The sequence below is a fragment of the Arthrobacter sp. CAN_A214 genome (assembly GCF_015751955.1).
Classification (GTDB): Bacteria; Actinomycetota; Actinomycetes; order Actinomycetales; family Micrococcaceae; genus Arthrobacter_D.
The window spans coordinates 1-57671 of the sequence record NZ_JADOUU010000016.1 but is presented as its reverse complement, the minus strand read 5'-3'; the positions used below and the strand labels follow the sequence as shown (position 1 = coordinate 57671).

Below are 57671 nucleotides of genomic sequence, written 5' to 3'. Positions count from 1 at the left end.
TCGATACGCAGGATTTGGTCTTTAACGCGCTTGCGTCCCTCGATAGCAAACCTCAGGATCTCTTCAATTTCTTCGGGGGTGGATTCCTCATGGGGGTAGAGGATTTTCATCAGCCCGGAGAACGTTTTGTGGATGCTGTCGCGGTCTCGGGTCGATATATCCGATGACAGTGTGAAGTGCCGCTGGTAACGGTCGGAGTAGTCCATTGAGCGCATCGACTTGAGCACTTCGGCTATGTAATCAACGACGAACCCGTAGCCGTTGGAAAACATTTCACCTCGGATGGTGTCGACTTCCCAGCCTGGAATGTAGTGATGCAGGCGGTCGAGGTAAGCTGAGTCGTGGTAACTCTCGGGTAGCTCATCGAATAGGTCGGAGTGTTTGAGCATGTATGGCACGGTGTGCGAAGTGTTGCCGACGAACACCATCGACGCCTCAGCGCCGAGCGTCTCAACCCCGCGGGAGAAAGATTTGTTCGCCATGTAGTTCTTCATGATGTCGACGAGTGCTTTGTCGGTGCGCTTCTTCTTTCCCGCGAATTCGTCGAAAGCAACGACGTCCCAGTAGCCGACCAAACCGAGACGCCCATTGGCGTTGTTGACGAACAACTTTGGGACGGTGACCTCGCCGCCGGAGATGAGCATTCCGTGGGGTGAAAACTCCGAAAAGATGTGGGACTTACCTGTGCCCTTCGGACCAAGCTCGACGAGGTTGTAGTTGCGCTCCACGAATGGGATCAGCCGAACGAGCTGGATGAGTTTGGCGCGGTGTCCGAACAGGTCGGGGTTGAACCCGATCGACTGCACCAGCAGGTCCATCCACTCCTCGGTTGTGAACTCGCCTCGCGCCGTGAGGTAGCCCTCAAAATCGAAGTTCGACAATTGGATGGGCTTAATCGATCCGAGAATCCAGGGAACGACGCGGGCGTCGTTGCTGTGGAAGTACTCGATATCGCAGATGCACCACACCCCGCCGACGAGCAGCTTTGGGTGGGCCTTGATCGTCGCGGATTCAACGATCACGCTTTTAATGCCAAGGTTGGCGAACTCGGCGTGGTAGACGTCATCCTTCTCGTTGAGCGTGGCGGTTACTTTGTCAATGATTCGGTGACGCCCGCGCTCTCTGATGGTGGATTTCACCAGTTCTGACTGGTTTCGGTTCACGTAGTGGTCGGCGAGGATCTTGCGCACTGTGCCGATGCCCGCTTGAATGGTGGCCTCATCATCGGATGCCGCGTATTGGCCGAGCAGGTACTCCAGCACGTAGGAGGGCACGATGGCGTTGCCCTTGACGGCCTTTACCAAGTCCTTGCGGACCACAACGCCTGGGAAGAGTTGGTTGATTTTCCGGTCTAGGTCGCTTTGCGCGGGAATGGCATCTGCTCGCGCGTTAGCCCCAGCGGGTATCTCCTGATTGATTCCGTTCACTTCGCTCATGGCCGCCCTGTCCTTAGAAGTCAAAGTCCGAGGCGAATGATCGCTTCAGCGTGTAGATCGCCTTGCCGTAGACCCGCCATTGGTTAGTGCCTGGGATGGGTTCCTCGAGTCGAAACTCGACCGGGCTGTTGTTGTGGTCATTCGCGTCCTGCTTGAGGAGCATGTGGGCGTTCTGGTAACGGTCACGCTGGTCGGTCGAGTCTCGGTCGAAGGTGAGTGAAAGCTGATTTGAAATGAGGATCTTGCCGACATACAGGCCCGCGCGGAGCACAAGGGGTCGAACTTTCTCGCTTACGGGCTCGGCTTGGAACAGCTTGATGATTAGCTGGCCTGTGGTGATTTTGTCTGCCTCGGGCAGGATCTTGACGCTTACTGTTCGCAGGTCGCTCTTGCGCTTTTTATTGATCGTGAGTACTGGAACGATGATTTCCTGCAGGGATGCGCCTCCGTGGACGAATCGCGAGCCGGCTCCGGGAAGCCGCAGCCGGTGGATCGACTTTGGTATCTGTATTTCCAGGTCTCCGTCGAGGCCGAGTTGAGCTGACGTGAAGGTTTTGAACGCGTGGTCTTCCTTCAGGCCGCGACCGAGGACGTAACGGCGCTTGGTCGCCTTGATGTCGTCACCTTGCGGTCGGGTCGACAAGTAGAAGGCGTCCTCGAGCGCAGTGTCCTGGAACAGGAAGCCGTGGTCTGCTGTGATGAGGATGTTCGTCGCATTCGCGTTCGTCAATCGCTTAATCAAATCGATGAGCTCGCGAAGCGTTTCCTCGGCGGCCTCGAAGACTTGGCGCTCGGTGCCTGCCGTATCCCCAGTTGCGTCAATGCGGTCGTGGTAAACGTACAAAACTTGGTGCTGCTGGTACAGCTCCCGCAGCTCGTCTCGGGTTAGGGATAACACGTCCTCAGCCTGGATTGCTTTCCCGTCTACGGCGGCGAGAACCTTGCTGCGGTTCACGGTGTTGTCTGTGCGTTGGCCGTCGGCCAAGACTGGATCGCCGTCCTTGGAGTGTCCAATCGTGCTGTGGGGCAGTAGCGCGGCCATGCCAAGCTGGGTGTAACTGGGCAGCACACCGAGCATGGCTTTCAGATCCGCATCGTAACGGTCTTCCTGACGGATGCGTGAGCCAAGTTCATCGGCGATTTCATACCGCAGGGCGTCCGAGATAATGACGACGGCCTTACGCCGGCCATCCCTTGTGATGGGAGCGACGTGATCGGTGTAGAAAGACGTTTGCGATCGGAGTGCGACGGACTTCCAGCCGTCGACCCCATCGACCTGTTGTTGCCAGGCGTTACCCAGGTCGTAAAGGAACTTGTTCGCGTAAAACTTCTCCACCTGGGCGCGCAGACACTCCAGCGGGCCGCTAAACTCAGCGGTGCGAGCTGCATAGGTGAACTGCCTGTAGAGCTGGTCAATGCGGAACCAGTTACTGCGGTATTGCTCCAGTCCCTCGTCGAACGACTGCATCGACAGCTCGAGCGTAGTGAGGGCACTCAGGAGATCAGAAGCGCACCCGATCGCGGCATACAGCTTGCGGTACCCGACAATCCAAATGCTGCTCTGGCGGCTGCGAATAACCTCTGCTACTTCTCGGGGTGAGACGGTCCGCTCAGTGACCGCCCGTGCCAGATCACTGATGATCGTACGATCAGTTTCCTCAAACAAGTCGTCGCCTAACAGGTCGCGGAAGCTTGCGTCTTCGATGGTGCTGGCATAGTCCAGGTCTCGCGCTGCGCGCTTTGCGAGCGTAGTCAATGCCTCCTGGCTGCGCCGGTCATTGCGAAGGCTCCCAAAGTCGAGCTGGATGTTGCGTAGACCGACTGATCGTTCGACCTTAAATCCGGCATTCGCCTGTCGGAACATCCATAGCGTGAAATCAGCAATACTGGGGTTCGGCGACACATAGCCATAGATTGATGCCACGCCCTGCCAGTAGAACTCGTCGAGGCCGTGCTCGGCGAGAGCACCGTACTTGGCATACGCACCACCGGCGTTCTCGATCAGCAGGATGCGTGTGATTTCTAGCAAGCTGTGCTCGCTTTGACCGAGCAGAACCGCCGACATCTTTGCTTGCAGCAGCCGGGCATCATCATCAGCGTTGAGCAGCTTCTTCAACCCTTGGACGCGTCTAGACACGCGGAAGAAACTGTCCCGCGCCAGCAGGACTTCGCCAATACCGTCGGCGGTAAGCCCTAGTTCCTGTTGCACTAGCGAGGTCCGGTCCGCGGTGAACACGCCGTAGGCCAGCTCCAGGTCGAGCAGCCAGTTGCCGATTCCGGTCGGCACGGTGCCCGAGCGGTATACGAGGAACTTCGTCTTAGGCTCGTGGTGCAGCAATCGGTTTCTGACTGCGTACTCGTCGTTAGTGACGCGCACAGTCTGCACGCCCTCCAGGCCGAGCGTGTCGAGGCCGGCGGCGTACTCGCCCTCGGGATCGTGCCAAAACACCACCCTCTGCGTCTCAAAACGACGCTTTAAGTGGGGCCTGATGGCGGATGTTTCACTCATCGCTTACCTCAAGTCCGGGAATCTTCTTCAGCGCGGCACCGAGTTTTGGGTAGTTCGCCTTCACGCCGTCGTCGAGGTCAATTTGTACTTGCTGGCTTGCCAACGGGTACAGCACGTCGTGCTCGTACTCGTCGAGTTCAAGCAGCACCTTGCGCAGACGGTCGACTTCCTTTAGAGCGGCAGCCTTCTCGCGTGGTGTGCCGTTGCTCGTGGCGAGCCGCTCGTAGTGCTCCCGGCTGGCCGCAAGTTTTGCTTTAAACTCGCGCAGGTACTCGTTGAGAACGGTCGAGACGGTCGACGGCGTATAGCGGTGCATGTAGATCAGCGCGTTGAATGACCCCTTCGGGCTGGAAAAGAGCCAGTAGACCGGGCGCTTCTTGTACCGCTGTAAATGATCCTTATAGAAGGACTTCACGAAGTAGTCACGCAAGTTCTTCACGCCTAGCGAGCCGGTGACAAACCGCAGGTTCTCCTCGAAGTGCTGGTCCCCGAACGCGACCCGCAGGAACTGGCGGAACTGCCCCACAATGTCGTCCTCGAACCAATCCCCATCGATGATCGGGATCACGTTGTCCTTGTCCGGCATGAACGTCGGGCTCGGAACCTTAATGAGGTAGTCCTGAAGCGTGTCCCCCTGGTTCGCGAGGATTAAGCCCAGTTCGTCGAGGCTGTAGCGCCCGAGCATGCAGCCGACGGCGTAAGAAACCAAATCGGAGACGATGTCTGCGCTGAGCAACTTGCTGTGGTCGGCGACGCGGTCAATTCCGTAGCGATAAGCAGGGTTCATTGATAAGGTCACGTTTTCTACCGGAACCTGAGTTTCAACGGTATCGGTCAAACCATAAGAATCGGCTAGTACAACATTGATTCGCTCTTCAGTTTCGCGAAGGTTCGCGACTGATGCCTCCATTGACGCGATATGCACAGCGACGGTTTGATGCAAAGGAAGGTTTGTGCCCTCTCTCACGCGAAGCGGCGAGACTGTGAAGTCCCAAGATGTCTCAAACATGTCCCAATCGGTAATGGAGATCTCGATGCATCTCTCGGCAAGGTGCGAGACACGCTCATGCATCGTGGTATCGATCGGGAGACTCCGCACATGGCCAATTTTGAAGTCCAACGTCGGCGCGAGCATAGTCATGAAGCGTGTTGTAACAGCACTGTTGAGCTGAGCTTCCAAAGAGAACAACGTAGCGTTTTCGTCGTCCTTGGCAAAGCCCATGGGGCCCTTTGTATCGAAGATGAAGCCACCCGGCACGTGGCGGACGGCAAACGATCCCCCTGAAAGGCTCGACCAAGTAAATCCGGTCTCAAAGTAAAAGCCCGGACTACGAATCACCGACTGCGGCCGACGACCTCGAAGTTCCTTGCCATCGTCCTCCCAGTTAACAACGTAATCATTGTGGCCGTACCAGCGCCGTGTCCCACCACCCTTCACATGTGGAACCCACTTCGCGCGGGCATCATCGGTTTGCCGGGTCTTAGACCGCGAGACCTCGTGCCACAGGCGTAAATACTTATCGTTGTTGCCAGTCGTAAGTCCTTCCCTGGTCGCCGCCACGTCATCGAGCCGCGCGAATGGGTGCCGAAGAAGCTCGAGCTCCGCCTCTCCTGCCCAATAGATGAACGGAGCTCCAGGTATGTCGGCGAAGTTGGACGATTTCGACTCGTATCGCTTGCCTCGATCATTCACCGCAGAGCGGAGACTCTCACTCTTCGCCCGCTCTGATCGGCCATCTACCAGCCGCACGTAGTCCCCGGTTACATCGCGCACGCCCGATTCGATGACAAAAGCTGCCGTAGACACAACGGCCCCTCCGATCGTGTCGAAAGCGTTCGTTCCAAGATGTGCTAGGGCGACCACCGAGCCACCTGAGAGGAGACGTCGTCTTAGTGCCTCGTACGAGGTCAGGAACAGCCAGGACTGCATCGTGATCATTGCCACGAATCCACGAGGTAAGACGAGCCGGACGTTGCGGTCAATGAACATGGCGAAAAGATCGAACCGGGAATCAGAGTATTTTGTCTTGGCAAACTCTGTGAGCGAGGAATTCATGTTTCCGGCGCCCATATATGGGGGGTTCGCGACTACGACATTGTACCGCTGGCTAAGAAAGTCAGCTTGTTTGAGAACGCGAAGCGCACTTTCTCGGAGCTCCAAATCGAAGAGATTGTCGTCAATCCCATGAGCGCTCAGGTCGCGTCTGAGCTTCTCAGCCACGCCCTGACGAGGGCAAATAAGAGATCCAAACGTGTCAGCCTGCTCGAACTGTGTCCAAAAGGCCACTTCACCGTCAAGGTCGCCACCCTGGGTGACGAGAGCGCCCAGTTCAGCGGGCGTGAACGAGATGGGTTCGAGCACGCAAATGTTCGGCTGGACCTGCTTATTGAAGAACGTGCGCTGCCGGGCGCGGGCCTTCATCGTCAGGACGAACGCGGCCAATGCCCCAGCACGGGCGTCGATCTCGGTGCCGTAAAGGTTGTTTTCGAGGATCAGGCCCGGAATGTCGGAAGGAGCGTAGCCCTCTTCCTCGTAGATCGTGTAAATCAAGTCGAACGCGTAGGTCAACATGTGGCCGGAGCCACAAGCCGGATCGATGACCTTCAGCTCTTCGGGGCTGGAGACTTTTAGGTAGTCCATCTCCTCGTCAACCGGAGCGATGTAATAGTCCATTCGGTCGGCCAGGCGCGAAGTGGGCCGGTTGAGCAGCCAGAGCCGCCCAAGGGAGTTCTCGACCAAGTAGCGGACGATCCAGTGCGGGGTGAAGAGCTGGGTGGCGGCGGGGATGTCATCGGCGCCGGCTTTCTTGTTTTTCTTGAACCCGGCGAAGACTTCACCCTTGCGCTCGGAGATGTAGAACTGGTACAGCCAACCGATGACTTCAACGTCTTGGCAGACCTCTTGGGTGAGCACGGCTACTGTCCGCGCGAGCACGGAGTCGTCGGCGAGGAGGTTGGCGGGGATCAGCAGTTCGGTGTAGTCGCCCTCGCGTTCGAACATGAATGGCATCGAGCGGTTCCAGTACCGGCAGTACTCCGCGAGTAGCAACGCGTACGCCTCTCCCTGAGGGTCGTCACTGCGGCGGGTGCCGTTAAGCAGACTAGAGACGGCCTCCACTGTGCGCTTGTTCGTGACGACGGTGCTGTCGATGTTCCCGCGCTTGGCCTCGGCGAGAACCTCGGGCTGCCCGCCCCCGCGACCCTGTTCAGGAGAGACAACACCGATGCCGGTGTAGCCGTTGGCGTCCATGAACCGCAGCGCAATAATGCGGTTGAACCAGGTGTAGGCAACTTTCTCGGCTACGGCGTCGCTCTTGTCGCCGCCAGCAGCGTTAACGGCCCTCTCTAACGCGACGACTGCGTTGGGCTGCTCCTGGCGCAGCTCTTGCGATGCCAGAACGACCGAGATGCGGGCCGACACCTCGCGCATGAGTGTAGTGCGAGCCCAAGCGGCGAATGACTTCAGCGGCGCAGTTTCCATCAAAGCGCAATTCTCTTTCCATCGTTAAGCGTGTTCAGCAGCGCATCGCGAAGCGCACCGAGGTAGCGGTCGACATCCTCCGGGTTTTCCAGGACGCCGTGGGCACCAGACACGGTAATCGTCTTAATCGAGATAGTTTGCCTCGGTGCTGGCCCAGGTCTGTCTGTGCCACCTTCGTCTTGTGGAGAGGATGCGAGCTGGTCGAGCAGCGCTGGGTAGGTCTTCTCCTCAAAGCTGTTGCCCTGCTCGCGGATGAGTGCAATCTGTCGCTCACTGCTTAAGCGGGCAATGATCTGATCGATTATGTGGCTGACATGACGCTGCGCGTCCTCCGTGGCTTTGCCATAGTAGGCGCCACCCAGTATCTCGGTCCTGCGTCCTTCGATGTCCTCGATGACCTTCCTGCGGTTGGTGGCGAGTGCGTCCTCGACCTGCGCGCGGAGAGCTTCTGTGGCCTGCTTAAGCTGAGTCATGCGCTTACCGAGGAAGGCGTTTGCGTCTTCCAAGAACCGTTTGATCTCAGTGTCGTTTTCTGTCGGCAGGTATCCGAGGTTGTTCGCGTTCGCAGCGAGCAACGCGACGGCCTCGTCATAAATGACTTTCTGACCGCCGCCCAAAAACAATTGAATCGGGTCGATCACGTTCTCTTTGGCGTCGAGCAGATCGTCACTAAGATCAAACTCGGTCAGATACCACTCATTAGGCTTGCCCACAGCCCTTTCGAGCAAGGTGATGGGGGCAGCCAACTGCTCGACGAGCGGGTACTTCGAACCGCTCACTCGCGCCTTGAGCTCAGCGAGCTTCGCTTCAAGCTTGTCGCTGCCGTGCCGGGCCAGCTCCAGCGGATCCTTTGGTGCGGTTGCCTCGTCGAAAAAATCGGTGCAGAACTTCCGGAACGCCGTGACCTTACGCTCGTCAAAGAGCTTCTGCGGGGCGAGCACCGCATGCAAGTGCTTTTGCGTATTGCGCAGTATTGGAGCGACCTCGGTGCGCTTGAGTATGTTTCCATCGATGGTAACCGTGATCTTTGAGGTGCCCACGAGCCAGGCGATAACTACCTCGATGGAGGCGAGATCCCAACCGTAGGGCTTGGCTTGGAACGCATCTATGATCCTCTTGACGGTCACTTGCTCGCCGAGCCGGTCACGTTGCAGCACGAACGAGAGCACCTCATCACCCGGGCTGGTCAACGTCGACAGTGACGAACCGTCGATCATGCTTGAGTGATCCGGATTGGCGAAGGCAGCAACCTGCTGTTCGCTATATATGGAGCCTCCGAGCAGTCTGAGTTGGGTATAAGTGCGGCTTATGAGGTCCTGAAAGCCGTCCGCCACGCGCGCGAAAGCGTCTTGGGAGGAAGAGGTCACGTCGGTGGCGTTGATTACGAGGTCCGCCTTGCCGACGGCCCGGCGAATACGCTCGATGAGCTCTTTCTCGCGTTCGACGTTCTGTGTCGCCTTAGAGCGCAGAATCTGGTCCTCGATTGCCGACAGTGAAGTGGTCTGCTTGAGCTTGGTGTACTTCTCCGTCTTGATCAGCAAACGCAGGTCCAAAAGGGCACGCTCGTCGGGTTTTAGGATGACGCGCAGCTCGTCCTTGCCCGCGCTATGCATACGAGTCTCTTCAGCGCCGAACGGATACTCCGGGGTGATGAAATGCACGGTCAGTTCGCGTTGCTGCCCGTATACCTGGTCGTCTAGCTTGTATCCGAAAGCGAAGTCCTGCCCGTTTTTGGCGTACCGCAGCTTGCTCGTGCGAACGACGTCGCCGGAGATGATCTTGAACAATCGGCCGCTGATCTCCGACGGGTCGAAATCAACGTTCTTGATTTCCTCCTCAATGACCTGTTCTTCGTTGGTCAAGTACTCGTAGAGGTTGCCGTTGCGCTGCACGTACGTCTGCGTCTCTAGCAGCGTCAGAGCCTCCTGTACCTGTTTGGACAGCGCGGGCAAGTCGAGACCGAAGTGGTCGTAGACCAGCACGGTGAGGTTGCGCGGGGTGGCGTGGAAGCCTTCGACGTACTTCACGAGGAACAGCGCCTTGAGTAGTCGCACGGCCAGCTCATTGTCGAGGTTCCGCTCCGCCACGTCGATCGAACGCTGTGCGGCGGACTTCAGTGAGGCGCGGATGCCTGCGAACATGTGATCGAACGTGGCTAATCTGCCCACTTCGACGTTGCCTATGCCCTTGACGACCTGCTGCACGACGCCGAGCATCGACCGCTCACCGACTGAGCTGTTACGGCCCTCGAACACATTGTGGTCGGAGATGCCCTCAATTGCGGCTTGGAATAGCGGGAATTGGTAACTCACGAACGGGTAGGTGCCAAGGAAGTGTGCCTCGTCAGTGTAATTGCGGTACGTCTTCGCGCCATCCACAAAGTCGAACAGGGTCTTGAAGTTGGCGTGCTGCTCTGCGTAGATCGAACTCAGCGCGGCCTCACCCGCTTCGTTTTTCTCCAGCAGGCGTTTACGGATGACCTCTTCGACGTCAGCGCTAGTGAGTTTCATTCGAGTGGCGAACCGGTCCCGAATCTTGGAGAAGTCGTTGCCTTGCTGCTTGGTGCGATCACCAACAATCTTGTCCATGTCCTCCTGCGAGGTCACGAATACCCACGCCCGGCCGTGGCACTTGGTGTTCAGTGACTCGGCGATCGTCTGGAGGTTGAGCATCAAGTGCGTGTTTGATCCGATGAACTGGCCAACCTCATCGACATAGAAGTTGAGCCGGAAGCCGTCTTCCTGTTTGTCGAGCCACGTCTTCACCTCGTCGGCGAAGTCCTCGATCGAGACCGAATACTCGTTGCGGTATTTAGTAAGAATGTTGGTTGGTGTGCCATCGGTTTGGCCGCTGACCTCGGCATACGCCTTGGCCACGTTGACCTCTTCGAGTACGCCTTCTTCACGTCCTTGGCCCCAACTGCGTCCGGAGATACGGGCGTATGCGATCTTGAACGCTTCGTACTGGCCGCGATTGTCCAAGTCGCGCTCGAACCGGGCAACATGCCCTTGATTGCCGTAATATCCACGGCTCTCATCGAAGACCTTGACAAACACCTTCAGCAAGGCGTCGGCCTGCTCCTTCGTGATGAGGGTAGCTTTTTGGTCGATGTTGAACAGCAGGCTCTTTCCCGGAATCCGCTCAGCTTTAGTCAGCAGTGCTGGGAGGAAGGCGTCCTGTGCCTTAGTCCGGAAACTTTCGGACACGCGCTCCCGCGGGAATGCCTGACCGTCCACCTCACCGAGGAGGTGCGCGAGTAACTTCAACAAGTGCGACTTACCGGAACCGAAGAAACCCGAAATCCACACACCGTTGGCGTTGGTGTAGTTCGTGTATGCCTCAAGCAGCAGCTCCATGCCCTTGGCCGCTTCGTTCGTAAGGACGTACTCATCAACTTCGGTGCCCAGGTGCGCGGTGTCGTCAGCCTTGATGACACCCTCTATGGGGCGCTGAACGTCTTTAGCGAAGATCTGGTTTAGATTCATCGAGTCAAGCCTCCTGTTCCAAGATGTTCTTGGCTCGGTAATACTGGTCGTCTTTGAGTCGCCCGAACAGCACGAGCGACGAACCCAAAGTGTCGGACTGCTCGTAACGGCCGGGAAAAAACATGAGCATCGGCTTATCGGTCACGACGCTCTGCAAGTTGTGCAGCACGTTGTGCGAACGGATGTACGGGAATACTTCGCCAATGCCGGTCAGGAAGAAAATATCGAAGTCACTCTCGGCAAGCTTGGTGCGGATCGCCGACGCGATGTGGAGCTGCGGGTCGAGCATCCCCTGGAGCAATTCGCGGAAGTCGGCCTTGTCCTGCTCGGGTTCGAGCGCGATCAGCCGATCCCAGACTCCGCGTTCCTTGAGAATTTCTACTGACAAGTCGTAAAGGTTGATTTCGTGGACCACGACGCCCTTGTTCGCCAGCCGGTTTTTGATGCGCTTCTTCGATCCAGCGACCGGGAGTGCATCTTCGGGGTCGTAGGGGTAGATGAAGAACGGCACCTCGTTGCTCAGGCCCTCCATCTTCAGAAAGCGTTTGCCGCTGAGGACAGCGAACAGGTGCTCTTCCTGCTTGGATAACTCGGTCCTTGTCACTTTTAGACCCTCCCGGAAACAACATTGGTGGTCGGGAAAAACCGCAGGTCATTTGGAGTGCGCGCCGCCAAGGCGCTGTCGACGCGTTGAGACAGCATGACCTGCTGTATGCGTCCGGCAGAAAGCAAGCTGGCATCGTTGAGCATCCGGAACAGGTTTGAACGCAACTTGAGCCGCGTGGAGTTTTCAAGTTTATCCAGTTCGGTATGCCACAAAGACTTGCCCCGCACAAAGCTGTCGAAATCTTCATATGTGAGCGTCGGCGTAAGCAAGAGGAACCGCTCGCGCACGACCTCCTCAGCGAACTCTCCGACCAGGCTATATCGACGACAGGCCGCCGCCCATAGCAGGTGTCCGCGCTCCGTTGACGTTGCCTCGATGAATAGTTCAATCTCGTTAGCGGTTAGAACTGCGAGCCGCTGAGTGACTTCGCGCGCCAGTCTGGATCCAGAGGCGACTGTGCGGGCTTGTAACAAGTTTTTTTCGGCGATCACCGCTCGAATATTGAGCGGGTCATGTTCCTGTAGGAACAAGGGCGCGACGATGGCCGCCTCACGCATGAGCAAAGCCCCACTGGTAAATGAGAGCGAATAGCGTTGTATCGCGGCGGCAGGGTGCTCGACCACAGGTGGCCCCTTTCATTTTTCAGTGAGGAGAATGGCGTTTTGCCTATTGGCTAACTGTCGAGGGGTTGGAGTTAGCTAATCGAATCATCATCTTTCAACAAGTCGCTGCCACCACTACGGACCCACTCATCGACCTCGCTTATTTGGAATCTCCAGAACCTGCCGACTTTATGAGCAGGCATGCGTTTACCAGCGATCCATGTGTAGACCGTGTCTTTAGTGATTCCCAGGTGAAGGGCAATCTCATCGGCGGATAGCCAGGGCTCGACCAACGCGGAACCTCCAATCGGTACTGAAAAACCTACGGTACTTCATTCGACGGGTTTGGCTGGGTTTGAGCGGGTTAGGCCGAGCTTGGCATGTCGTGTGGAGCACCGGGTCATAGGTTCCTGCTGTCCATTTGGACGCGGGAAAAGCAGCGGAGCGTAGGGAGCTTTTGCCGTGCCCCTGCGGGCAGGAGGCACACCAACCTTTGACCCGCAGTCCTGCACGAGAGGTCCGCAACAACTAGCTACGCGGCGCGGCATGGGCGATAGGTCCCTGTTTCTCGGCCCAGTGGTAAGAGACATGAGGAAGGGCCGGCGCATTCACTGCCGGCCCTTCCTCATGTCTCGAATCCTAGATGAAGGAGATTGCTCGAACCTGGTCGAGCGTTGCAGCTTCCGGCTCGTTAGCGGTCTTAACCAAACCTTGCTTAAGTTGTTGCTGGGACAGGCCGACCACGTCGCCGAAGTATGCCACGATGCCTGGTCGACGCTTGGACCGATAGGTTGTGCGTGGGAATACTGCTGAACCGAAAGCGGTGGCACCTGCCAACCCAGCCACCGCTCCGACCCACTACAGCCACTCGATGTTGTTGTCGAGGTCGCGTGAATGCCAAGACCCTCCGAAGGCTGCGGCCACGATCGGCCCTATGACCACACCGATGGCGGCAAGCAATGTCGATGCCTTGCCGTCGGCACGTGCTAGTTCTTCGCGAGCTTCTCGTTTCGACACATGGTTGCGGGACAGTAGAGTCCCCGAACGGGGGGAGTATCTCGTCGAAGTGTGCTGCAACCGAACGGTTATGAGACTAGGCAAAACCGCGAGAAGAGATAATGCAGTCGACAGAGCCGAGATCCCGGCGGGGATCGCAACCGGCAGGGGTCACGTGACCGCAGGAACATGTTGCCTGTAGCAGAACTAGCCAGCACAGTCTGGCGCGACGAGTTGGCGAGCGATAGAGAGACTGAGTGGCCCCAATTGCGGCGCCACGCGACCATACGACCGCCCCTACCCGACTCCATCCGCGGTCAGCCCCTAGTTAGGATCACTTCTACGACACGCCGTTGCCAAGCACAGGCACGTCGGCGCCAAAGACACGGATAAGTTCGACCTATGACCGTAGCGAATGACCATCTTGTAGGGGAAGCAGTTGCCGCACTCGAGGTGACCGACGAGGGGCCGATAGGCGCCGTTGGCGGACAGAAGGCTGTACATCGCGTTTCGCGAGGGGGGCAAACGTTTGTACTCAAAGTCGTGGCGCTAGAGTTCACGACTGACGAGACGCTGAAGCGCGCAGAGCGCGAGGTACAACTACTGGCAAGTATCGACAACCCCAATGTGGTGAAGGTGGAATCCGACTTAGTAGAGCTGGGCTCTCCAGTCCACGCCGCCGCGTGGATCGAGGAGTACCTGGACGGCGATGACCTAGGCAACCTGCTGACAGGAGCACCGTGGACATGGGCTGACGCAAAGTCTATGGGAGTACAGGTTGCTAATGGTCTAGCTGCGGGACACGAAAAGTCTGTAATTCATCGCGACCTAAGCGCGAATAACGTGCGGCGGCTCAGTAATGGCACTTACAAGGTGCTCGACTTCGGGTTTGCTCGCCACACGTTGCGCTCCGGCCTCACAGTTGCTGGCCAGCCGGGTACGCCAGGCTATCTGACGCCGGAACACCTCAACAGCTACAGCGGCGGTCCGATGCAGATGTCGGATGTGTTCCAGGTCGGCATCCTTATGTACACGGCGCTTAGTGGCGTCTCGCCCTATCCATGGAGGGGTGATGACTACGAATACATCTCGCGTCTTAAGAGCGGGGCAATGAAACCCCTCGGTGAACACCGGCCTGATCTGAGCTCGGAGCAGATCGAGGTTTTGCATCGGGCGCTTCATTCGCAACCGGCGCGCCGATTCAGGAACGCCTCTGAGCTCCGCGATGCACTGGAGGCGACGCCATGACAACGTTCATCGAGGACAGTCCTCGCTCATTCCAAGCGGGGTGGATTGCAAACGCACATACCGCGGGAAGCGCCACCGGTGCCGTCCTCACTCCGTGGGCATCTCCCTACATCCACCGCGGTGGCCCGGGCCTGAAGCCCGGAATAGGAAACCGCGTTACCGAACTTCACGACGCTGGCGTGACCGTTTGGTTCGACGCAACCACGCATGCACTCCAAATGCCAGGCGTGGGCGACTTCCGCTACTACTCCGAGTTCAACCTCTGGGGTGGGCCAATCGGGGACTTGACGCAGGATGCCTACCGTCGCGAGCACGTTAGAAGAGTCTTCAAACACCAGTTGGCGTTAGCTACACCTTTGGTTGCGCCGGCACCGCTGCTCCCTTCCGGACTCAATAACATCAGCACGCTCGCACTGGAGACAGCTCGGGTCGCTTTGGAGTTGCAGCCTAGTGCGCGGCTTACCATCGCTGGTGTCGGCACGTTCTGGAGCGACGGACGTGATCTTGACGCTCACGTGGGAGCACTTGCGGCACTGGCACCTAAAGGATGGTTCATCTCTTTTGTGCAGCCCGACAACGAACTTCCGCCTAAGCTGACCGCCGACGAGGTGTATGGAATATGCCGGACGGTTCGAGCGCTCAGCGAATATGCGCCGGTGCACGTTTCTCATGGTGACTTCGCAGCACTGCCCGCCGTGGCTGCTGGTGCAACAACAGTCGGTACAGGATGGGACAAGCGGCAAAGAGTGGTGTCGTTCACTGACTATGTAGAACGCGCCGAGAGCACAGGCCAGGCGAGTTGGTACGAGCGTCCAACGCTTCTGGGCCTCCTTGGGACTTTGGACAAGAAGGGCCACGGCGCGCTCCTCGAGCAACAAGATGCCGCCCTTGCGGCTCGACTGGGCGGTCTGCCGCCAGTACCCGGCCCAAAAGAGTCATTTCGTCATCATGTCGTACAGCTTGATACTGCAGTACGGCGAATCCAAGGCGCCGGGTCCCACAGGCAGCGCTACGACGAACTCGACCGAATGTACGTTGAGGCTGCTACTAATTGGGCGGCAGTACGAGTGGCAACCGGTCTCCATGACCGGACGAGCACTTGGGTCACGGCCTACCAGCAGGGATTACGAATGTACGCACGGAGCGAGGGCTGGACTCCCTAGCCCGGCCCTTGTCGCTGCCGCGAACAACTCAGCCGCCTGGGTTCGGCGCCGGGCTGCGACATGGCCTAGGCGAGGACGGACAACCCAGCTGCCTTCCAACAAGAGTCCTCCGCGATCTTGCATGACCTCGGCGGTTACTGCTGCCTGTGCGCGCTCAGTGAGCTGTCCCATTACGAGCACGTAGCTATCAGCCCAAACCCGGTAAGTGCGTACCTGACGGAGCGCAGAGCGCCAGTCCTCCACCTTCGCTTCAACGGCATAAAGGCGCCCGCCCGGCTCCAGTGATTCGGGTCGCACGTATTTACCCGACGATGTCTCAATGAGGGCTCCGCGCTTCACTAGGCTCCGTAGTCGTTCAGCGACGGTCTCCACTGGCCATCCCAGCGCGCGCGCGATGTCCTGCGCGCTAGATGGCCGCCTGGTGTAGGCCGCCGAGACGATGCCTGTTTCTAACTCATTGACTACCGGGCCCACGTCTAAGTGCTGACGGCGCCTAATACGGTCGATATCGCCCACATACACGGTGAAGTCGGGGATACCTAGCGGTCCCGCGAACTCGGGGACAAGAACCAGGCCTCGACTTGCACCGGGCAAGCCCTGAACGGCCGCAAGTGCATCCTGGTGCAACTCACGTTCCTGGATTGGCTCGAAACGTCGTCCGGCGCGCGGGGTAGAAGTTGCGATTTCAAGCGCGTAAGTCATTCGAGTCCTCCATCTATCTGACTCTAGTAGCAGACGTCTTCCCATGGCAGAATTATGCCGCCGTCGTTGCCGTTCCCCTCGTCACATCACGCTGCGTGCTCGCGCAGCAGGTCTTGCTCGCTGCTCCGGCGACTTCCTCAGCGGTGTCCGCGGGCGACATCGTCTAGGCCCTTTGACCTCGTGAAGTGTATCGGAACCAGGTTGTCTCGCATCCCATCGAATACGGGATAGTTATTCCGCTACGTATAAGCCAGATTCGTAATCTGCATCGTAGGTCACGAAAGTAGCCGATCGTTGGCCGACGGGGTGCGTCTACTCGGTCCTAATGATCGCAACACCTAGGTTCTTAGGCAGACCGGCGGTTCTGATAGTCGTCCATGTGGATGACGTCCGCGAGGGGGGTGTCTTTTCTGGTGGGTGGTACTTCAGTTGTGCCACTGGTGGTGCGAGGCATGGTTGCAGGCGGATTTGCGGTATCGACCGTAGCCTCAGGCGTGTCTCCGCTCACCTGTGTAACCTTCGGCTGCTTCGGTTTCACGGGGGGCCGATGCCGCGCAAGCCGTTTGACCGCGGGCAGCACCTTGGTGTCCCATAACTGGGCCGCGCGCGGAAGGATGATTTCTTGCATCAACGGGTCCAAAACATAGGTATTGAACAACCGACTAAAAAATTCTGCCGTTTCCCTATTGCGGTGCTCTTCCTCCTTTTCTTCGCGCCTACGCCGCGCGTCGTAATCACGATTCAGCTGCTCGTCGAACTCTCGGTCAACCTCAGGTTGCTTGCCTGACTCGGGAGGCCTTGGATTGCTGTAATGGACGATGAGGGAACCGTCTTCGTTACGTGCACCGCCCGAGCTCAACGAATCGAAGGGGATTGGGTTCCCGTTTTTGTCGCGCACCGGGACGTCAACCAACACTTCCCGATACTCCTGCTTGTCACTCTCCATTGCCCCTCCAGTTTCCTCCGATGAGCCTATACCTTGAGGTGGTTACACTGATTGGTGCTCAATTGGGCCGGGTTGCGAGGCCCAGTACTGCTGTTCCCGACGTCCGAGCAGGCAGCGGATGCGAATAAGGGGCAAGTGGCACTAGTCGGAGTCAAGCTGTGCTCAACGATGCCCGTATCAAGAACGCCTCTCCATCAACAGTTGTAAGTTCTTTGAGCGTGCGTTGTTCCAAGTTGTACCGAAATACTTGACTGTGTGCTAAGCCCAGATCTGATACCGGCTCCCGCGAAGCCCGACTGAAAATTCCTGGCCGGGTAACTACTTCGACGGACTCTCGTGTAGCCATATTGCTCGGTCCAAGTCCCGGGGTTCAACAGCAAGCTTCGTGGCCGCGACTTGAAGGAGTTGCCGCGTTCGTGCGGGAGTAAGTCTGTTGTCACCGCCGAGAACTCGGGCGAGGTAGCGCTGCACCATCACGTCTGGTTTTGTCTCGGTGGTGACTCCTGCGTTCATGATCAGGTATGACCAGGCAAGCGTGCCGAAGCCATTGATTGAAAGCCATGCTGTCTTTGCAGAGGTGCTTCCGTTGGTCGCGGCGGTTCGGAGGTGTTCTGTGCTCGTCACTGCGGTGTCCAGTGCTGCGAGCCGGGAGAGACCCTCGTAAATGCCCTCAGGTCGCAAACGGTTCGTACCGGGGAGTTTGCTTTCGTTGCGCAGGACGTCTCGGGCGAAGTCTGCGGGGCCACCTGCGCTATCCATGGCCTTCATCAGGTCTGGGCCACTGTCGGTGTCTGCCGTTGGGCGAAGCGCACGGTACCGGGTAAGGACATTCGTCGCTGCGGCCGAGCTCGCGCGCAGGGAGTAGGCGGAGTTCAGGGCGCAAAGTGCAAGAGAGTCGCGGAACTCTACCGGGGCCCTCCACTCGGAAGGATCACCGAGATCCTCAGCGATGGCCGTCACAAGGAGATCTAAATCAGTCATGACCGGATGATATCTGGCACATGATGCCGCCGGCGGGACTATCGCGCAAAAAGGACCGTTTAAGAGCCAGTTTTTTTGCACCACTCCAACCCCCTCGTTTTTTTGTCTCTCTAACCAAGTGCGAAACGTGTACTGTCATAACGCGAGGGTGAAACGAATTCTGCGACCCTCCGGACTGGAGGAGGACACATGGATCGACCGGAACGTCTCGAAGGCGTCGAGGAACCACGTCTGGTGCCTGATGGCGTCCTGATCGGATACGCCCGCGTGTCGACCATGGACCAGAACCTCGAGGCGCAGACCCGTCAGCTGGTCGACGCTGGTTGCTACGACGTCTACGCGGACCACGGGAAGTCAGGGGCGACGATGACCCGCCCCAAGCTGGAGCAGTGTCTCCGCGCACTGCAGCCAGGCAACACCCTCGTGGTGACCAAGCTCGACCGGCTCGGCCGTACAGTGCGCGGACTCGTGGAACTCCTTGACTCACTGCATGAGCGAGGCATCATGTTCCGGTCCCTCGGCGAGGGTATCGACACCACCACAGCCTCGGGCCGGCTGATGTTCAACATCATCGCCAGCGTCGCGGAGATGGAACGCGAGCTGATCCGGGAACGGACGAAGGCCGGCCTCGCCGTAGCTACAGGGAAGGGCGGCCGCCCGCCGCGCCTCCAACCCCACGATGTCGTGGAAGCCCGCCGTCTGAGGGAGCAGGAGAAGCTGACCGTCGAAGCCATTGCGAAGAGGTTCAAGGTCCATCGCTCCACGATCATTCGCGCACTGCGCACCGATGGCCTCGCAGGCGCCGGCTACCGAGAGGGTCAGAGTGGTCGCAAATGAGCCATGGCGTACCAGAGTGACGTTTCCGTCGAATAGCGCAGGGCGCTCGGTACGGTGGGAGAAGTATTCCCACCGGCACCAGGGGGCCCCCGATGGCACGATCGCGCAAGCGCAACCAGATTGATGGTCAGGCAACTCTCGACCTAGACGCATTTCTTTTCGCACCACCAGAGGAGGTTCTTGATGAACAAGTACGGCAAGTTCGCGCAGGAGACGTGGAAGATGACCGCCCCGTCGCAGTACTCCCTGATCCCGGACCCGGAGGAGTGGTTCCGGAAGCTGGGCGAGGAAGCAGCGACGAGAGTAGAGGAACTGACCCGGGAGATAGCGGGCCCGGATTCGATGACCGACTCGTTCCTGGAGAAGTACGGACGCTTGACGACCTCGCAGATGCAGGCCGAGGAGATCGTCCGAGCCGAGATGCTGACTCCGAGCGAGATGGAGACAGAGGGCGACGAGACGGACGACGAGGAGAAGACCAGCTCGATCCTGTTGGAGCACCGGAAAGAGATGAGCCGAATTCTGCAGGAGGGAATGGAGGAAGTCAGGGCCGAGGAGCTGGCCTACCAGGACGCGAGGAACAACCCTCAGAACTAAACCCCGCGATTGAAGCGGACTCCCGTTTCATTCCTGCACGGCAGGAGGACCTCGCCCCGTCGGGTGCCCGAGCGCGGTTCCAAGCTAACGTCGCTGCGCTGCGTGTCCTGCGTGAGCTGCAGGACCAGGCTCGGGTAGCCACCTTGCAGGAGCGCGCCGCGCTGGCTCGGTGGGGGAGCTGGGGCGCCACCGGTGTGGCCGAGGTGTTCGATGAGACTCAGGCCGAGTACGAGGCTGACCGCGCCGAGCTGCGCGAGTTGCTGAGCGAGGACGAGTACCGGGCCGCGAACCGGACTGTCATCAACGCCCACTACACCGATCCCGCTCTCGCCACGGAACTCTGGCAAACCCTAGATACGCTCGGCTTCGCCGGTGGTCGCGTGCTCGAGCCCGGTTCCGGTGCCGGTACTTTCATCGGCCTTGCGCCTGACTCAGCGGCCATGACCGGCGTCGAGCTGGACCCGATCACCGCCGGTATCTCCCAAGCCCTCTACCCGGACGCTGACATTCGAGCAGAGTCGTTCGCTGACACCCGATTGCCCGCTGGGTACTTCGACGCCGCCGTCGGCAACGTCCCGTTCGCCAAGACCAGGCTGCACGACCCGCGACACAACGCCGGCAACCACTCGATGCACAACCACTTCATTATCAAATCCCTTGCCCTCATCCGGCCCGGAGGCGTTGTCGGCGTCATCTCCTCGGCGTTCACCATGGACGCGCAAAACCAGGCAGCACGCCGTGAAATCTACGACACAGCCGACCTGCTCGGCGCCGTCCGACTGCCCACGGGCGCCCACCGCCGCGCCGCCGGCACCGATGCCCTCACGGACGTCCTGATCCTCCGCAAACGCCTTCCGGGCGAGGAGCCACTGAGCCCGCTGTGGCTCGAATCACGTGTCCTGTCCGTGGGGGAGGACAGGGAGCAGGACGCCGAGTTGGACGCCGGCCAGGACGTGGCCCGGATGAACGCCTACTTCGTTGACAACCCGCAGCGCGTGCTGGGTGAGCCCGTGGTGGGTAACGGCATGTACGGGTCAGCGACCCTCACCGTGCGCAGCGAGGATCTGCGCTCCGTGCCCGAGCAGATGCACGACCAGCTGCAGGACATCGCCCTCACCGCCGTCGCCGCCGGCAGGGGAGCGGTGGAGCGCCAGGACGGGCAGGTTATCGAGTCCGCAGCCATCGTGCCGGCAGGCAGTGACTTGCAGGTCGGCCACATCGCGGCCGTCCCAGACGGCACCTTCACTCAGGTCGGAATCGACGGCGCGGCAGCTCCGCTGGCTGTGCCGCGGACGGCGGCCGCCGAACTGCGGTCTTTGCTGAACCTTCGCGACGCCGGACGCTCAGTCCTCGTGCTCGAGGCGAGCAACGTGGAGGACACCGCCGAGTTGGGTGCTGCCCGTCAGGATCTTCAAACGTCGTACCAGGCATACGTCAGCACGTATGGGCCGATCAACCGGTTCACCGAAAGCCGCACAGGCAAGTTCAATGATGCTGGCGAAGACATCATGCGAAGGGTTACACCGAAGGCCGTCGCGCTACTGAAGGGGGAGCCGTTCGGTGCTCTCGTGAAGGCGTTGGAGAACTTCGATGAGGGTAGCCAGACGGCTACGCCGTCGGCTCTGCAGCGCGAACGCCAGGTCCAGCCCCGCCAGCCCATTCGAGGCGTCGACACCCCAGCTGAGGCACTGGCTGTCACCCTGGACAACACGGGTGAAGTTGACCTCGCAGAGGTCGCCCGGCTGCTGGGTGTCGAGCGTGGCGCTGCACGGCAGGCGCTGGGTGAGTTGGTCTACGACGTGCCCGGGGAGCAGGGCGCTCTGGAGACGCGGGCGGAGTACCTCAGCGGCAACATCAGGGAGAAGCTCGACCGTGCCGTGGAAGCCGCAGCCGAGGACGAGCGGTACAACCGCAACGTCCAGGACCTCCGCAGTGCGCTGCCGCTTCCGCTGGGTGCGGATGAGATTGAGGCGCGCATCGGCTCCGTCTGGATATCCTCCGAGGTACATCAGGAGTTCCTGCAGACCATCACCCGCGACTCACGGGCCCGCGTCGACCGGATCACCGGTGCGAACTGGGATGTCCAGGCGAGCAGGCACAGCTTCACTGTCCGCAATGACTGGGGAACGGAGAGGATGCCGGCGGGTGAGATTTTCAAGGACCTCCTTGAACAGAAGCGGGTCCAGGTCACCGACCCGGACCCTGATCCGCAGAGCCAGCGGCGCATCCTGAACCCCACCGAAACCGCTGCAGCGCAGGAGAAGGCCCAGCTGGTGCAGGACCGTTTCGGGGAATGGGTGTGGGAGGACGCCGATCGTGCTGTGGCTTTGACGGACGAGTACAACCGTCGCTTCAACTCGCTCGTGCTGCGCGATTACACGGTCGAAGGTGAGCGCTTGACCCTGCCGGGGCTCGTGAAGAACTTCGAGCCTCGATCGCACCAACTGGCCGCTGTGGCTCGCATGATTTCCGAGCCGTCCGTGGGACTCTTCCACGAGGTAGGGGCCGGCAAGACCGCCGAGATGGTCATGGGTTCCATGGAGCTGCGCCGGTTGGGTATGGCCCGCAAGCCCGCGGTGATCGTGCCGAACCACATGCTCGACCAGTTCGCCCGGGAATGGTTGCAGATCTACCCCCAGGCGCAGATCCTCGCCGCATCCTCGTCCGACCTCGCCGGCGAGAAACGCCGGGAGTTCGTCGCCAGGGCGGCCGCGAACGACTGGGACGCGATCATCATGACCCGCACCGCGTTCGAGCGCATCCAGCTCTCTGACGAGTCGCAGGTCGCCTACTCCAACCGGGAGATTGAACGCCAGCGCGCCGAACTGAACGCAGCAAAGCAACGTGCTGACGCGGCAGGCCAGAAGATGCTGTCCGTGAAAAAGATCGAGAGCCGCCTGCAGGCGCTCGAGGAGCGGACTAAAGCCAAGCTGGACCGGCCAACCGATCCGGGGATCACGTTCGAACAGACCGGCATCGACTACCTGCTCGTGGACGAGTTGCACGACTTCAAGAACCTCGAAACAGCATCGAACATCCAAGATGCCGCTATCGACGGTTCGAACCGTGCCACGGACCTCCACTCCAAGGTGGAGTACCTGCGCAGCGTGCACGGTGACCGGGTGATCACCGGTGCGACCGCTACGCCGATCGCCAACAGCGTGACCGAGATGTACGTGATGCAGAGGTACCTGCGCCCCGACCTGCTGGAGCAGGCAGGGATCAACGACTTCGATACGTGGGCTGCGACGTTCGGTCAGGTCGTGACCGAGATGGAGATGACCGTCGCCGGTGGTGACAGCTTCAAAATGAAGGAGCGGTTCTCAAAGTTCCAGAATGTGCCCGAGCTGCTGAAGATGTTCCACACCTTCGCGGACGTGAAGACCGCCGAGGACCTGCAGCTGCCGGTTCCCGACATCGAGGAGCGCGAGGACGGCAGGCGCCTGCCCCGCATGGTCGCGGTCGAACCGACCATCGAGCTCGAGGCGTACATCGCGGAAATCGCTGACCGTGCCGAGAAGATCCAGGCACGTCTGGTCGACCCGACCGAGGACAACATGCTAAAGATTTCCACGGATGGCCGGAAGGCTGCCCTGGACATGCGGCTGGTCGACCCCGACCTCGACGTACTGATCGGGGAGACGAAGATCAGTGCGACAGCAGACCTCCTTGCGAGGGTCTACGAGGAGAACAAGGACCGCATTTACGACGATCCAGCGACGAAGGAACCACATCCCACACCGGGCGCCCTACAGATTGTGTTCTGCGACCTCGGCACGCCCTCGGACAATTGGAATGTGTATGGGCAGCTGCGCGAGGACCTGGTGCAGCGTGGGGTTCCAGCAGAAAAGATCCGGTTCATGCACGAAGCCAAGAATGACGCCGAGAAGGGCCGGCTATTTGCGGCTTGCCGGACAGGGGACGTCGCCGTGCTGGTCGGCTCGACCCAGAAGATGGGTGTCGGCACGAACATTCAGGACCGTGCCGTTCACCTGGTCGACCTCGATGCTCCGTGGCGGCCGGCCGACGTCGCGCAACGCCATGGCCGCATCATCCGACAGGGGAACCAGAACCCCGAGGTGGCCATCTCGCAAGTGGTCACCAAGGGATCGTTCGACACGTTCATGTGGCAGACGTTGGAGCGCAAGAGCAAGTTCATCGACCAGATCATGCGCGGCCGGCTCGACGTCCGCGAGATCGAAGACATGGGAGACAGCACCCTGTCCTTCGCGGAGGTCAAAGCCATCTCCAGCGGCAACCCGCTCATTCTGGAGAAGTCGAAAGCCGACCAGGAGCTCACCCGACTGCAACGCCTTGAACGCGCCTGGCATCGCAACCAGGCGGCACTCACGCGCCGGAAGGACAGCTCACTCGTCCGCGGTCGCGCCTTAGTGGCTGAACTGCCAGCGCTGAAGGAAGCTGCCGCGAGCACAACCGCCGACGTCGGAGGCGATGCGTTCCGTATGACGATCAATGGTCGGGCCGTCGACAAGCGCACCGACGCAGTGGAGGCGCTGCGCACATGGGCGGACAGGAACGCAGCAGGTCGACCCCCGATCCAGGGGTCCAAGGACCTCGGTGTAATGGCCTCCATCGGCGGTCACGACATCAGGTTCGTGCAGGGCCAAGCAAACATGGTCGAGATGGGTGCCTCCCGCGTCGAGCTGCAGATCGAAGGCGCGCCCGGCGTCGCGGTGGAGCTCAAGCGAAACGACGCACTCTTCCCGACTGTGGGCGTGATCCAGCGCCTGGAGAATCAGGTCACGCGCCTGCCCGACGAGGTGGTCAAGCGTGAGCGGCAACTGGAAGAAGCACGGCAGGAGTACCGTGATGCGGCCAACGCCCTGCAGCAACCGTTCAAGCACACGGAGGCACTGGAAAAGGCCAAGTGGGAGGTCGAGAGGATCAGCAGAGAGATGCGCGGCGAGGATGCAGCCCAGACCACGCTCACACCAGAGTTAGAACAGTTGCAGCGTCACATGCGTGCTGCCTTCCCTAACCCGCCGAAGCCCAGCCAGGCTCCTAACCAATCGTCACGGAAGTACCGCGACAACGGCGGGTCAGGACCACATGTGAAGCGTGACGGTGGGATGGAACGCTAGATAGCGCACAGCAGAGGGGCGGTCCCTACCGATGGTAGGAACCGCCCCTCATTCGTTTCAGTTCACACGGCGATCATGAGAGTGCGAGCCGACGCTCTGGCCAATTCAGTCACTCATCTGCCCAGCCTGGCTGCCTGACGTGCTATCCAGCCACGCGCTTTAGCTTCCATCCTTGATTGCCGACGATCATGTTCGAAGTGGCCGTCGTAGGTATGCACCGATAGGGCTCCATGCTTAACAACCTTGGTGAGCTTCTTGTCGATCGCACGGGTGGCTTCTGCCAAGTCATGCATCCCGCGAATCTCGAACCACAGCCGAGACTCAAAAAACTTCCAACTCAGCACTGTTGTGAACTCGAGGCGCTCCTGGTTGATTCCGAGATAGGTCACCGTCGCCGTGTGCTCAGTCGGTAGTCCTGAGTTATGGCGGTCCGTCACCGAGTCCCAGAACGTGCGCCATTCCTGGCCGGGCGCGAGGACGTGAATCGACTCCGGGATCTTCGCTTTTTTGAGCTCATTGTCCTTGTGTGCTGCCCGCTCCGGATGCGGGTCAATGGATAGCTTTACGTCATGCGCTGCGGTGGTGCCGTAGTTCTTCACAACCAAGTCGATAAACCTTCCTCCACCAACTTGGCTCTGCTCCATCGTGACGACGACGTAGGGCTGTGCTTGTTCAATCAGTAGATCGCGCTGAAGCTTGCGTGTTCGGTCGGCGTCCGTCGCGCTGTCCCTTGCTTGCTTCTGCGCAATCTTGACCTGCTTTGCTGCATAGAACAGAGCAGCGAGAGCGACGAGGAACGTCAGTATCGCGGCGACGGCGCCAACCCAGGTTGCAGCGGCTGCCGACATTTCGGGACTCACTAAAGCGCGTCTCCGGTAGTACCCGCAGGAGTGCCGGCATCGACAGGCGAACGTCGCGATCGACGTTTTGCCACCCCGCCCGATTCGAGTCCGAGCTTCTTCAGCTCGTCCTCGCTCCAGCCGTCCTTCGTTGCTCGAACGTATGCCTTCTTGTCCTCCCGTTCCGCGTCCGCCAGCTGCTCGCGCAGCTCTTCCACGCGCTTCCGCGCCAGGGTCAAATCGGTGACCGATTCAATGCGCGAGTCGAGGAGTTTCCGTGCCTGGTTCTTCGTGGTTTCGAGGTCGAGAGTAGTCATGCCTTCACCTTAATCCGGACGTTAGACGAAAGGAACACGAACCGGTAGTCAGTGGCCAGCAGGGTAGTCGTGGAGGTACGCGTTGTCCGGGTCGTTGAACCAATCGGTGACGTCGTCAGAGTCGTACCTGATTGTGTTCCGGCCGAGTACGTAGAACGACGGTCCGTCCCCCGTGCGACGCCACCTCGCCAGCTCTGTAGTGGTCACGCCGTAGAGCGCAGCCACGTCCCTCGGTGCAAGTATCGCGCCCACCTAGACTCCTGCTTTCATCTTTGCCCCCGTTCCTTTCGGCAACGCCGTCATCACTTGGACGCGAAGTGAATTGGCAAGGTGGAGAGGACGGACCGTGGAATACCGGAGCGGAGCGAGGATATGCCGCGAAAGCCGTTCTCGGAGCCTTGCCAAGAGAAGGGCGGACAGTACATTCACAAGCCGAAACGGAACGGCGCAGCCGTGAGGACCAATCCAGACGCGAAGCGTCTTCCGAAAGCATGAACACCCCGCCCGGCACAGACCGCTCCGCAAGAGCTTTCCCAACCACCTGCGGAGCAAGCTATGTATTTATGTGCCATAAACAAGTTTTCCGCTGGCGCCTGCGGCTGGGCGGTGACACACTTGGGGTGTGGGGCCTCCGTTGGAGGGGCGCTGCGCTGGGCCTGAAGGGAGTGCGAGCGATGAGCGAAAGCCAGGAGCAGGAGCCCGCTGCGCGTCCTCCTAGTGCCGGCAAGCGGCATGTGTGGTCTTCGAGGCGCAAGCGCATCGAGGGTAAGACCGTTTACGTGCGGGTCTCGATGTCAGAGATGGAGCGCGCGCAGCTGTTGCAGCTGGAGGCGCAGACCGGTTTGTCGCCGTCTGCGATCCTCGTCGATGCCGCGCTCGGGTCAGGTGACCCGGCGGTGCTGACCGTGCGTAAGCAGGAGGTCGTCACTCTGCTTGCAATTCGTCGTCTCATCGCGACAGCGGCCAACAACATGAACCAGATCGCGCGTCACTCCAACGCGACTGGCGAGGTCAAAGACAATGCCGCTGCAGCGATGCAGGAGACTCGTCAGCTGATGCATCAGATCGAAACGAAGATGTACGAGCTGAAGCCGTGATCCCGAACATCACGAAGGGTTCCCGGACCGTTGGTCTGATGAAGTACCTGGTTGGGCCGGGGAAGAGCAACGAGCACACTGACCCACACCTGGTTACCGGTAGCCCGACGATCATGGCGTGGTTCGGGGACGCTCAGCTCAACGATCAGTCGGCGGTTCTCGCGGCACAGGAGATTGACCTCAACAAGCGGATCAATGACGTCGAGATGGACCAGCACGTCTGGCACTGCTCCCTGTCGCTGCGATCCGACGAGCGGCCTGTCAGCGATCGCGAGTGGGCGGACATTGCCGAGAAGTTCATGGATGACATGGGCTTCACCGAGGCCAGCGGCAAGGCAGCGTGCCAGTGGGTTGCCGTACACCACGGAACGAGCACGGCGGGGAACGACCACATCCACATCGTCGCGTCACGCGTGCGCGAAGACGGCACTAAGTGGAGCGACTGGTCGGACTTCCCGAAGGCGCAGACAACGGCCCGGAACCTCGAGAAGCAGTTCGGACTCATTGAGCTTGGGCAGCACTCCGAGCGTGGCCTGAAGCCAGCCGAGCAGCTTGCGGAGAATCAGACGGGGAGTACGCAAGAGCCAGCGAGGCACCGCCTTGAAAGGACCGTCCGGTCCAGTGCCGTCGCGTCCCGTTCGGAAGCTGAGTTCGTGCGCAGGCTCCGCTGCCAGGAACTCCTCGTGAACGCCCGCTTCGCTGACGGCGGCCGCGCCGTCGTCACCGGCTACTCCGTGGCTGAACGGCCACCGGCGGGCATGGACCCCGTGTGGTTCGGTGGCGGGAAGCTCGCGAAGGATCTCACCCTGCCGGCGCTGCGCACAGCGTGGTCCAGTACAACCGACACCCCGGAGGCGGCGCAGGAAGCAGCTGAGGAATGGTGGGCAGCGAAGCGGCAGCAAAGGATCGTGCACCGCGACGCACCGGATATGACACGAGGTGCCCGCGTATCCATGATCGGCGGACTTGCGGTCGACGAAGTGGCCGCGCGGAAACTTGCATTGGACTTGGCCCAAGCCCGTCGTGCCATGTCATCGGTGGCCCCCGGGGATCACCAAACATGGGCGCACGTCGCCCGTGAAGCGTCTGGAGTATTCGGGGCCTGGTCGAAGGCCACCGAGACTGAACCCGGGCCGCTCGCGCACGCCTCACGCGTCCTGGCACGCTCCGCTCACCGATCGGGCGTCACGATCAGCAAACCAGTGAGCCCGCCGCTGCGGATGGCCGGGACAGCTGCGTTCCTGCTCGCCGCGTCGACGGCGCCATCACCGGTGGCCCAGGCCATGATCATGCACCAGATGCTGCGCACCATGAGAGCCCTGCACAACATGCAGCAGAGCAACAAAGAGCTGCGCGAGGTGCAGCTGCTGAACGAAACCGTGAGCAAACACCTGAGCCTTGTGGCAGAGCCTCTACCCGAGGTCGTTCACCCGCGACTGCCGGCGCCGCAGCAGGCACCCGAGCCGGCTCTCGGTGTGCCGCAGAAGGCGGTTCCGGAACTGTCCGAGGCTCAGCGTTCACGCATGACCGCACGACGCAAGCAGAACGCCCTGAACAGCCGCACGCACGATCGAGAGATGGGGAGATAGATCATGCATGACAACACGCCAGACGGCGCCGACGGGATGTTCCGTCCGCAGCTGCAGTCGGCCATGGCCGTCGCAGGACGATTGGGCGAGATGCTCGCCCGCCAACGGGCCGAGCGGAACGAAGAGATGTTGCGGGCGGAGAACGCCAGGCGCAAGCAGCTCGAGGAACGCTTCGAGGCCGAACGGGCTTTGATGCGCACCCAGCTTGGTGCCATTCATCAGCCCCAGTTCTGGGAAGGGGCGAAACCCGAAGACATCGCCGCCCAGTACGCCCTGGCGCAACAATGGGAGCCGTTCGACGACATGGCGCGGTTGTCCCGTGAACACATCCACGACGAGATCCGCACCAGGTACAAGCTGACGCCCGAAGAGTACCTCCAAGCGAACAACCCAACGCCGGACGTTGAGCGGACCGGTGAGCAGATCGACCGAGAAGCGCAACGCGATCACACAGAAGCCGAACAGCAGTCCGCCGCGGTGATCAGCGGCGACCTACAGAACGACGTCGACACCCAGAACGCAGCCGCCAGCGCGCAGGAGCTGTGGGACTCCGGCGACCGCCGCGCGAAGCTTGCCGACACCCTCATAGAACGGGCGGGTGACACCCCTATCGGACGGGAAGCTGTAGCGGCAGCGCTGGCCACCGACCTGAGCAACGGCACGCCACCCTCGGCCGCAGTGACGAGCCGCGTGACATCTCAGCATCGACCTAAGACAGCGAATACCGGGAAGGCCAAGTCGCGAGACTTCGGTCGGGAATGACTATCTCGGCTACTTCCTGAGGTTAATCCACGGGATTACGACGCCGGTGTGACGTTCCCTGATTTGGAGGACGCCGGCCTCCACCTCTGCGTGCACATCGGGCTGTCGTCCCTCTAGTTTTCCTCCGCGGGAGGTGACTTCTTCAGAAAGCTGGCCTGTCTGATCCCCGAGGGCTTTTACGAGCTCGTCTATCGCCAGTAGAACGCGATTCGCTTCGTCGGCAACGCCAAGAGAGGTACCTGCAAGGGATTGTCCCTGAGGAGCCACAACCCTTCCGTTATCGAGGCTGAGGATGGTGACTCCGGCGTCGCGCAGCTCCTTGTGGCTGGCTTCGTCAACCTCCTGCGTTAGGCCTTTTTTGGTGCGGGATGCATGAAAGATCCCGGCCGCCGGCCAATTTCTGACGACGGTGTCACGTAGTGCTGGTGCTGTCCACGAACTGTGGGGCAGGACGCTGATGAAGTAGGCGTCCTTAGGTTGAACGGCGAGAAAGAGAAGGTTTTTGGTGCGATAGGCCGTTTCGTAAGGTTGCCGGCGTTCAATCTCCAGTGAAAGGTGGAGGTGGGTGATACCCCACTCCGCGAGCAGACCATCGAGGTCGGGACGGCGCTTGCGCGATCTCCGTGGGGCGACCGATTCGTGCGGTATAGACACATCCCGGCTGAGTTGTGGAGTCACGTCCAAGCCGGATTCGATGCGATGAGCTAAGACGTCGACCACCACCTGATGTTCTGCGTAACCTGCGGACGCCACCAATTCTGGCGAGAGGTGAACGCGTCGCGGAACGGGCGAGATGAATCGTCCGCGCCAGTTGTAGTAGACCGTAAGGAGCTTCCCTGTCTTCATTCGGGATAGCTCACTGTCACGGCTGGCGCTCATTTGAGCTAGTAGATCCGCGCGGACGAGCCTTTCTAGGCCCTCATGCAAGTCGGGATCAGAGTGATCCATGGCCGAAGGGGTCCGTTACTTGGTGAGGATCCCTAGATCGACGTCATGTCCTGCGTCTCTGATTTCACCAGCCAGCTTCCCCTTCCATCCGCCGAAAGTGGCGTGATACGGGATGTAGAGCATGCCCCTCACATCGCCTGGGAGTTCCACGTCTTCCTCGTACAGGACCGCTACTTTGTCGACGCCAAGCTTGCCCATGAAGTAGCCCATTTCGAAGACAACGTTCTGACGGCCGCGCGTCGAAAGCTTCGTATCGTTCTTGTCTTTGCCTAGGTCATCAGCCGTGAGCAGGACGACGGCGTAGGAAGCCATCGCAGCGGCCGTTTCGAGTTTGACCATTAGCGACTGGCTCTTGTTTCCTTGCTCATGCATGATGATGGCGTCTTTGCCGGTCAGCCGATTGAGGAAGAGATGCACATCGTTTTTGGCCGCGGTGTCATGGCCATGAACGATAAAGATTCTTTTGGATGCCAGGTCGGCACTGGATGGAATGACAACGGCCTCAGGGAGTCCACCCGGGGTGCTGACAGCTTGGGAGATGTGGTGCGGCTCCGTATCTGACGAGGTGGGCTGCCCAGTCCCGGGCGATCCAGTGATCTTGGCCATCACAACGGGCTTCACGCCAACAGCTTCTACTTGCCTCCTGAGTCCGAGGACACGAGACGCTCTATAAAAGGGCTGATCGCCAATCGTGTTCTCGATCCCAAACTCGTACCCGTCGGGACGCAAGAACGTGTTAAGTGCTTTTGCTATCAGAGCTGCTTCATCGCTGTCTCTCACCCCGGGGCGCAGCGTCTCAGTAAGGAACCGTATGAGATCCGCATCGGAGGCATGGAGCAGATTAAACCTAGGGTCGGTGAACGGCCAATCGTCGTCCCAGTCAGTGTTGTTGACGCGGTGCTGCTTGATGTCCCCGTAAGCGTCTTTATAGCGAGGATCGGTGCTTTTCATCTTGGTGAGGTCGTAGATACGAGCAAGAAATGCAGGCTCTTCGAGCTGACCCGACCAGCTATAACCCAGGACCGAGAAGAGATCCATGATTTGCCGTCTGGTTGAGTCAGTAATCGAGTTTGACACTGGCTGCACAGCTCCTTCGTTTTCGGAGGCTTGCAGTACAACACCTCGTTTGTGGACCTAGTTGGTCACCGCTCAACTGAAAGCTTACGAGAACAAGCCGGTTGGCACAGGCGTTACCGGCAGTGACGGATTCGCAGGCTTGTGCACCTCGGCTGTGCACCCTTGGAACGGGCCCTTCGCGGCGAAGAGCGCATTCATCGTCGGGTCCGCGTAATTCGTCCACCAGTCCGCCATCCCTGTCGTCTCGTTCAGACGCAGAGCTTCCCAGGCCCGCCAGAGGGCATTGAGCCTGCTGGATGCCTCAATGTGCGCCCACCAGCTGCTGCACCAGTAGAACTCCTTGTCGTACGCGGACGCTTGGACGGGCCGTGGGAAGTGATGGACGAGGTAGTCGGATACGAACGCTTCCAGGTTCGGAAAGATCAGCTGAGGCTGAGTCCCCGGCTTCTGGTCGTCGGCACCGTCCGCCTCGGCGCTGGTGTCCGGAGCGAACGGGTCGAGGTCGTCGTCGGACTCGTACGAGGAATGGGAATCCATGTCTGCTACTCCTTCACCATGGTCGACCACCGGTTCCCGCCGTCGACGGGGCCCACTGCAACAGGCGCGTTCTTCGCCACAGGTTCCGACTGCGGTTGAGGGCGGCTGTGGGCGGCTTCTGATGCCGCGACTTTGTTCGCGTAGGGACGGTCACTGATCGGGACGGTGCGGAGCAGGGCGGCGCGGGAGCCGGAGCCGAGCATGATGGCTCTGCCCTTGGGCATTGCAGCAAGATCCGCGACGGAGAGGATGTCGTCTGTGGAGTCCTGGCGGCTCGTGGAGCGGCTGTCCTTCTGCCGCGAGGTAGACACCGACGTGTACCGGTACTGACCCACGAGCTCGGAGAGCATCTTCAAGAAGCCCTCCTCCTTGACGTTCCCGCCGTAGGTGAACACGTTGGCCGTGGAGAACAGCTTCTTCATGCCGGACTCGCCCCATACATCGACGCCCTGAGACCAGGATTGTAGGAATGTAGAAACCACGATTCCTCGGGATCCGTAGTGGCTGTAAAGGTCAGGGAGGTTCTCCCACCGGCATACGTTCGCGGCCTCATCCAGGACGCAGATCATCGGGACCGCCAGACGACCGCCAGGCTGAGTGGCGGCGTACTCCTCGGCCGCGGTGGCCGTGGCCACCGTCAACGACGTCACGAGAGGCCCGGCAGTGCCGGCGCCCTCCTTGGACAACGCGTAGAGGGTGTTGTTCCCGCGAATGAACTCCTCGGGAGTGAACTGCGGTCGAAGATCGTCCGGGCCGCTGGGATTCACCCACGCGGCGATCTTCTCGTTCTTCAGGCACGTGGCCATCTGCCGCGCGGTGCCGTAGACGCCCTCGCGTTGCTTGTCGGGAAGCGCCATGGTGCTACCGATCGAGTCGGCTTCCTTGGTCCACCCTGCGTCCCGCAGGAGCCCTGCAGCTTCCCTGTTCTCTGCGTAGGACAACCAACTGTGAACCTGGTTGATGGGCCGGCCAGCAACTGCAGCGGCGAGGAGGTAGCCGGCGAGGAGGTCCTTCCCTGCGTTGTCGAAGTACGCGTCAGCTTTCGCGCAGGCGGACCGTGAGCCGAGCGCGAAGTTGTTCGCCATCTCCGCTGCGCGTTCGGCGTCGACGACGTAGCTGAGCGGGTTCCACCACCAGGTGGGCTTCTCGTTCGCTACTCCTTGCGGGTCGAAGATCCACACGTCACCATTCTCGGCGCGAATGTCGCGGGTGAGGTCGGTGAGGTCACGCTTGTTAGACGTCGCGATCACCGGGCCCGGCGCCTCGATGATTGAGGGAGCGGCCTGCGTCGTCGTCTTACCGGTACGAGTTCCCCAGATGTGCAGGAGCGTGTCCTCCCACGACGCGTACAAGGTGTTCCCGCCGCGCACCATCCGACCGATCTTGATACCGGGCGACTGCTCGGCGGTCAGGCCGAAGCGGGCGGCTTTGGCCTTGACCTGCTTCTCGGTGAACGGCGCAACGTCCTTCAAGGACGCCATCTTTACCGCGGCGCGGTCGTGCTTGACGATCTTCCGGCCCTTGCGAATGCTCATGACGATGTACAGCACAAACAGTGCCAGCAGGACGACGCCGGCAATGATTGCCAGCGTGATCTCGGTGGACCGCCACGGCATGATGCCGGTGAAGTTTCCCAGCGACCGGGGCCAGAAGCCGTTCGGGATTCCCTCGGGCCGGGGTTCGAGCTGGTGGCCGAGGGTGTTCAGCCCGTACAGGGCACCAGGCACACCGACGAGAGCGACGATGAGTACCACCAACAGTGCGGCCTCGCCTCCGAGGCCGGCCTTGTGCTTGCGGTCCAGTGAGCTCACAGCTCGCCTCGTTCCTCTGCAGCGGTTCGCTTGGCTTTGTGCCACTTCTTCTCCGTGTCGTGGACACGGGATCGACGCTCGGTCGGGGTGAACTCCATCGAGAACGGGATGCCGGCCCGGGAGCCAACCTTGATGAAGAACTTCCCCTGGCCTGGAGGCGGCTGGGTGGACCGGTCGTCGTTGAACCACTCACGGTTGTCGTCGTCCTCGAGCCAGGCGGCCAGCTCGTCATCCGTAAACGACTGATCCGTCCGCTGGAACACATCGTCATTGGTGTACTGCATCGCGTCCGTATCGGCGCGGTTCCATGCCGGCGGGTCCTGCCACGCGGCGAGCTGTTCCTGTTCCCGGATGCTCAACGGCACGGACTGTGTAAGCAGCGGCATCTCGGAGCGGGCGAGGCCGCCGAGGATCTTGATGCCGCAGCGGTCCATGATGCCCTGCGCCTTGTGCCGGTCCGCTTCGTCCTTGACCGCCTTCAAATCAGACGGAGTGTGGGAGGCCATGATCTGACCGACGCCCCACTCACGATTCAGTCGGGTCAATGCGTTGACCTGATCCACGATGCCGGGACCGGCCGCGAGGGTGTTCCACAACTCATCGAGGATCACCAGGAACCGCTGACGCTCGATCACTCCGTCGTCGGCAAGCATGTTCGAGGTGGTGACGGTCCCGAAACCGGCCGACCAGCACGCCATGAGCGTCGCCGCCCGCAGGTCGGTCTCCGCCTGAGAGATACGCGAGAGGTCAAAGGCCATGGGCCGGGTCGCGTCGATCCTGTTGGTCGACTGCTTCGAGAACATATCCCCGAACGCTCCCGCCCCGCACAGCGAGTTCAGTGAGCTTTCGAGTCCTTCGGTGATCGTGTCGTAGCGGTCGTTGTTGCCGCGATCGAGGGCAACTTCCCGCACTTGCGCGGGACGGCTTTTGAGGACCTCGCGGAGGTCCGCCATGACCGGAATCGTACCGGCAGGGTTGTGCTCGGCTTCGAGGACCATCAGGCACCGGTCCAGGATCGACTCCTCACGCTCATCCAGTGGCTTTTTCCGCAGGATCGCGATCAGTGAGGCGACGATGCCGCGACGTCGAGCGTGCAGCTCGGTGAGCAGCTCCTCGCGCTTGACCGGGGACAGACGCTTGGCGGCGGCCAATGCGCCGGCATCATCGAGCGGGTTGATGTGCCCGATGCCACGACCCAGCGGAAGAACAGCACCGCCGAGCTCATCGATCATGTCCACGTGCTCGCCCTTGATATCTCCGAGGATCAGGGGGTTCACCCCGAACGCGCACAGACCGATTGCCATGCGGCGCAGCAGCGAGGACTTGCCCAGGCCGGGGTTCGCCATGACGAACGCGGACGGGTTGGAAATCAGTCGGACGTTCTGGAACCACGAAATCGGGTCACAGCACACTGGTTCGTTCGAGAGCAGATTCCGGCCCAGCGGCACACCCTCCAGGGGTGCGCCGCCGCCCATGGGGAACGGGTACAGACCGCACACCTGGTAATTGGTGCCGCGCATTTCCTTCACCGGGTGCAGCAGCTGCGTCTCACCGAGACCGCGGCCCTTGAAGCCACGAGGCCCGGGACGCAGCGCAGCCTTTACCGCAGTGCTGCCCGTGCGGGCTTTCTTCGCCGTCTTTTTACCCGACTTCGCTCGGCCCTTTGCCTTCGCTGGAGCATTGCCGGTCCTCGATGTACCGAGCTTTGCGAGGATTCGCACCAATGCTCCGTCGGCGGTGGGGATTCCTACAGCGGGGTTCAGCGCGGCCATCAGAGTGCGTCCCTGACAGTCTTGGGCAGAGCCAGATGGTCAGGAATGACGATGCCCAGCGGCAGTCCGGCGGCGAACGTGGAGTCCTGTGCCCCGTATGCCTCCTCGAGGCGGATACGCGCTGATGCACCAAGATTCTCGATCGCGGCCTCAGCTTCGGGCAGGTCCTCCTTCGAGCGCACCGTCGCGGTGACGATCATCGCGAAATTCAGCAGACCAGCTCCATCGGCTTCCTCCTCCGCAGTGGCACGTGCCGCCCGGGTCTCCCGGGTGTCACGCGAGGTTGCACGGTTCCGCGAGGACGCGTTGAACGTCGCCGTGTTGACATCATTCTCGACCAGCTGCGCAGCGCGGGCCGGATCGATCGGACGGTACAGCATGGTCACGCGCTTCCGGACAACCTCAGGGGTCGGTGCGACGAGGGACTGCAGGACGTTGGCCTGGATGGTGGACCGGGGAGGAACAGACATGGCCCACGACTTGGACCACGCGTTGTTGTGGTGGTAGCTGTTCCAGTAGGTGTCCGCGGCCTGCGGGCCGACCTCGTTCCAGTTCAGCTCCGGTGCCTTCCCTTCGGCGTGCGCGCGGTCGAACAGGATTGCCTCGGCCGGGTCGTAGGCAACCCGGATGACCTCGCACAGTTCCTGCGCAGAAAGAGGTGTGGCCACTCCCGCACCGGTGTCCCCAAGGGACAGGGTCAGGTTCGGCAGACGCGCCGCCAAATCATTGGCGACCTCATCGGCCTTCCGGATGCGACCGCCCGGGCGCAGCGTCGCCCGGAACGTGACAGCGATGTAAGCCCGAGTCACCGTGGCGCCGGTCGGTAGTGCCCGCACGGTCTCGTTCATGACGTCGCGGGCGAACTGTGGAGCGTTCGGGTCCATTCGGTTCTCGATCTTCCGGGCGAGCCGGAAACCAGAGTCAGGTGCGGTTTCGATCGTCGCTGACGCGGCGATCAGGCCGGGCTCGTCGGTGAGCATGCCCAGCCAGTGCGACCATCGGTCAACCCAGCGGTTGATTTGCTCCTGGTCGACCATGCCGCCGCCGTCAGGCTCGGAGCCAAGGACTACGGTGTAGTGATTCTTCACCGGGATGTGGAGCAGGGCGAACGGCCGGCCGTAGCCGTCCGTGTGCTCGCTGATTGTGGAACGGGCAGAGATGCCCGGAAGCTGCGTGGTGCCGCTAGGGACACGGCTGACCGGTCCCGCACGATAGACATTCGCCCCCGTGTACTGGGCGTTCATCCACCCGAACCGCCGCATGATGCGCTCGATCATGGTGCGGCCGTGCTTGTTCTTCTGCATCGACAACAAGATCGTCACGGCGATGAACGCCTCGAAGATCAGGGCCACAACCCACATGCCGAGCATCATCAGGATCACACCACCGACGACGCCGAGAATCAGGATCATTGTGCCGGCCGTCGACAGACCCGCCAGACCCTTGCTGGTCGGCAACCGGTAGTTGCCGTAAATGCGTGGTCGGACGTCGGGGGTCTTAGCTTCGGTTTGCGCCATCAGTGCGGTCCTCGTTCCCAGTGTTGTTCGAGACTTCCTTCTTCATCTGCTGTGCCTGCTTCTGAATCTGAGTGGCACCCTGCTTCAAAGCCGCGCCAGCCGCGCCAGCCGCTCCAGCGGCACCGGCAGCGCCGGCACCTCCAGCTGCCTTCGCCTCAGAGGGTCCTCCCGCGGATCCGGTGGTTTGCGGTGGGATAGTGCCCTGACTGGACGGCTTCGCACCAGACTCCTCGCCCGAGGCGGGCGATGCCTTCGGGAGGCTACTTGCGCCGCCCTGGCCGTTCCCTGCGCCGCTGCCGGAACTGGATTGTGCACCTTCCTGCACTGCACCGGCGACGGCCTCGCCGCCCTTCTTTACGACCGCACCAGCAACCACCGCTGCCGCGCCCACGGGCCCCGCAGCAGCTGCCCCTGCACTGGTTCCTGCTCCTGCACCTGCGCCGGCTCCTGCTGTTGAACTGGTGCTTGCTGCCTTGCCGGCTCCCGCTGTCGCCTCGGCACCCGATGGCGCACTGTTAGGCGCGCCGCCTTCAGGCTTTGATGATGCTTTCCCTTGCTTGGCAGGAGGCCCCTGCTGAGGCGGTGCCTGACTGCCGAATCCCTGGCCTCCACGCTGTGTACGGGACGCTCCCTGCGGGATGGCCGCCCCTACAGCCGCTAGACCCATCGCTCCGCCACCGCCACCACCGCCGGACGCCATCGCGCCTAGAGCAGGACTGAGGAAGCCGATCAGGACCGGCAACGCGACGACGGACGCCAGGATCAGCATGAGCCCTGCAGAGAACTGCAGAAGCGCCTGCCCGGAGAACAGGCCGGAGGTCGTCATTTGGATGCCCGTCGCGTAGATCAGCGCGGCCGCCGGCTTGTAGAAGGCGAACGCGAGTGTCCACGCGATGATCTTGCTGAACCAGGTCTTGCCCGTCTCGGTGTTCATGAACGCCGCAGACAACGGCAGGACCCCGGCGATGAGGAACAGCATCGCTGTCCGCAGGACCATGAGCATGATCTGCACGATATTGACCAGCACAGCGATCAAACCGCCGACAATGATCAGCATCTGGTTACCCATGAGGAACGCAGTGCTTGTAGCCCCACTGTCTTCCATCCCCAGCAGCATCTGCACATCGGACTGGAAATCGTCTCCGACGCCAGCCTCAATGATTTGCTCCGCGAGAGCGTCTGTAGCGCCGAGAAGCACGTTGAGAAGAGCGACGCCCGAGGCAGTCACGATGGCCAGCGTCAGCAGTCCCTTCAGGAGGTCCTGTGCAGGTTCAGCCCGCTGCGTCCACACCATCCGCGCCCCGGCGACGATCATGCTGAGCACCGCCAACGCCAGGGTCAGGTAGAACGTCTGATCCTGGACGAATCCCACGGCCGGGGCCGAAGACGCCGCCCGCCGAGGAACGATGTAACCGACGAGAGAGGTTGCCCCGCCGATGAGGACTGCCCCACCGAAGACAATGGTGGCCGTGTTGACCAGACCAGCGCCATCACCGCGGCGCGCATTCGTAGCCAAGGTGATTCCCAGCATGATGATGGCAATCGCACTGATGCCCAGCCCGATCCACGTCGCATAGCCGAGGATCGTCCCGACCTGGTCATTGAACGCGCCCCCAGCGGGAGCTTCAGCCGATCCAGTGGCCCCCGTCGTCAGATCGCCGGCGTCGATCGTCGTCCACAACGTACCGAGCTGCGCGATCGTCGCAACTAGCGCAGCCTGCACCGCATCAGCAATAGCCTCCAGCGCATTACCAGCCGCACCCGAGACGGCGTCAGAAACTCCGTTGGCAAGCTTGCACCCCACATCTGTAAAGTCACAGGACTCCTCTGCGGGAACTTCAGCCACTATTAGGACCCCATGGTGCGTAGCCGGATAGGTCAGAAATCTGACCATCGACTGGGCCTCCGGATCCGTCGTCCTTGTACTTCACGTACCAGTCGCCTTGATGCCACTCCATGACGACGGAGGTCGTGTAATAAATGAATCCCGAACCATCGTCAGCGGATGCGACTACTTCAACGGTTGCTTCCTCGTCGTTGTACGACAGAAGGCGGAAACCCTCAATCTTGATCGGAGGGGTGGTCGTAGAACCAGAATTGATTCTCCGCTGAATGCGCTCGAGGCCTATTTCCTTGCCGGGGCCCTCCAGCGATAGAGCCTTCGTGGTTTCGAGGAGCAGCTCAGTGTCGCCGCTGGCAGTAAGCCGGCCGGTAGCGGCTAGTAGTGCGCCTTCTGGGGTGTGGGAGTAGCAGGAGCGGACGCCCGTTTCCTCATCAACTACGCCGGGGCCGTGTTCGGCTGACTTCGGTGCTGCGATCCCACCAAGGAACTCCCACTCCACATCTTCGGGCGGTGTGGTTAGCGTCGTGCCACCGGTTGCGTCCAGTCCGCACACGGATTCGTCCGAGGCATCAGCCGGTTCAGAGGTGGCGGACGGCGCCGCCTGGGTCTGGACTGGTGGAGCTGCCTCGGATTCGTCGTCGTTTCCCATCCACACGAAGAGGATGATGCCCACGATCACGAGGAGCACGACGGCGGCTGCCGACATGATGAAGCGGGGAGCTGCCCACCAGAGGTGCTCTGATTCTTCGGTTTCCGCCATTGCTACTCCTGTAGGTAGGGCTGATCCTGCAGGGCGGTTAGGCTGTGCCGCCGCCGGAGATGAAGGTCAGTAAGGATGCGCCACCGGAGATGAGGGCAACGGCGAGGACGATCTTGATGATGCCGGAGATTTCCTGCGTGGTTTCGCCACGGCTGGAATCGAAGGCCATCTTCCCGCCCACGACCAGCAGGCCCAGGACGCAGATCCCCAGGGCGATCCACTTGCCGACGCCGACCATGCGGTTCCAGGCGTCACCGATGCCGGGAGGGGCCAGGGGGCCGCTGTCGGGCAGGGTGTTCGCGTTGATCAGGACGTCTTGCGCCATGAGAAGCAGTTGCATAGGTCTAATTCCTTCCAGAATTAATGTCATCGATAACCTCACTGAGACTGGTGAGGACTTTCCTTGGCTCACGGGACAGTGATTCGGGGTCGACTGTTCCTTCGAGACGAAGCTCTTCTATCCATGGCAGAACCCACGTTTGTGGGACGCCGCCGGCGGTGATGCGCGTCTGGTTATACAGGGCCTTCGGGGTCTTGCCCGGGGCGTCAGCGATCACGACCAGACCGCGCAGCGCGATGGTGGGGTGGGATCCTGTGGCCCAGTCGCGTGCCGCGAGCTGAGCGGCTTTGAGACCTCGGTGGTTCTGTCGGGCGACCAGGAACACATCGGCCGGTAGTACGGAGGGATCTGCGTCCGAGCGTGAAGGCCAACGATGGTGGCACGGCACTCCACCCAGAAGGTCGGCCAGGGTGTTCTCACCGGCACCACCGTGCACACCGAGCCAGAAGACCTCCGGGTTGTCTGTGAGGAAGCGGGCCATACCCTCGCCAGCAGCGAGGCCTAGGAGCCCCTGCTGCGGACCAGCGACGCCTCGAAGAACCTCGACAGCATCACGAATGTCAGTCTCTGTCACCACGGTCGCCTCGGCTGGCTCCTGCAGGACGAAGCCACTCCAACGATTGTCCATTTACCTCTGCCCCCAACGGCTTCCCATAGACTCAACTCTGATCATAGTAGAGCACACTATAGGACAGAGGCACTTGATTGCGTACCGAGTTAGCGAAATGTGGAAAATGCTTAAGTTTCGTGTATTCTTCCCAGCATGGGAACTGGGGTGGTCATAGTGTCTAAAGCGCTGGACCGTCTTTTTGCTGATCTGCCCTCGCGACTCAGTGTCGAACAGCTCACCGACATTCTCGGCTTGTCCGAGAAGACGGTGACCTATCGGTGGTTGCGCGAAGGTCGGGTACCGGCGATCAGGCTTGGCGGGACGTGGATCATTTTTCGCGATGACGTTCGAGAGCACTTGGAGGCGCACTACAACACGCCTAAGCCCAGTTCAGAGACAACAGAGCTTGATCCACCGGAGAATCCTGAGGGGACATGATGACCGCGGAAGCACTCGGCAGGCCTGTATGCACAGCGACGATCGGTCATGATGACGCGGTCAACGTCACGATCGATGGAGTCAACCGGACGTTTGCCTCCATGCCGGATGCCATCGGTTTCCTCGCTGGCACGGCAGGTGACCTCGGACGCCCCGTCAAGGTCACCGCTTTCGACCCGTCATCGACGACGCAGCCAGAAGCCTCCCTCATCGTCAGCGAGGACGGTTCTGTCGATGCAGACAGCAGTGTGCCAATGAAAAAGCGACCACCACGTCGAAGCACTCCCCGCCCGGCTCAGGCCGGAATAAACACCCAGCGCGAAATTTCTGCAGGCAATGAAGTCCCCGTAGAGATAGGCAGCACTCCGATAGGTACCGCTCCCACGGCCGAGTCTGTGCTCGTGATCGAGACTGCTCAGAACGAGCCGTCAGAGTCACCGGCAGTGATTCGGGTTCCTGCTCGCACCGTCGAAGTTTCCCCTGAACCAGTGTCCGAACTTGCACCCAAGGCACAGCCCACACCGCAGCCTGCGCCGGCCGCTATTCAGGTCGAACCCGGCGATGCACGGATCCAACTGCGCCCCGAGGTGCGAGCAGAGAAGAAAGCCGCTCCCGCCCGCGAGGGGTGGCGCGGCTGGCTCAACGCCACGTTCAAGGCGAATCTCGCACCCTCCGCACCCGAGCAGGACAGCCGTGAGCGGCGGGCACGCATCCAGCGGCCACTGGATGCCCACCGCACCATGGCCGTCATCCAGCTCAAGGGCGGAGCGACGAAGACCACCGTCGCTTACCACCTGGCAGCAACCTACGGGCGCATTCGCGGAGGGAACATTCTCGCCGGTGAGTTCAATGAGAACCAGGGCACCCTCGGTGAGCGCGCCCTCGCGGGCTCCCACGACCGGACGACACTGGATCTGATCCGGAACCTCGGAACGGTCACCCGGCGCACCAGCGACCTCGTCCGCTACATCCGGCCTCAGGGCGATGACCGGATTCACGTCCTGGCCTCCCCGCCCGAAGGTGCCGACCGGCGCCGCGTCGACGGGACCTCCGTCAAAGCCGCCCACGACGTGCTGCTCTCGCTCTACAACCTGATCCTGCTCGACACCGGCAACTCCGCACAGGCCTCCACCTGGCAAGCTGCCGTCGACGTCGCAGACTCGCTCGTGTTCGTCGCACAAAACAAGGAAGACGACTGCCGGCTCCTCGAAGCGACCGTCGAAGGCGTCAAAGCCCAAGGAGACGCAGACAAGTTCGCCCGCTCCATCCTCGTGGTCACCAACACCGCCCAGCCCAACACCGAACGCCTCACCCGCCTCAAGGAGTACGGGAAAACCATCGGTCTCGCAGCGGTGATCGTCGTGCCGTTCGATGAGTCCCTGCAGGAAGGCCGGGCCTTCGACTACGAAGCCCTGAACCCCGCCACCCGGCGGGCCTATGAGGACGCGACCGTCGCCCTCACCAACCAGCTCTAAACACGCTGCACTGCACACCATCTTTCGGATTCACTTTCGGTATCGACGAACGGGTAGGTAAGCCATGGCAGGGGGGAAAGCCATCGGGTGCGGGCTCGCCGCGCTCACCGTCGTGCCTCTCGGCGCTGTTCTGGCTATCACCCTGCTCGTGGCCAGCATCGCGGAGGACGAGGAAACGCAACAGCTCGAACAAGCATCCTGCGTGGTATCCAACGAGGGCACCACCAAGCCCGATGCCCTCCAGTCCGGTGCCGTGCAGTCCGTTCCCAACGGGTGGGGGCCGCTGGTCGAGGCCGCCGCGAAGACGGCAGGCCTGCCGGCCAGTGTCGTCGCCGCGCAGCTGAACCAGGAATCCGGGTGGAACGAAAACGCCGTCAGCCCCGCAGGGGCCCAAGGTGTCGCCCAGTTCATGCCCGGTACGTGGGCAAGCTACGGCCAAGGCGGAGATCCGTTCTCCGCCAGCGGTGCCATTCCCGCCTATGGCCGCTACATGGCCGCCCTGAAACAGGAAGTCCAGCTCATCGCAGGCAACGACGCTGACCTTTTGGTACAGCTCACCCTCGCCGCGTACAACGCCGGCCCGGGAGCGGTCCAGCAGTACGACGGTATTCCGCCCTTCCAGGAAACCCAGCAGTACGTGGGCAGCATCCTTGACGCCGCCCAGACCGGATTCTCGATGGACTGCAAGGCACCCACCGGTGGCAAGTCCTGGGACGGGGACCTTGGCGACGGGGAATGGACGACCCCCCTGCCGGGTGGAAAGTTCACCTCCGGGTACGGCGGACGGAACGTTCCGGGCCTGCCCGCCTGGGCGCAGAACCACGTCGGCGTGGACATCGCCACCCCCGGTGCTGGCCCCGGCAGCGGCGAGACCGTCGTCGCACCCACCGATCTGCGGATCACCGGGTTCAACGACAAGGACGGGTGCGTCATCGCCAAGGAGAACGGCGACGACCCCGACTTCGGGTTCGCGTTCTGCCACCTGAACGCCTACGCCGTGAAAACCGGCGACAAGCTCAAACGCGGAGACATCATCGGCACCGAGGGCAACAAAGCCGACCTCGGCGCGGTCATCACGCACCTGCACTTTGAAATCTACGACCCCGAGGCCCCCGACGTCGTGTACCCGTACGAGGGCTACAACATCGATCCCGAACCGATCCTCAAAGAGAAAGGTGCGTGGCCTGAATGAGCCTCAATCACCGGCGTCGCATCACCGCGGCAGCCCTGTTCCTGGCAGTGCCCCTCACGCTCACCCTGACCGCCTGCAGCAACGACCAAGCCGGGTCAACGTCCGAGCCGATGCCCACGACCGTGTACGAGGGCTCCTACACGACAGCCGCAGCCGAGGACATGATCGGAAACGGCACCTTCACCACGCCAGCCGACGCCGACCGCACCGACGTCGAGTCCACCGCCGAGGTCGCCGCCCTGATGCTGCACTCGTGGGACACGGTGGGCGACACGACCCAGACTGCGGCCGCGATCCGCGCTATTCCGTTGATGAGTAACGGATGGGCGACCAACCAGGTCGAGCCCGAGCGCAACGGCGCCCAAGGTGAATGGCTGGAACCATCCCAGCGCCAGGCGTACAGCGCACCCTCGATCGTCCCGGCACCCACCGATGTCTCCCAGGACGTCGCGGACGATAAGGTTATCCGCGCCTATGACGTCAGTTGGCGGTGGATCAGCCGCGACGGAATCGAACTCAACGCCACCGGACGGCAGATCGTCACCATCTACCTCGAGCAACACGACGGACGCTGGGATGTCGTCGGCCACCAATTGCAGGACATGGGCCGATGAATAGCGAAAAACAGCTGCGAATGTTTTGCGACACACCTACGGTGGACGCACCTAGGGCCTCTCCTAGTACTAGGTTAAGTTTTATGGGTCAGACACTTCGCCGCCCTCGCGGCTCCGCAGTAGACACCGTGCAGGTGAACTACAAAGTGCCCAAAGAGTGCAAAAGCAGACTGGAAGAGGTCTCTAAACGCATGGGAGTGAGTGCTTCGGAGGGCCTTGAGAAAATTCTCATGCACCTGGATCTAGACGCAGACGGCCTTCCCATGTGGGTTGACCGTGACCAACTACCGGAGGCTTTGCCCATGGCTAAAGCCAGTTAAAACAAGAAGGCCCGCCGGAGCGGGCCTTCTCATATTCAATTCTTCTCAAGCTCTACACCGTCGGATCCGCCAAGACACTCGGTGAAGGGCTCAGACAAACACACCCTTAGTGCGTTCGCGTGCTACCTAGTGAAAGCATACACCGAGTGTTGCAAGCCCCTCCAGTTTTTAATCCCGCGCCACGCCGGATGGATTCACCATCTGCTGCGTGGGTTTTGGCTCCGTTGATCGCGGGTCAGCCCGTGTACCGGGCTGGTCGATGGATCGGTAATCGGTTCCAGTACCCGCGGCCGCGCACCCCATTGAAAATTACGCGGGCCGTGCCGAAGGCGCCGGCTGCGGTGCTGATCCACGCTGTTGACGGCTCAGTGCGGACATTGTGTCTTGACCTGGATACGTCCAAGGCCCGTAAGACCGTCGTCGATGATGATGCTGCACGGTTGGGGGCCCTGCTCAGTACAGCCGGCCTTGCCTACGTTGAAGACTCCTCCCCCAGTGGCGGTCGCCACCTCTACGTTCCCCTGCAGGAGCCCGTTACCGCCGGTGAAGCCCGCGAAGTGGTTGAAGCCCTCGCGTTCCGGGCGCCGAGCCTGGATGCGAATCCGCACCAGAACGTTACCGACGGCTGTATTCGTGTTCCGGGATCCGCCCACAAGAGCGGCGGACACCAAAACCTCATCACACCCCTCACGGATGCCTACGGCATCCTCACACTCCGGAACCCGCCAGTAGCGCTGGCCAAGCTCCGCGAGGATCTTGCGCCCGAGCTGTACCGGGTGCGGCACCTAAAGCGGACGGGACAGACCCGCGCCGCGGCCACTACCGCATCCCTAAAGGCGCACCACCCCCATGGTGCGCGCCAGGATAAGCAGGCGCACTGCACTGACTCTCACCTGCGAGCCGTGGCCCGTACCGGGCTGTATGACACCAGTCGGTATGCCAGCGACTCCGAAGCCCGCATGGCGGTCCTGAACCACTTCGCGGCGTGTACCTGGACCGTAGACCAGGTACACGCCGGCATGGCCGACGAGTACGCGGGCCTCGCCGCCCTCTACGGCACCAAGACCGAGCGGCTGCTGCCCATCGAATGGGCCAAAGCCCAAGCCTGGACCGCCAAACGCACACCCTCGAAAGCACCCTCCCAGCAAGCGGAGCGAAGCTCTGCACGTATTAACAACACAAGCCCTACTTATCTCACGGGGGGCAGCTCAAACCCAGCAACATCGCAAAGCTCCGGTTCCATTCACCAGCTGGTGAATGATCTAGAAAATGTTCTCTACGCCGCTCTCGACGTCAGATTCCAAACTCTCGGCCGAGCAAGCATCAGCCTCCGATTCCTCATCCGCGCCGTTCTGGCCTACTTGCGCACCAACCAGACCAACCTCCTTGACGTCGGCTGCCGCACTTTCGCGGTCGCCCTCGGCAAGGACCACGTCACCATCGCCCGTCTCCTCCCCTTGCTCGAGAAGGCATCAGCAGGGGTCCTCACCCGCGTCGATCGCGGCCGAGGCCGCAACGCCGACACCTACCTCGTCCAACTCCCCCGCGAGTTTGAGCAAATCGCCCGCGACCACACATGGCGCAAGGGCAAAATCCACGCCATCCGGCCCGTCTTCCGGGTGCTGGGCGACGTCGCCGCACTCACCTACGAGGCCATCGAACGCGCCCACCACTCCCCCACCACCGCTGACCTCACCCGCTCCACCGGTATCTCCCGCACCGCCCTGCGCGATGCACTCACCGGCATGGAAACGCTGGGCATGATCCGCCGACACCACGGGTCCTGGCAGGCGGTGGCCACCACCAATCTCCTGCAGCTCGCGGACCGGCTCGGAGCCACCGACGACCGACAGGAACAAATCACCCGCTACCGCCACCAACGCGCCGCCTGGCACGCCTGGCTCGACCGGCACCTGGTTCCCCAACTCGAAGAACACGAACTGTACGACCAAGAGATAGACGAATACTGGCTTCCACCGATCGAGGACGAGTATGAGCATCAACGCTCCCTGTGGAACGCGGCCTAGGCTGAGGCGAGGAGACCTTGGCGAGTTGACGAGTGGTGATGACTGGGGCAGCCAGCACCTTGGTTGGCATCGTCGCTATCTACGTCTTTGGTCTTAGCAGCGGAGGGGGTGATGACGGGGATGCGGCGCCGGCTTCGGAGTTCTTATCGGGTCAGTGGTAAACAACGGTGGCGCTTTGGCCCATAACCGCCCGCGCCCCCGCTTACGACACGACGCCGATCAGACTGCTAGGTAGCCACTCGCCGCCCAAGCCTCCTGTCCACAGGGGCACGGCAAAAGCTCCCCCACGCTCCGCTGCTTTTCCCACACCCAGGATGGACAGCAGGAACCTGGGAATCAGGTCCAGTAGGGGTGGCTTGTGAATTAGTGAAATATCTGACGCTAAGACCCATGCTGTCGTTGTGATGGCCTGTATTTTCCGCGTGTGAGGTGGTTTCGTGTGAGGCAAGGTGTAGTCGCCGGTGAGGTTGATGTGTTCCCTAGGAGACGGTGTCGTGCGGATTCTGCCTTCGTATACTGACGGCATGGCGATGTCATTGTTGTTCGGTGTGATAGCTTCCAGTGCCCTGATCTTGGGTGCTTTCATTGGTTTGCGCTTCGAGCTACCCAAGCGCGTCCTGGCGATCCTTTTGTCTTTCGCCGCGGGATCGCTGATCACAGCGCTGACTTTCGAGCTCTTCGAGGACGCCGTTGAGCAGGGCGGTATCTGGCGTGCTGCGATCGGTCTGCTCGCAGGGGCGGTGGTCTTCACGGCATTGAGCGCACTGCTTGACCGTTGGGCGCAATCAGGTTCTGAAGCCACTCCGGCGGACGAGTACGAGGGCAGCCCCAAACTCGACACTGACGCAGCCGCGGCGGAGCACTCCCCTACGACCGCGTCCACGCGCGGTGCCGCGGGTATGGCCCTGTTGGCGGCGGTCACCCTTGACGGTGTACCGGAAAACATCGCTCTGGGCGTCGCACTTGGCGGTGGAACCGGCGGGCTAGCCCTCCTGGCCGCAATTTTTGTCTCGAACCTGCCCGAAGCACTTGTCGGAGCGTCCTCGATGCGCAGTCAGGGCAAATCCGCACGCACTGTCCTCGGCCTGTGGGGTGCATGCGCTGCGCTACTTGTCGTCGCCGTCGTCATTGGCGCCGGTCCGCTTTCAGGCGCCGACCCGGAGACCATCTCGCTGCCGTTGGCTTTCGCCGCCGGAGCTGTCATCGCCTCTCTGGCTGACACTCTGATGCCCGAAGCCTACGAGCACGGCGGACCGGCAGTAGCGCTCAGCACGGCCGCTGGATTCGTCCTCTCATTCGTCCTATCCCTCATGTGAAACGCACAGCATCGAAAAGTAGGAACACCTTCAGTGGTTCCCCACTGGTGTCCGCGCACAATGAGGGAAACTGGTCGTTCCCACCCATTGCTCAGAGTGGACCGGTATGACTGGCTGGAGGGGCGATCCGCTGGCGCTAAACATAGCCTCCTATCGCGATCAGGTACCGAAGCGAATCTTGGCCGGTATTTCCCGGCGCGTACACAGCGTCCGAGGTCCACGCCATCGCGAAGCCCTTCACGGTCTGTTTCCGGCCGTCCGGGTACTCCAGATCAACTCAGAGAGCCGGTGCCTTGGCGGGCTTAGCCTCGATCCACCGATGATTTTCGGGTTGTGCGCGGCGTTTTAAACACGAAATGCCCGTCGTCTGGGAGAAAATATGGCTTACCACAGTCAAATTTTCATACCAGATGAGGACATCTCGTAGATGCAAGTTTCCCATAGAACGTCCGCGGCGTCAGTGTCCTTCGACGAACCGAATCTCGTGTCGGTCGCCGGGCTGGTCCCGGTGATGACGTTGGCCCGGGACGCCGGTCTGCACGAGTTAGCCGATGAGTGGTTGTCCTTGCCGACAGACAAGGGCGCCAATGCCGGGCTGAAAGTCGCGTCGCTGGTCGCAGGTATGGTCGCTGGCGCGGACTCTATCGATGACATGGCGTTGCTGCGCCACGGCGGAATGAAACGGTTGTTTACCGCCTGCTATGCGCCCTCGACGCTGGGCTCGTTCCTGCGGTCCTTCACCTTCGGGCACGTGCGGCAGTTGGACGCGGTCGCCTCCCGCTTCCTAGCGAATCTGGCGGCGCGAGCCCCGCTGCTCGGAAGCCCTGGCACTGAAGACTTCGTGTTCGTGGACGTCGACGACACGATCATCGAGGTCCACGGCTACGCCAAGCAGGGCTCGGGCTACGGATACTCGGGGGTCCGCGGACTCAACGCCCTGCTGGCCACCGCCTCGACGAAAGACACCGCCCCGGTGATCCTGGCCCAACGGCTGCGCAAAGGGGCCGCGAACTCTGCCCGCGGCTCCAAACGCCTGATCACCGACGCCCTGTCCACCCTGACGCGGACGCATGCTGGTGGCCAGGTCCTGGTCAGAGCCGATTCGGCGTTCTACGGCCACCGCAGTGTTTCCGCAGCCCTGGCCGGCAGGGCGGAGGTATCGGTGACCGTGCGGATGGACCCGGCAGTCAAACGCGCTATCGCCACGATCCCCGAAACGGCGTGGACCACGATTGAGTACACCGACGCGGTGTTCGACGAGAACACCAACACCTGGGTCTCCCGGGCCGAGGTCGCTGAAGTCCCGTTCACCGCGTTCTCCTCCCGGAAGACAACCGAACAGATCACCGGTCGACTCAGCGTGGCTCGTCGCGGCCGTCATCGCCTACAACCTCACCCGCGCCGCCGGATTCCTCGCCGCCGGTCCCTTCAGCAACGCCAGGACCGGAACGATCCGCCGCAAACTCATCCACATCCCCGCCAGGATCGCCCGCAGCGCGCGGAGAATACGGCTCCACCTCCCAGAAGCCTGGCCCTGGCAAACACACTGGGAAAAGCTGGCCACCAGCGTCCACCCACCGCCTGCCGCAGCGTAACCATCCCATCCACCAAGCCCGGCAACGGCTCAACCAGGACACCAGTGGAACACCACCGGCAGGAAGGCCGAAGGCTACCTCGCGCCCAACACCGAGACCGCCGCCGATTCCCAGAATGCTCTACAACCAAGAGCGGGTCGGTGGATCAAGGCTTAGTCGCCGGCCGTTCAGGCGCGGACAGTGGCAGCGGAGGAAGATAACGGTCGGCGCTCGGCGGGATGCCGTGCCAACAAGGATGAGGAGCTGAAGTTACCTGAACAACGTACCCGTCTCCCCTAACAACCGCCGGTTTAGTCCCGATCAGTGTGGATCGCGATGAGCTTGTATCCCTCCGGAATATGCTCAGCATCTGGGGGCCTTGGCATCCTCATAGGAGCTGCCCTCTGTACTTGTTTGATCTAACTCCTCAGCATGGACTACGCCGGTAATAACCATTAAATAAGTCTGTACAGCTTCTCATCCGCAAGTTTGCATGTATTCATGCATGCAAACTTAAACGCATGAATACATGCAAGTCAACATGTAAACATGCCTAGATGCATGCATACATGTAAGATTGCATGTATGCAAACAATTATGGTCTACAGCGAGTCAGGTGGAGCGACCAAAACCACCACCGCCGTTTCGCTCGCTGCGATAGCGGCTAGTCAGAAACGTCGGGTTGTCCTGATCGACCTTGACCCGCGAGCAGCCTCGACGAAGTGGCTCGGGATCGAGCCGAAGGAAGCCGGGCTGCATATCGGTGCCGTACTTGGCGACACGGACCCCGTCGGATGGGCTGAAGAGTTAGCAGTGCAGACTGGCTGGTTTCCCACTCTTCGGGCCATACCCTCGGCGCGCAACGTCTCGAACCGCGAAGCGGACCGAGCCGACCACGCCGAACTCAGATTGAAAACATCCCTCGAGGGCATACAGGCAGATCTCGTCATCATTGACTGTCCCAACCGCCAAGGGGGACCCCTGACCTTGTCTGCGCTCAACGCTGCAGACACCATCGTTTACGCGGCCACGCCCACCGTCGACGGCGTCGACGGCGTCGACGGAGCTAGGCGCAGTGTCGATCAATTCAGACTCTCGCGGCATCGCCTTGGAGCGCCAGACAACTTGGTCGAGGCTGGCATCATTGTCGGAGCTGTGCAGTCCACGGTGATGAGTCGAATTGCGGGCAGCAGCATCGACGAATTGCGAAGTACGGGGATGCTCCTCACACCACTGGTTCCTCACCGAACAATCGTCCAAGAAATGCGTCTCACGCAGGAGTGGTACGGCCAGTACCGCAAAGGCGCACCCGTAGTAGATGCATACACCGAGCTCGTGGAACAGGTAATCCGATGACCGCCAACCTCCCCGATCGTCCGTCGGCTCTGACACGCCGCGGTCCCAGACCGGCACCCGATGAAACAGTTGACCCTGTGCACTTCGTACCGTCATCGCGGCAGGACCTGGCTCCTGCCGCGGTTTCGCGGCCACAGGAGCCAGCGATCAAGCCCGCGAAGCGGAAGCGTGAGCTGACTTTCCCCTTCAGCACACGGCTCTCCGAGGATGTCCAGGACATCCTCGATAAGGCGGTGGAGTCTGAAGGCATCACCGTTCGAGAAGCAGTCGAACAAGCAATTCGCAGCCGCTGGGGATCCCACGGCTAGAGGACTAATCGGCTATCAAGAAGGGCATCAGAACTTCGGTTCTGATGCCCTTCTTCGTTGCACGGCTCCATAACCCCTGAGCGGTCCTGCGCTGAGCTCCGGCCTGTAGCCGGTTGCTCCTTCGTCGCATCCGGGATCCTTTTCTTTTTGCAGCTGTCCTGCGGACTGTGCGTCACCGCTCCACAGCGTCAATCGGCTGCGCCGACATCGCCGGCCACAAACCTCTCCGGCGCTCCTGCGTCGCTTATTTCCTCTAACGTTTTCGTCCAGCACCGCCCTACGGGTTGAGCACTGCTCCGTCGGGAACAAGCGAGCGAGTTCGCCAGCAGGCAAAAACAACGGGGGAGGGGCCCCTGCTGGACCACCACAGGCCAAACCCCCAATCGCGCCGAAGGGAGTACCACCATGAACCACGAAAACCAGCCGATCCCCGCGACGGCTCTCGCTGACATGCTCGCCTCCGTAGGGGAGCCCTGTCGCTGGCCGCGCAGAACGCCCTGACCTCCTACGGCCAGCACAAGAACCACCGCTACTAGAAACCGCAACTCGGCAACTACGCCGGGTAGTGGGGCACGAGGTGGGAGGGCCGGACACCCACCCGACGGGGAGTTCGGCCCTCCACCCCGTCCACAACCAGAACGGTGATGAGGTAGATACCTCGAGTTTCCTGGGTGCGCGGCGGCAGCCTCCACCGCAAGCTCCTCCGGCCACCGCATTCCGCGCTGGTGCGATGTCCACCAGCCAGCCATCGGGTGTACCTATTCTGTGGGATCAGGGCGCGAATTAACCTCCGCGTAGTACGACCGCAGTCCATGCTTCACACCCAGGCGGATGAGCCAGTAGGCGGCCAGGACCACGACCGCCCAGAACAACACGAAGACGACGATGATCGTAAAGTCAGGCACGATTTGCATGATTTTCCCCAGAAACGACTGATCACAGGATCCTCCGAGCCTAACCCCGGAACCAGGACCAGCCACCAGGAAACGACGAAACTGCCCGCTACAGTGGGCGAACCCCGCAGCTCTCATCGACAACCAGCATCGGAAAGGCCCTCGTAGGATCCGCAGACCTCACTCATCCCAACCAGCTGATCGAGTACCAGGTTGAGCACCTGCCGCGCTTTCAGGTTCCGGCATTCGAGGACCTGCTCGAGGACCGCATCGCAGCAGAGCTGGTTTTCCCACTCGGTGTCGTTGATTTCACGCACACCACCGATGAGGACCGATGGCTCCTCGAGGACTGATAACTACAGCACCCCTTACGTTCATGCATGCATACATGCATGAACGTAAGCGCTGGCGAAGTAGGGGTCTGAGGGGGGTGGGTACGGAAATTCCCGTTGATTGAGTATCGTCACGATCAGATAACAGCCAACGCTTGATGGGACGTTATCCATGTCTGGTTGGGGTGTACGCTAACCGGACGTCAGGAATAAGGCTCGATAGTGTCAGAATAGAGTCCGTTCTGAATTTGCCTGACGTCCGTGTTTCAGGCTCTAAGGGCTTACCCTGACACTTCGCCGTAGGAGGCACCGTGGCCGGTCAACGTATTGGGTATGTCAGGGTCAGCAGCCTGGATCAGAACCCCCAGCGTCAGCTGGAAGGCATCGAGCTGGACAGGGTGTTCACCGACAAGGCCTCCGGAAAAGATACGAAACGCCCAGAACTCGAGAACCTGCTGGTATTTGTTCGTGAAGGCGACACTCTGGTGGTACACAGCATGGACCGTCTCGCCCGGAACCTTGATGACCTTCGCGCGCTGGTGCAGAAGCTGACAAGGAAGGGCGTCCGTGTTGAATTCCTCAAGGAGAACCTGACGTTCACCGGCACGGATTCCCCGATGGCGAACCTCATGCTCTCCGTGATGGGGGCGTTCGCTGAATTCGAAAGGGCACTGATCAGTGAACGGCAACGGGAAGGAATCACTCTGGCGAAGCAACGCGGGGCGTACCGCGGCCGCAGTAAATCACTCTCACCCACCCAGGCAGCCGAACTGCGGGAACGTGCCAGCGGCGGGGAACAAAAAACCAGACTGGCACGGGAATTTGGAATCAGCCGGGAGACTCTCTACCAGTATCTGAAAGCCGAGCAAGTGAGCTCACCGGAGAGCAACCTTGACAGTGCAGATCACTCCTGACATCCAGCGCAGACCGCTCGGGAAATGACAACGAAAACATGCACAGCAGCAAAACCCGTCATGATCTTCGGGGTTGCGCCCTTGCCCACTCGCCACGCCCACGACAACACCGCCGAGAACCGAAAGTCCCGCCATCCAAAGCTGACATCGGCACCGGTACCTGCTAAACGTGAATTTCCGTACCGATCCTCCTCAGACCCCGACGCCATCGCCTCCGTCGTGCGCAGGTCCGTGACCATCGAGCACGAGATCGAGGGTCTGCCTGAGGGCCTCGTGCTCCAGGACGTCACGGTCCAGGACGACGGCTTCCGTGCGAACCTCCGGGGGGAAGACGTCAAGCTCACCCCATAACATTTCCCGCCCTGGAGGGCTAGGGCATCACCAACTGGCCGCTCCTCAGCCCCGCACCACAACCACCACAACCGCCGAACCTGTCCCATTACCGTCACCCCGACGGGCCGTGGGCTCTGGAAACGTGGCATACCCAATTGTCGATGGACTACTGATACACCTGCCCCGCCCAACTCGGCCAGCTTTTTGGGTCGGCATCAAGATCGATGCCACGCAACCGGATCAAGCAGACATGATCCACTAGCTTTGCCACAGCCCAGAGACTATGGGAACGTCCGTCGCCGTGCGAGGGAATCCGCTGCAGCACGACATCGAGATCAACCGTGGACAGTTCCCACTCTTCCTTCACGCTCCCGTCATCAGCCCAGAAGTAGACGCGGTATGTCGGTGTGTCAATCTCCAACGTCGCATCACGTGGTCTATCAAGTGGGCTTCCATGGGCCGACCGTACTGCTTTACATCGATTCCGTCACGCCCGTTCGCCGGCCCCTGATCGTGACAGCAGCAGTGACTATAGGATTCGTGATTTTAGGTGACTAGTTTTGCGTAGACGACGTAGTTGTCGTCGAATTCGCCGGTGTCGGGGTCGTAGCCGTCGCAGGTGATCAGGCGTAGTTCGGATCCTTCGGTGTTGCCGTAGACGGTTTGGGTGGGGAAGGCGTCTTTGGCGTATTGCTCGCCATGGTCGACGGTGAAGGTTGCTGTGGTGCCGTCTTCGCGGAGCACGTTGATGGTGTCGCCGGCTTTGAGTTTGCGGAGGTCGGCGAAGACGCCGGGGCCACTGTCGGTGGCGTTGACGTGTCCGAGCAGGACCGCGGGTCCGCGTTCACCGGGTGTGGGGGAGTCGTTGTACCAACTGGCGGGTGCGCCTGGGTCACCGGGCGGGACCTCGAGCGAGCCATTGTCGCGCAGGCCGAGGCTCAGTAGCTCAGATCCCGCGCCGATCGCGGGGACGCTAAATGAAACCGGGGCTGATTCTGGCAGGACCGGCAACAGGACCGGTGCGGGTGCGGGTGTTCCGGGTGCGGGGGCTGTGGGTGGTTGAGTCGGGGCTGGCACCGCGGGTGTGGGCGTAGCGGAAGCGGAGACGGACGGCGCTGCCGTTGTTCCTTGGCTTTGGGCGGGGGTGTTGGTGGCGCAGCCGGTGAGGATGAGAACAGCGACCGCCGCAGAGGCCAGATGGCTTCTGCGACGGTCGCTGGGTGAACTAATCATGTGAGGAATCAGGTCCGATCAGTTCGTCATGCTGGTGCTGTGTTGGCTGCTTATGCCTTGGTGTTGCTGCGGCGAACCAGGAAGGTTCCGCCGGCTGCTGCTGCCAGGACCAGGCCGCCACCGAGGGCGAGGACGGCGGTGTTGGAACCGGTTTCCTGGGCGACACCGGTGTCGGCGCCACCTTCAGGCATGTCGCCCATCTGTGAGGCTACGAGCACTCCACACAGTGCCGGTGAAGTGGCGCCGAGGGGCAGTTCTGGGGCGATGTCGCTGGGTGAGTTGAATACTTCCTCGGAGACCCCGGCGGTTGCTGGGTCCAGGCCGTGGACGACGACGACGGCTTTGCCGGCTTCGAGTCCTGCCTTGGTTTCAGCGTTCAGCTGCACATCGTCGCGCTGGATCTGGTAGCTGCCGCCCATGCCGGCGAGCTCGAGGTTCAGGCCTTCTTCGGGGCCGGTGGCTCCGCTGGTGGTCAGCGTGGTGGTGATGGGGCCGTAGGCGGGATTGCCGTCGGTGGTGTTGAGGATGCCGTCGCCGTTTTCGTCCTCAGCTGGGGTGGGGCACTCACCTCTAGCCTCTTCGCCGGTGTGGATGTGCTGGACGTGGGGGTATGGGGCGTCCATGAAGGTTTCGCCGAGACCGGAGACCTGCAGGTCCACGGCAGCTGTGTCACCGTGGACGTCTACGGTGATGCTTCCCGTGCCGGTGGTGCCGTTCAGCTGGCCCAGGGTCGAGGAGTAGGACTCATCTGCTGCCATGGCGGGCGACGATGCCATTGCCAGGGCGCCAAGGGCCAGGGTAGGTACTGCAAGGAAACGCATTGCCTTATTCATAAGATCAATTCCTTCACTGTGCGTATGTACGCACCAGATCTGGTGCGCTTACTACGTAATTCGGAGCGTTCCGCAGTATGGATTGGTTTTTCCCACACAATTCACACCGGAGCACGTGACGCCGCTCGTTGAGAGTGGCTTCTGTTCACTGTAAGCAGGACAAGGCCCTGTTGGGAAGCGCTGTGGTGTGACACATGGTGCGGGTGAGGTTTACCTGATAGGGGATAATCGTCCATTCGAGCCACTGCGGGTTACCCGATCGCGGAGTAAGACTAAGCAGCCAAACCGGGTGGGTGAGGTGTGTTCCATGTTGCTTTTCAAGCGGATGAGCCCGTCGCGGATGCGGGTTTTGGCTGTTGATGATGGAATGCCGAGGTGGGCGCCGATCAGGGTCCGCGGTCACGCTCGAGCCCGCACCTTTGCATTCGGAGGGCGGACCAGTCTGCAGGCACCGAATTGTGCCCTTAGTCAGATATGGTGCGGGTGTGACCTGTGAGGATGCTGCTGAAGGAGGGTTTTGGTGTGACGATTTTCGAAGCGGATGATGACATCGATTGTTTGTTGGCCGACGCAAGAAGCTACACGGTGATCGACCTTGAAGCACGCCGCGATCATTATGTGCAGAAGCTTTTAGATGCCCGTCAGGCGTGTGAAGAGCTGAGCACTCTGCTTGCTGATCACGGATCCGGGCAGAGCGGTCCCGCCTCCGCCGATCAGGTGCACGCTCAAGGGTTGCTGTGCGCGGCGGTTCGGGAACTGGAAGAAACCGATGCGCTCCTTGAGCGAGCACGACAAGAAAAATGAAACGTGCATCATCAGGTAAAGCTCAGGTGATGCGCGTAGTGTCTTACCTATCCTCATGTGCGAGTGATTGATGGCCGGATGTTTATTTATCCGGTCGAAAGCGCCGGAGAACACAGTAAGCGGCCTCCACCGTGTGTTCTCCGGCGCTTTTGTCATGCCACCACCGGCAGCCAACCGCTCAGGAGTGGGTCACCGGATTTGACCGCTAAAACACAACGGTCATTTCTGTCCCTCATTGGTCTTCGAAAAAGCAATCCAACACGCTGTGAGTGACGAATATCATGCGGCGGTGGTTATCCGGCAACGGTGCGTCACGTCGACTGATGCGCCACAACAGTTGTTCCCCTAGACACCCCGCCGGAGGGACTCATCATGATCACCAGCAAAAAAGTTCTCAGCGTCGCTTTCACCGCAGCCCTGATGGGAGGAGCAGGCCTCGGATCCGCCGGGATAGCGGTGGCGGCTCCCGGCCCGGTCGCCCACGCAGTGCCGGCCATGACCACCGGGCAAATGTCTATCAGCATCGACGACTTCGTGTTCTCCGGTCCTGGAACCGTCAACCCGGGCGGTGAGATCACCGTGACGAACAACGACACCGAAGCCCATTCGGTGACCGCCGATGATGGTTCCTTCGATGTCACTATCCCCGGCGGGGAAAGCGCCACATTCACCGCCCCGAGCGAAGCCGGGACCTATGGGTTTTTCTGCAAGTTCCACGGCAACATGAAAGGTTCACTGACCGTCGGTGCTGAAGCCATGGCACCGGCCCCCGCCGCACCCACGACACCAGCCCCGGCAGCACCAGCACCGACACCTGAAGCTGCGGCACCGGCACCCGAGGTCGCAGAGTCCGGCACTGCTGAGTCCGACAGTGCAGCAGGCAACAGCATGGACCAGATGGGTGCTGTCCCCCGGGGCGGCGCGGACACTGGAGCGATGAACGACGCAAGTGACGGGTCAACGATCATCGCTCTGGGTGGAGGACTGGTCCTTCTCGCCGCAGCCGGTGGAACCTATGCCGTCCGCCGCCGGAGCCACAACTCCTAATCCCACCCGACCCGCCGTGAGGGCCGTAAAACCGCACCTCGTCCATCGCGGTTTGACGGCTCATCGCAAACGAGAGTGCAGGCGGGGTGTAGCCGGGGCGGGCGCGTCGGTGACGAGATAGAGGTCGAGGCCTTCCGATGATGGAAGTTCT

Annotated in this window: 45 protein-coding genes and 1 pseudogene (1 of these 46 running past the window's edge); 20 read left to right on the top strand and 26 right to left on the bottom strand. The window is 61.0% G+C overall.

Translation table 11 applies throughout. The annotated features are described in order from the left end of the window. The 8 genes from brxL to IWX65_RS18075 all read right to left on the bottom strand — a co-directional run. Positions 1-1436, bottom strand: partial view of a BREX system Lon protease-like protein BrxL gene (brxL, locus tag IWX65_RS13190; RefSeq protein ID WP_196883509.1) — the 5' portion only. 712 nt of this gene lie to the left of the window's left edge; only the first 1436 of its 2148 coding nucleotides appear in the window; its start codon is at positions 1434-1436; its stop codon lies beyond the left edge, outside the window. Positions 1437-1449: 13 nt separating this feature from the next. Continuing rightward, positions 1450-3945: a BREX-1 system phosphatase PglZ type A gene (gene pglZ, locus IWX65_RS13185; protein ID WP_196883507.1), complete on the bottom strand. Its 2496-nt coding sequence runs from the start codon at positions 3943-3945 to the stop codon at positions 1450-1452. Then, positions 3938-7426, bottom strand: a complete 3489-nt coding sequence (pglX, locus tag IWX65_RS13180) for a BREX-1 system adenine-specific DNA-methyltransferase PglX (protein WP_196883518.1) — start codon at positions 7424-7426, stop codon at positions 3938-3940. The genes pglZ and pglX overlap by 8 nt, the downstream gene beginning before the upstream one ends. Then, complete coding sequence (gene brxC / locus IWX65_RS13175; RefSeq protein ID WP_196883505.1) at positions 7426-10911, bottom strand: BREX system P-loop protein BrxC; 3486 nt, start codon at positions 10909-10911, stop codon at positions 7426-7428. The genes pglX and brxC overlap by 1 nt, the downstream gene beginning before the upstream one ends. A gap of 4 nt (positions 10912-10915) precedes the next feature. After that, positions 10916-11515, bottom strand: a complete 600-nt coding sequence (locus IWX65_RS13170; protein WP_196883503.1) for a DUF1788 domain-containing protein — start codon at positions 11513-11515, stop codon at positions 10916-10918. 2 nt (positions 11516-11517) lie between these two features. Continuing rightward, positions 11518-12141: a DUF1819 family protein gene (locus tag IWX65_RS13165; protein ID WP_334683856.1), complete on the bottom strand. Its 624-nt coding sequence runs from the start codon at positions 12139-12141 to the stop codon at positions 11518-11520. A 71-nt stretch (positions 12142-12212) separates the two neighbouring features. Beyond that, positions 12213-12413 carry a helix-turn-helix domain-containing protein gene (locus tag IWX65_RS13160; RefSeq protein ID WP_196883501.1) on the bottom strand — a complete coding sequence of 67 codons (201 nt, stop codon included), beginning with the start codon at positions 12411-12413 and terminating at the stop codon, positions 12213-12215. A gap of 346 nt (positions 12414-12759) precedes the next feature. Next, positions 12760-12966: a hypothetical protein gene (locus IWX65_RS18075; RefSeq protein WP_442859198.1), complete on the bottom strand. Its 207-nt coding sequence runs from the start codon at positions 12964-12966 to the stop codon at positions 12760-12762. A 552-nt stretch (positions 12967-13518) separates the two neighbouring features. Between IWX65_RS18075 and IWX65_RS13155 the strand changes: the two genes are divergently transcribed. Both IWX65_RS13155 and IWX65_RS13150 read left to right on the top strand, forming a co-directional pair. Continuing rightward, the gene (locus tag IWX65_RS13155; RefSeq protein ID WP_196883499.1) at positions 13519-14364 is read left to right on the top strand and encodes a serine/threonine-protein kinase; all 846 of its coding nucleotides are present in this window, start codon (positions 13519-13521) and stop codon (positions 14362-14364) included. Then, positions 14361-15527, top strand: a complete 1167-nt coding sequence (locus IWX65_RS13150) for a hypothetical protein (protein ID WP_196883497.1) — start codon at positions 14361-14363, stop codon at positions 15525-15527. The genes IWX65_RS13155 and IWX65_RS13150 overlap by 4 nt, the downstream gene beginning before the upstream one ends. Positions 15528-16575: 1048 nt before the next feature. Here IWX65_RS13150 and IWX65_RS13145 read toward each other — a convergent pair. Then, positions 16576-17175 (bottom strand): hypothetical protein, encoded by a 600-nt coding sequence (locus tag IWX65_RS13145; RefSeq protein WP_196883494.1) that lies wholly within the window; start codon positions 17173-17175, stop codon positions 16576-16578. A 318-nt stretch (positions 17176-17493) separates the two neighbouring features. Next, positions 17494-18156: a hypothetical protein gene (locus IWX65_RS13140; protein ID WP_196883493.1), complete on the bottom strand. Its 663-nt coding sequence runs from the start codon at positions 18154-18156 to the stop codon at positions 17494-17496. 189 nt (positions 18157-18345) lie between these two features. Here IWX65_RS13140 and IWX65_RS13135 point away from each other — a divergent pair, with 189 nt between their 5' ends. The 3 genes from IWX65_RS13135 to IWX65_RS13125 all read left to right on the top strand — a co-directional run bounded on the left by IWX65_RS13135 (position 18346) and on the right by IWX65_RS13125 (position 24692). Further along, a complete protein-coding gene (locus IWX65_RS13135; RefSeq protein WP_196883492.1) occupies positions 18346-18993 on the top strand; it encodes a recombinase family protein in 648 nt (215 codons plus the stop codon). Between the two features lie 183 nt (positions 18994-19176). Then, positions 19177-19590 (top strand): TnpV protein, encoded by a 414-nt coding sequence (locus IWX65_RS13130; protein WP_334683855.1) that lies wholly within the window; start codon positions 19177-19179, stop codon positions 19588-19590. Between the two features lie 143 nt (positions 19591-19733). After that, positions 19734-24692, top strand: a complete 4959-nt coding sequence (locus tag IWX65_RS13125; RefSeq protein ID WP_334683854.1) for a helicase-related protein — start codon at positions 19734-19736, stop codon at positions 24690-24692. A gap of 113 nt (positions 24693-24805) precedes the next feature. On the opposite strand, the gene IWX65_RS13120 is transcribed toward IWX65_RS13125, so the two are convergent. The 3 genes from IWX65_RS13120 to IWX65_RS13110 are packed head-to-tail and all read right to left on the bottom strand — an operon-like array spanning position 24806 to position 26100. Next, positions 24806-25540 carry a hypothetical protein gene (locus tag IWX65_RS13120; protein WP_196883490.1) on the bottom strand — a complete coding sequence of 245 codons (735 nt, stop codon included), beginning with the start codon at positions 25538-25540 and terminating at the stop codon, positions 24806-24808. Positions 25541-25551: 11 nt separating this feature from the next. Then, positions 25552-25848, bottom strand: a complete 297-nt coding sequence (locus IWX65_RS13115) for a hypothetical protein (RefSeq protein WP_196883489.1) — start codon at positions 25846-25848, stop codon at positions 25552-25554. A 48-nt stretch (positions 25849-25896) separates the two neighbouring features. After that, entirely contained in the window at positions 25897-26100 is a 204-nt protein-coding gene (locus IWX65_RS13110) for a helix-turn-helix transcriptional regulator (RefSeq protein WP_196883488.1), read from the bottom strand. Between the two features lie 422 nt (positions 26101-26522). Here IWX65_RS13110 and IWX65_RS13105 point away from each other — a divergent pair, with 422 nt between their 5' ends. From IWX65_RS13105 to IWX65_RS13095, 3 genes are read left to right on the top strand one after another with little or no spacing between them, the layout of a single operon-like run. After that, positions 26523-26945: a plasmid mobilization relaxosome protein MobC gene (locus tag IWX65_RS13105; RefSeq protein ID WP_196883487.1), complete on the top strand. Its 423-nt coding sequence runs from the start codon at positions 26523-26525 to the stop codon at positions 26943-26945. Further along, positions 26942-28534, top strand: a complete 1593-nt coding sequence (locus IWX65_RS13100; protein ID WP_196883485.1) for a relaxase/mobilization nuclease domain-containing protein — start codon at positions 26942-26944, stop codon at positions 28532-28534. The genes IWX65_RS13105 and IWX65_RS13100 overlap by 4 nt, the downstream gene beginning before the upstream one ends. 3 nt (positions 28535-28537) lie before the next feature. Next, a complete protein-coding gene (locus IWX65_RS13095; RefSeq protein WP_196883483.1) occupies positions 28538-29296 on the top strand; it encodes a hypothetical protein in 759 nt (252 codons plus the stop codon). A gap of 9 nt (positions 29297-29305) precedes the next feature. On the opposite strand, the gene IWX65_RS13090 is transcribed toward IWX65_RS13095, so the two are convergent. The 10 genes from IWX65_RS13090 to IWX65_RS13045 form a co-directional block, all read right to left on the bottom strand. Further along, complete coding sequence (locus tag IWX65_RS13090) at positions 29306-30142, bottom strand: hypothetical protein (RefSeq protein ID WP_196883481.1); 837 nt, start codon at positions 30140-30142, stop codon at positions 29306-29308. Positions 30143-30259: 117 nt separating this feature from the next. After that, positions 30260-31321 carry a TIR domain-containing protein gene (locus IWX65_RS13085; protein ID WP_196883479.1) on the bottom strand — a complete coding sequence of 354 codons (1062 nt, stop codon included), beginning with the start codon at positions 31319-31321 and terminating at the stop codon, positions 30260-30262. Between the two features lie 84 nt (positions 31322-31405). Continuing rightward, complete coding sequence (locus IWX65_RS13080) at positions 31406-31858, bottom strand: DUF4913 domain-containing protein (RefSeq protein WP_196883477.1); 453 nt, start codon at positions 31856-31858, stop codon at positions 31406-31408. Between the two features lie 5 nt (positions 31859-31863). Next, a complete protein-coding gene (locus tag IWX65_RS13075; protein WP_196883475.1) occupies positions 31864-33669 on the bottom strand; it encodes a type IV secretory system conjugative DNA transfer family protein in 1806 nt (601 codons plus the stop codon). Then, positions 33666-35441 (bottom strand): type IV secretory system conjugative DNA transfer family protein, encoded by a 1776-nt coding sequence (locus IWX65_RS13070; protein ID WP_196883473.1) that lies wholly within the window; start codon positions 35439-35441, stop codon positions 33666-33668. The genes IWX65_RS13075 and IWX65_RS13070 overlap by 4 nt, the downstream gene beginning before the upstream one ends. Then, positions 35441-36958, bottom strand: coding sequence for an SCO6880 family protein (locus IWX65_RS13065; protein ID WP_196883471.1), 1518 nt, complete (start codon positions 36956-36958; stop codon positions 35441-35443). The genes IWX65_RS13070 and IWX65_RS13065 overlap by 1 nt, the downstream gene beginning before the upstream one ends. Continuing rightward, entirely contained in the window at positions 36939-38804 is a 1866-nt protein-coding gene (locus tag IWX65_RS13060; RefSeq protein ID WP_196883469.1) for a hypothetical protein, read from the bottom strand. The genes IWX65_RS13065 and IWX65_RS13060 overlap by 20 nt, the downstream gene beginning before the upstream one ends. Beyond that, the gene (locus IWX65_RS13055; RefSeq protein WP_196883467.1) at positions 38797-39561 is read right to left on the bottom strand and encodes a hypothetical protein; all 765 of its coding nucleotides are present in this window, start codon (positions 39559-39561) and stop codon (positions 38797-38799) included. The genes IWX65_RS13060 and IWX65_RS13055 overlap by 8 nt, the downstream gene beginning before the upstream one ends. Positions 39562-39598: 37 nt before the next feature. Continuing rightward, a complete protein-coding gene (locus IWX65_RS13050; RefSeq protein ID WP_196883465.1) occupies positions 39599-39901 on the bottom strand; it encodes a hypothetical protein in 303 nt (100 codons plus the stop codon). Positions 39902-39905: 4 nt separating this feature from the next. Beyond that, a complete protein-coding gene (locus IWX65_RS13045; protein WP_196883463.1) occupies positions 39906-40475 on the bottom strand; it encodes a DUF6668 family protein in 570 nt (189 codons plus the stop codon). A 210-nt stretch (positions 40476-40685) separates the two neighbouring features. Between IWX65_RS13045 and IWX65_RS13040 the strand changes: the two genes are divergently transcribed. From IWX65_RS13040 to IWX65_RS13005, 8 genes and pseudogenes are all read left to right on the top strand, one after another. Next, a complete protein-coding gene (locus IWX65_RS13040; RefSeq protein WP_196883461.1) occupies positions 40686-40949 on the top strand; it encodes a helix-turn-helix domain-containing protein in 264 nt (87 codons plus the stop codon). Continuing rightward, entirely contained in the window at positions 40946-42424 is a 1479-nt protein-coding gene (locus IWX65_RS13035; protein ID WP_196883459.1) for a hypothetical protein, read from the top strand. Before IWX65_RS13040 ends, IWX65_RS13035 begins: the two co-directional genes overlap by 4 nt. A gap of 64 nt (positions 42425-42488) precedes the next feature. Beyond that, positions 42489-43616 carry a transglycosylase SLT domain-containing protein gene (locus tag IWX65_RS13030; protein ID WP_196883457.1) on the top strand — a complete coding sequence of 376 codons (1128 nt, stop codon included), beginning with the start codon at positions 42489-42491 and terminating at the stop codon, positions 43614-43616. Then, on the top strand, positions 43613-44230 hold the full coding sequence (locus tag IWX65_RS13025) for a hypothetical protein (RefSeq protein WP_334683853.1): 618 nt from the start codon (positions 43613-43615) through the stop codon (positions 44228-44230). Before IWX65_RS13030 ends, IWX65_RS13025 begins: the two co-directional genes overlap by 4 nt. A 640-nt stretch (positions 44231-44870) precedes the next feature. Next, positions 44871-46577, top strand: coding sequence for a hypothetical protein (locus tag IWX65_RS13020; protein ID WP_334683852.1), 1707 nt, complete (start codon positions 44871-44873; stop codon positions 46575-46577). A gap of 524 nt (positions 46578-47101) precedes the next feature. Beyond that, positions 47102-47893 carry a ZIP family metal transporter gene (locus IWX65_RS13015; RefSeq protein ID WP_196883514.1) on the top strand — a complete coding sequence of 264 codons (792 nt, stop codon included), beginning with the start codon at positions 47102-47104 and terminating at the stop codon, positions 47891-47893. 427 nt (positions 47894-48320) lie between these two features. Beyond that, positions 48321-49488: pseudogene (locus tag IWX65_RS13010) on the top strand (IS1380 family transposase). Positions 49489-50064: 576 nt separating this feature from the next. Beyond that, positions 50065-50823, top strand: coding sequence for a ParA family protein (locus IWX65_RS13005; protein ID WP_334683851.1), 759 nt, complete (start codon positions 50065-50067; stop codon positions 50821-50823). 1066 nt (positions 50824-51889) lie between these two features. On the opposite strand, the gene IWX65_RS13000 is transcribed toward IWX65_RS13005, so the two are convergent. Continuing rightward, entirely contained in the window at positions 51890-52036 is a 147-nt protein-coding gene (locus tag IWX65_RS13000; protein ID WP_196883451.1) for a hypothetical protein, read from the bottom strand. Positions 52037-52667: 631 nt separating this feature from the next. On the opposite strand from IWX65_RS13000, the gene IWX65_RS12995 reads away from it, so the two are divergent. Further along, positions 52668-53270, top strand: coding sequence for a recombinase family protein (locus tag IWX65_RS12995; RefSeq protein WP_196823210.1), 603 nt, complete (start codon positions 52668-52670; stop codon positions 53268-53270). A gap of 24 nt (positions 53271-53294) precedes the next feature. Beyond that, positions 53295-53621: a hypothetical protein gene (locus IWX65_RS12990; RefSeq protein ID WP_196823231.1), complete on the top strand. Its 327-nt coding sequence runs from the start codon at positions 53295-53297 to the stop codon at positions 53619-53621. Between the two features lie 528 nt (positions 53622-54149). Here the strand turns inward: IWX65_RS12990 and IWX65_RS12985 are convergent. Further along, positions 54150-54836, bottom strand: a complete 687-nt coding sequence (locus tag IWX65_RS12985; protein ID WP_196823209.1) for a class F sortase — start codon at positions 54834-54836, stop codon at positions 54150-54152. Positions 54837-54886: 50 nt separating this feature from the next. Continuing rightward, positions 54887-55669, bottom strand: a complete 783-nt coding sequence (locus IWX65_RS12980; protein WP_196823208.1) for a CHRD domain-containing protein — start codon at positions 55667-55669, stop codon at positions 54887-54889. Positions 55670-56191: 522 nt separating this feature from the next. Here IWX65_RS12980 and IWX65_RS12975 point away from each other — a divergent pair. Then, complete coding sequence (locus IWX65_RS12975; RefSeq protein WP_196823486.1) at positions 56192-56473, top strand: hypothetical protein; 282 nt, start codon at positions 56192-56194, stop codon at positions 56471-56473. Positions 56474-56845: 372 nt separating this feature from the next. Further along, on the top strand, positions 56846-57520 hold the full coding sequence (locus IWX65_RS12970; RefSeq protein ID WP_196823487.1) for a cupredoxin domain-containing protein: 675 nt from the start codon (positions 56846-56848) through the stop codon (positions 57518-57520). Positions 57521-57671 lie beyond the last annotated feature (151 nt).

What these genes read in the sequence shown, in the direction of transcription:
- IWX65_RS13035 (WP_196883459.1), top strand. Translation starts at nt 40,946, where the DNA reads ATGATGACCGCGGAAGCACTCGGCAGGCCTGTATGCACAGCGACGATC.
- IWX65_RS13030 (WP_196883457.1), top strand. Translation starts at nt 42,489, where the DNA reads ATGGCAGGGGGGAAAGCCATCGGGTGCGGGCTCGCCGCGCTCACCGTC.
- IWX65_RS12990 (WP_196823231.1), top strand. Translation starts at nt 53,295, where the DNA reads ATGACAACGAAAACATGCACAGCAGCAAAACCCGTCATGATCTTCGGG.
- IWX65_RS13130 (WP_334683855.1), top strand. Translation starts at nt 19,177, where the DNA reads ATGAACAAGTACGGCAAGTTCGCGCAGGAGACGTGGAAGATGACCGCC.
- IWX65_RS12970 (WP_196823487.1), top strand. Translation starts at nt 56,846, where the DNA reads ATGATCACCAGCAAAAAAGTTCTCAGCGTCGCTTTCACCGCAGCCCTG.
- IWX65_RS13120 (WP_196883490.1), bottom strand. Translation starts at nt 25,540, where the DNA reads ATGTCGGCAGCCGCTGCAACCTGGGTTGGCGCCGTCGCCGCGATACTG.
- pglX (WP_196883518.1), bottom strand. Translation starts at nt 7,426, where the DNA reads ATGGAAACTGCGCCGCTGAAGTCATTCGCCGCTTGGGCTCGCACTACA.
- IWX65_RS12980 (WP_196823208.1), bottom strand. Translation starts at nt 55,669, where the DNA reads ATGAATAAGGCAATGCGTTTCCTTGCAGTACCTACCCTGGCCCTTGGC.
- IWX65_RS13105 (WP_196883487.1), top strand. Translation starts at nt 26,523, where the DNA reads ATGAGCGAAAGCCAGGAGCAGGAGCCCGCTGCGCGTCCTCCTAGTGCC.
- IWX65_RS13155 (WP_196883499.1), top strand. Translation starts at nt 13,519, where the DNA reads ATGACCGTAGCGAATGACCATCTTGTAGGGGAAGCAGTTGCCGCACTC.
- IWX65_RS13115 (WP_196883489.1), bottom strand. Translation starts at nt 25,848, where the DNA reads ATGACTACTCTCGACCTCGAAACCACGAAGAACCAGGCACGGAAACTC.
- IWX65_RS13015 (WP_196883514.1), top strand. Translation starts at nt 47,102, where the DNA reads ATGGCGATGTCATTGTTGTTCGGTGTGATAGCTTCCAGTGCCCTGATC.
- IWX65_RS13145 (WP_196883494.1), bottom strand. Translation starts at nt 17,175, where the DNA reads ATGGAGAGTGACAAGCAGGAGTATCGGGAAGTGTTGGTTGACGTCCCG.
- IWX65_RS13050 (WP_196883465.1), bottom strand. Translation starts at nt 39,901, where the DNA reads ATGCAACTGCTTCTCATGGCGCAAGACGTCCTGATCAACGCGAACACC.
- IWX65_RS13025 (WP_334683853.1), top strand. Translation starts at nt 43,613, where the DNA reads ATGAGCCTCAATCACCGGCGTCGCATCACCGCGGCAGCCCTGTTCCTG.
- IWX65_RS13065 (WP_196883471.1), bottom strand. Translation starts at nt 36,958, where the DNA reads ATGGCGCAAACCGAAGCTAAGACCCCCGACGTCCGACCACGCATTTAC.
- brxC (WP_196883505.1), bottom strand. Translation starts at nt 10,911, where the DNA reads ATGAATCTAAACCAGATCTTCGCTAAAGACGTTCAGCGCCCCATAGAG.
- IWX65_RS13095 (WP_196883483.1), top strand. Translation starts at nt 28,538, where the DNA reads ATGCATGACAACACGCCAGACGGCGCCGACGGGATGTTCCGTCCGCAG.
- pglZ (WP_196883507.1), bottom strand. Translation starts at nt 3,945, where the DNA reads ATGAGTGAAACATCCGCCATCAGGCCCCACTTAAAGCGTCGTTTTGAG.
- IWX65_RS13135 (WP_196883492.1), top strand. Translation starts at nt 18,346, where the DNA reads ATGGATCGACCGGAACGTCTCGAAGGCGTCGAGGAACCACGTCTGGTG.
- IWX65_RS13090 (WP_196883481.1), bottom strand. Translation starts at nt 30,142, where the DNA reads ATGAAGACAGGGAAGCTCCTTACGGTCTACTACAACTGGCGCGGACGA.
- IWX65_RS13140 (WP_196883493.1), bottom strand. Translation starts at nt 18,156, where the DNA reads ATGACTGATTTAGATCTCCTTGTGACGGCCATCGCTGAGGATCTCGGT.
- IWX65_RS13055 (WP_196883467.1), bottom strand. Translation starts at nt 39,561, where the DNA reads ATGGCGGAAACCGAAGAATCAGAGCACCTCTGGTGGGCAGCTCCCCGC.
- IWX65_RS13080 (WP_196883477.1), bottom strand. Translation starts at nt 31,858, where the DNA reads ATGGATTCCCATTCCTCGTACGAGTCCGACGACGACCTCGACCCGTTC.
- IWX65_RS13150 (WP_196883497.1), top strand. Translation starts at nt 14,361, where the DNA reads ATGACAACGTTCATCGAGGACAGTCCTCGCTCATTCCAAGCGGGGTGG.
- IWX65_RS13005 (WP_334683851.1), top strand. Translation starts at nt 50,065, where the DNA reads ATGGTCTACAGCGAGTCAGGTGGAGCGACCAAAACCACCACCGCCGTT.
- IWX65_RS13070 (WP_196883473.1), bottom strand. Translation starts at nt 35,441, where the DNA reads ATGGCCGCGCTGAACCCCGCTGTAGGAATCCCCACCGCCGACGGAGCA.
- IWX65_RS12985 (WP_196823209.1), bottom strand. Translation starts at nt 54,836, where the DNA reads ATGATTAGTTCACCCAGCGACCGTCGCAGAAGCCATCTGGCCTCTGCG.